Origin of the sequence: Aeromonas sp. 600724 (assembly GCF_049175135.1) — a bacterium.
Lineage (GTDB): Bacteria > Pseudomonadota > Gammaproteobacteria > Enterobacterales > Aeromonadaceae > Aeromonas > Aeromonas veronii_A.
The window spans coordinates 1-56,383 of sequence record NZ_JAAKUM010000020.1 but is presented as its reverse complement, the minus strand read 5'-3'; the positions used below and the strand labels follow the sequence as shown (position 1 = coordinate 56,383).

55 protein-coding genes (1 of these 55 cut by a window edge) are annotated in these 56,383 nt (G+C 57.6%); 33 read left to right on the top strand and 22 right to left on the bottom strand.

Annotation, left to right across the window (positions count from 1 at the left end; all coding sequences use genetic code 11):
- The 3 genes from mazG to eno form a co-directional block, all read left to right on the top strand.
- Positions 1 to 458: the 3' portion of a nucleoside triphosphate pyrophosphohydrolase gene (gene mazG / locus G5168_RS17940; RefSeq protein ID WP_421252541.1), read on the top strand. 340 nt of this gene lie to the left of the window's left edge; 458 of the gene's 798 nt are visible here — the last part of the coding sequence; its start codon lies off the left edge, out of view; the stop codon is at positions 456 to 458.
- A 141-nt stretch (positions 459 to 599) separates the two neighbouring features.
- The gene (gene pyrG, locus G5168_RS17935) at positions 600 to 2,237 is read left to right on the top strand and encodes a glutamine hydrolyzing CTP synthase (RefSeq protein WP_043821667.1); all 1,638 of its coding nucleotides are present in this window, start codon (positions 600 to 602) and stop codon (positions 2,235 to 2,237) included.
- 89 nt (positions 2,238 to 2,326) lie between these two features.
- On the top strand, positions 2,327 to 3,628 hold the full coding sequence (gene eno / locus G5168_RS17930) for a phosphopyruvate hydratase (RefSeq protein ID WP_005335583.1): 1,302 nt from the start codon (positions 2,327 to 2,329) through the stop codon (positions 3,626 to 3,628).
- Between the two features lie 123 nt (positions 3,629 to 3,751).
- Here eno and G5168_RS17925 read toward each other — a convergent pair whose 3' ends face one another.
- The 4 genes from G5168_RS17925 to G5168_RS17910 all read right to left on the bottom strand — a co-directional run bounded on the left by G5168_RS17925 (position 3,752) and on the right by G5168_RS17910 (position 7,988).
- On the bottom strand, positions 3,752 to 4,237 hold the full coding sequence (locus G5168_RS17925) for a GNAT family N-acetyltransferase (RefSeq protein WP_421252540.1): 486 nt from the start codon (positions 4,235 to 4,237) through the stop codon (positions 3,752 to 3,754).
- A 343-nt stretch (positions 4,238 to 4,580) separates the two neighbouring features.
- Positions 4,581 to 6,521 (bottom strand): NERD domain-containing protein, encoded by a 1,941-nt coding sequence (locus G5168_RS17920; protein WP_421252539.1) that lies wholly within the window; start codon positions 6,519 to 6,521, stop codon positions 4,581 to 4,583.
- Between the two features lie 291 nt (positions 6,522 to 6,812).
- Positions 6,813 to 7,106 carry a hypothetical protein gene (locus tag G5168_RS17915; protein WP_421231316.1) on the bottom strand — a complete coding sequence of 98 codons (294 nt, stop codon included), beginning with the start codon at positions 7,104 to 7,106 and terminating at the stop codon, positions 6,813 to 6,815.
- A gap of 48 nt (positions 7,107 to 7,154) precedes the next feature.
- Positions 7,155 to 7,988 carry a hypothetical protein gene (locus tag G5168_RS17910; RefSeq protein ID WP_421252538.1) on the bottom strand — a complete coding sequence of 278 codons (834 nt, stop codon included), beginning with the start codon at positions 7,986 to 7,988 and terminating at the stop codon, positions 7,155 to 7,157.
- A gap of 731 nt (positions 7,989 to 8,719) precedes the next feature.
- Between G5168_RS17910 and G5168_RS17905 the strand changes: the two genes are divergently transcribed.
- Positions 8,720 to 9,895, top strand: a complete 1,176-nt coding sequence (locus G5168_RS17905; protein WP_421252537.1) for an aspartyl protease family protein — start codon at positions 8,720 to 8,722, stop codon at positions 9,893 to 9,895.
- A gap of 39 nt (positions 9,896 to 9,934) precedes the next feature.
- Here the strand turns inward: G5168_RS17905 and G5168_RS17900 are convergent, their stop codons facing one another.
- Both G5168_RS17900 and G5168_RS17895 read right to left on the bottom strand, forming a co-directional pair.
- On the bottom strand, positions 9,935 to 10,531 hold the full coding sequence (locus G5168_RS17900; protein WP_421252536.1) for an MliC family protein: 597 nt from the start codon (positions 10,529 to 10,531) through the stop codon (positions 9,935 to 9,937).
- A gap of 188 nt (positions 10,532 to 10,719) precedes the next feature.
- Entirely contained in the window at positions 10,720 to 11,085 is a 366-nt protein-coding gene (locus G5168_RS17895; protein ID WP_005343334.1) for a DUF2061 domain-containing protein, read from the bottom strand.
- 191 nt (positions 11,086 to 11,276) lie between these two features.
- Here G5168_RS17895 and G5168_RS17890 point away from each other — a divergent pair, with 191 nt between their 5' ends.
- Positions 11,277 to 11,483 (top strand): hypothetical protein, encoded by a 207-nt coding sequence (locus G5168_RS17890; protein ID WP_042656489.1) that lies wholly within the window; start codon positions 11,277 to 11,279, stop codon positions 11,481 to 11,483.
- A gap of 191 nt (positions 11,484 to 11,674) precedes the next feature.
- On the opposite strand, the gene G5168_RS17885 is transcribed toward G5168_RS17890, so the two are convergent.
- The 6 genes from G5168_RS17885 to G5168_RS17860 all read right to left on the bottom strand — a co-directional run bounded on the left by G5168_RS17885 (position 11,675) and on the right by G5168_RS17860 (position 17,236).
- Positions 11,675 to 12,094 (bottom strand): hypothetical protein, encoded by a 420-nt coding sequence (locus G5168_RS17885; protein ID WP_069730953.1) that lies wholly within the window; start codon positions 12,092 to 12,094, stop codon positions 11,675 to 11,677.
- 107 nt (positions 12,095 to 12,201) lie between these two features.
- Positions 12,202 to 12,699, bottom strand: coding sequence for a hypothetical protein (locus G5168_RS17880; RefSeq protein ID WP_064977666.1), 498 nt, complete (start codon positions 12,697 to 12,699; stop codon positions 12,202 to 12,204).
- 78 nt (positions 12,700 to 12,777) lie between these two features.
- Positions 12,778 to 13,290: a hypothetical protein gene (locus G5168_RS17875; RefSeq protein ID WP_421252535.1), complete on the bottom strand. Its 513-nt coding sequence runs from the start codon at positions 13,288 to 13,290 to the stop codon at positions 12,778 to 12,780.
- Positions 13,291 to 14,023: 733 nt separating this feature from the next.
- Positions 14,024 to 14,878: a 23S rRNA (adenine(2030)-N(6))-methyltransferase RlmJ gene (locus G5168_RS17870; protein ID WP_216952014.1), complete on the bottom strand. Its 855-nt coding sequence runs from the start codon at positions 14,876 to 14,878 to the stop codon at positions 14,024 to 14,026.
- Complete coding sequence (locus G5168_RS17865) at positions 14,872 to 15,333, bottom strand: DUF2390 domain-containing protein (RefSeq protein ID WP_005343337.1); 462 nt, start codon at positions 15,331 to 15,333, stop codon at positions 14,872 to 14,874. The genes G5168_RS17870 and G5168_RS17865 overlap by 7 nt, the downstream gene beginning before the upstream one ends.
- The gene (locus G5168_RS17860; protein ID WP_421252534.1) at positions 15,326 to 17,236 is read right to left on the bottom strand and encodes an ABC transporter ATP-binding protein; all 1,911 of its coding nucleotides are present in this window, start codon (positions 17,234 to 17,236) and stop codon (positions 15,326 to 15,328) included. Before G5168_RS17860 ends, G5168_RS17865 begins: the two co-directional genes overlap by 8 nt.
- Positions 17,237 to 17,390: 154 nt before the next feature.
- On the opposite strand from G5168_RS17860, the gene G5168_RS17855 reads away from it, so the two are divergent.
- Positions 17,391 to 17,804 (top strand): CBS domain-containing protein, encoded by a 414-nt coding sequence (locus G5168_RS17855; protein ID WP_227341361.1) that lies wholly within the window; start codon positions 17,391 to 17,393, stop codon positions 17,802 to 17,804.
- Positions 17,805 to 17,940: 136 nt separating this feature from the next.
- On the opposite strand, the gene G5168_RS17850 is transcribed toward G5168_RS17855, so the two are convergent.
- From G5168_RS17850 to G5168_RS17840, 3 genes are all read right to left on the bottom strand, one after another.
- A complete protein-coding gene (locus G5168_RS17850; protein ID WP_421244545.1) occupies positions 17,941 to 19,602 on the bottom strand; it encodes a hypothetical protein in 1,662 nt (553 codons plus the stop codon).
- A 124-nt stretch (positions 19,603 to 19,726) separates the two neighbouring features.
- Positions 19,727 to 20,194: a hypothetical protein gene (locus tag G5168_RS17845; protein WP_216979440.1), complete on the bottom strand. Its 468-nt coding sequence runs from the start codon at positions 20,192 to 20,194 to the stop codon at positions 19,727 to 19,729.
- Between the two features lie 54 nt (positions 20,195 to 20,248).
- Entirely contained in the window at positions 20,249 to 21,625 is a 1,377-nt protein-coding gene (locus G5168_RS17840; protein WP_421206958.1) for a PLP-dependent aminotransferase family protein, read from the bottom strand.
- A 116-nt stretch (positions 21,626 to 21,741) separates the two neighbouring features.
- Between G5168_RS17840 and G5168_RS17835 the strand changes: the two genes are divergently transcribed.
- The 8 genes from G5168_RS17835 (at position 21,742) to G5168_RS17800 (ending at position 29,871) form a co-directional block, all read left to right on the top strand.
- Positions 21,742 to 22,338: a LysE family translocator gene (locus G5168_RS17835; protein ID WP_040068356.1), complete on the top strand. Its 597-nt coding sequence runs from the start codon at positions 21,742 to 21,744 to the stop codon at positions 22,336 to 22,338.
- Positions 22,339 to 22,460: 122 nt separating this feature from the next.
- Positions 22,461 to 23,051, top strand: coding sequence for a LysE family translocator (locus G5168_RS17830; RefSeq protein WP_005335534.1), 591 nt, complete (start codon positions 22,461 to 22,463; stop codon positions 23,049 to 23,051).
- A 126-nt stretch (positions 23,052 to 23,177) separates the two neighbouring features.
- Complete coding sequence (locus G5168_RS17825; protein WP_421252533.1) at positions 23,178 to 23,876, top strand: aspartate/glutamate racemase family protein; 699 nt, start codon at positions 23,178 to 23,180, stop codon at positions 23,874 to 23,876.
- A 130-nt stretch (positions 23,877 to 24,006) separates the two neighbouring features.
- Positions 24,007 to 25,113, top strand: coding sequence for a 1-acyl-sn-glycerol-3-phosphate acyltransferase (locus G5168_RS17820; protein WP_202005960.1), 1,107 nt, complete (start codon positions 24,007 to 24,009; stop codon positions 25,111 to 25,113).
- Between the two features lie 314 nt (positions 25,114 to 25,427).
- Complete coding sequence (locus tag G5168_RS17815; RefSeq protein WP_421252532.1) at positions 25,428 to 25,898, top strand: YhcH/YjgK/YiaL family protein; 471 nt, start codon at positions 25,428 to 25,430, stop codon at positions 25,896 to 25,898.
- 274 nt (positions 25,899 to 26,172) lie between these two features.
- Positions 26,173 to 27,372 (top strand): acetate kinase, encoded by a 1,200-nt coding sequence (locus G5168_RS17810; RefSeq protein WP_005354534.1) that lies wholly within the window; start codon positions 26,173 to 26,175, stop codon positions 27,370 to 27,372.
- A gap of 143 nt (positions 27,373 to 27,515) precedes the next feature.
- Positions 27,516 to 28,757 (top strand): mechanosensitive ion channel family protein, encoded by a 1,242-nt coding sequence (locus G5168_RS17805; protein ID WP_005335524.1) that lies wholly within the window; start codon positions 27,516 to 27,518, stop codon positions 28,755 to 28,757.
- A gap of 187 nt (positions 28,758 to 28,944) precedes the next feature.
- Positions 28,945 to 29,871: a L,D-transpeptidase family protein gene (locus G5168_RS17800; RefSeq protein WP_005354531.1), complete on the top strand. Its 927-nt coding sequence runs from the start codon at positions 28,945 to 28,947 to the stop codon at positions 29,869 to 29,871.
- Between the two features lie 69 nt (positions 29,872 to 29,940).
- Here G5168_RS17800 and G5168_RS17795 read toward each other — a convergent pair whose 3' ends face one another.
- Complete coding sequence (locus tag G5168_RS17795) at positions 29,941 to 30,834, bottom strand: VirK/YbjX family protein (protein WP_421252531.1); 894 nt, start codon at positions 30,832 to 30,834, stop codon at positions 29,941 to 29,943.
- A gap of 326 nt (positions 30,835 to 31,160) precedes the next feature.
- On the opposite strand from G5168_RS17795, the gene putP reads away from it, so the two are divergent.
- The 10 genes from putP to rpoS all read left to right on the top strand — a co-directional run bounded on the left by putP (position 31,161) and on the right by rpoS (position 39,624).
- Positions 31,161 to 32,678, top strand: a complete 1,518-nt coding sequence (gene putP / locus G5168_RS17790) for a sodium/proline symporter PutP (protein WP_005354514.1) — start codon at positions 31,161 to 31,163, stop codon at positions 32,676 to 32,678.
- Between the two features lie 208 nt (positions 32,679 to 32,886).
- Positions 32,887 to 33,204 carry a cell division protein FtsB gene (ftsB, locus tag G5168_RS17785; protein WP_005335520.1) on the top strand — a complete coding sequence of 106 codons (318 nt, stop codon included), beginning with the start codon at positions 32,887 to 32,889 and terminating at the stop codon, positions 33,202 to 33,204.
- Positions 33,197 to 33,889: a 2-C-methyl-D-erythritol 4-phosphate cytidylyltransferase gene (gene ispD / locus G5168_RS17780; protein WP_421252530.1), complete on the top strand. Its 693-nt coding sequence runs from the start codon at positions 33,197 to 33,199 to the stop codon at positions 33,887 to 33,889. The genes ftsB and ispD overlap by 8 nt, the downstream gene beginning before the upstream one ends.
- A 146-nt stretch (positions 33,890 to 34,035) precedes the next feature.
- Entirely contained in the window at positions 34,036 to 34,512 is a 477-nt protein-coding gene (gene ispF, locus G5168_RS17775) for a 2-C-methyl-D-erythritol 2,4-cyclodiphosphate synthase (protein ID WP_005335518.1), read from the top strand.
- Positions 34,512 to 35,570 (top strand): tRNA pseudouridine(13) synthase TruD, encoded by a 1,059-nt coding sequence (gene truD / locus G5168_RS17770; RefSeq protein WP_204482574.1) that lies wholly within the window; start codon positions 34,512 to 34,514, stop codon positions 35,568 to 35,570. The genes ispF and truD overlap by 1 nt, the downstream gene beginning before the upstream one ends.
- Positions 35,551 to 36,312, top strand: coding sequence for a 5'/3'-nucleotidase SurE (surE, locus tag G5168_RS17765; RefSeq protein ID WP_421252529.1), 762 nt, complete (start codon positions 35,551 to 35,553; stop codon positions 36,310 to 36,312). The genes truD and surE overlap by 20 nt, the downstream gene beginning before the upstream one ends.
- Before the next feature lie 7 nt (positions 36,313 to 36,319).
- The gene (locus G5168_RS17760) at positions 36,320 to 36,937 is read left to right on the top strand and encodes a protein-L-isoaspartate(D-aspartate) O-methyltransferase (RefSeq protein ID WP_005335507.1); all 618 of its coding nucleotides are present in this window, start codon (positions 36,320 to 36,322) and stop codon (positions 36,935 to 36,937) included.
- Positions 36,934 to 37,515, top strand: coding sequence for a YqaA family protein (locus G5168_RS17755; RefSeq protein WP_005354505.1), 582 nt, complete (start codon positions 36,934 to 36,936; stop codon positions 37,513 to 37,515). Before G5168_RS17760 ends, G5168_RS17755 begins: the two co-directional genes overlap by 4 nt.
- 9 nt (positions 37,516 to 37,524) lie before the next feature.
- Entirely contained in the window at positions 37,525 to 38,595 is a 1,071-nt protein-coding gene (locus G5168_RS17750) for a LysM peptidoglycan-binding domain-containing protein (protein ID WP_323888515.1), read from the top strand.
- A gap of 45 nt (positions 38,596 to 38,640) precedes the next feature.
- Positions 38,641 to 39,624: an RNA polymerase sigma factor RpoS gene (rpoS, locus tag G5168_RS17745; RefSeq protein WP_005362773.1), complete on the top strand. Its 984-nt coding sequence runs from the start codon at positions 38,641 to 38,643 to the stop codon at positions 39,622 to 39,624.
- 96 nt (positions 39,625 to 39,720) lie between these two features.
- On the opposite strand, the gene G5168_RS17740 is transcribed toward rpoS, so the two are convergent.
- Positions 39,721 to 40,758, bottom strand: coding sequence for an alkene reductase (locus G5168_RS17740; protein WP_421252528.1), 1,038 nt, complete (start codon positions 40,756 to 40,758; stop codon positions 39,721 to 39,723).
- Between the two features lie 199 nt (positions 40,759 to 40,957).
- Here G5168_RS17740 and G5168_RS17735 point away from each other — a divergent pair, with 199 nt between their 5' ends.
- Entirely contained in the window at positions 40,958 to 41,524 is a 567-nt protein-coding gene (locus tag G5168_RS17735; protein WP_021229505.1) for a TetR/AcrR family transcriptional regulator, read from the top strand.
- Between the two features lie 68 nt (positions 41,525 to 41,592).
- On the opposite strand, the gene G5168_RS17730 is transcribed toward G5168_RS17735, so the two are convergent.
- Positions 41,593 to 42,546 (bottom strand): LysR family transcriptional regulator, encoded by a 954-nt coding sequence (locus G5168_RS17730; RefSeq protein ID WP_033115874.1) that lies wholly within the window; start codon positions 42,544 to 42,546, stop codon positions 41,593 to 41,595.
- A gap of 155 nt (positions 42,547 to 42,701) precedes the next feature.
- Between G5168_RS17730 and aguA the strand changes: the two genes are divergently transcribed.
- Both aguA and G5168_RS17720 read left to right on the top strand, forming a co-directional pair.
- Entirely contained in the window at positions 42,702 to 43,799 is a 1,098-nt protein-coding gene (aguA, locus tag G5168_RS17725; RefSeq protein WP_421252527.1) for an agmatine deiminase, read from the top strand.
- Between the two features lie 127 nt (positions 43,800 to 43,926).
- A complete protein-coding gene (locus G5168_RS17720; RefSeq protein ID WP_421252526.1) occupies positions 43,927 to 45,630 on the top strand; it encodes an amidase in 1,704 nt (567 codons plus the stop codon).
- Between the two features lie 100 nt (positions 45,631 to 45,730).
- Here G5168_RS17720 and G5168_RS17715 read toward each other — a convergent pair whose 3' ends face one another.
- Entirely contained in the window at positions 45,731 to 47,131 is a 1,401-nt protein-coding gene (locus G5168_RS17715; protein WP_421252525.1) for a Shedu immune nuclease family protein, read from the bottom strand.
- Between the two features lie 609 nt (positions 47,132 to 47,740).
- On the opposite strand from G5168_RS17715, the gene G5168_RS17710 reads away from it, so the two are divergent.
- Positions 47,741 to 48,505 carry a CphA family subclass B2 metallo-beta-lactamase gene (locus G5168_RS17710; protein ID WP_216979425.1) on the top strand — a complete coding sequence of 255 codons (765 nt, stop codon included), beginning with the start codon at positions 47,741 to 47,743 and terminating at the stop codon, positions 48,503 to 48,505.
- 215 nt (positions 48,506 to 48,720) lie between these two features.
- Positions 48,721 to 49,992, top strand: coding sequence for a hypothetical protein (locus tag G5168_RS17705; RefSeq protein WP_421252524.1), 1,272 nt, complete (start codon positions 48,721 to 48,723; stop codon positions 49,990 to 49,992).
- 83 nt (positions 49,993 to 50,075) lie between these two features.
- On the opposite strand, the gene G5168_RS17700 is transcribed toward G5168_RS17705, so the two are convergent.
- Both G5168_RS17700 and G5168_RS17695 read right to left on the bottom strand, forming a co-directional pair.
- Positions 50,076 to 51,323, bottom strand: coding sequence for a DEAD/DEAH box helicase (locus G5168_RS17700; protein WP_421252523.1), 1,248 nt, complete (start codon positions 51,321 to 51,323; stop codon positions 50,076 to 50,078).
- 217 nt (positions 51,324 to 51,540) lie between these two features.
- Positions 51,541 to 52,005, bottom strand: a complete 465-nt coding sequence (locus tag G5168_RS17695; protein ID WP_421252522.1) for a hypothetical protein — start codon at positions 52,003 to 52,005, stop codon at positions 51,541 to 51,543.
- Between the two features lie 179 nt (positions 52,006 to 52,184).
- Between G5168_RS17695 and G5168_RS17690 the strand changes: the two genes are divergently transcribed.
- Positions 52,185 to 53,093 (top strand): SAM hydrolase/SAM-dependent halogenase family protein, encoded by a 909-nt coding sequence (locus tag G5168_RS17690; RefSeq protein ID WP_421252521.1) that lies wholly within the window; start codon positions 52,185 to 52,187, stop codon positions 53,091 to 53,093.
- 80 nt (positions 53,094 to 53,173) lie between these two features.
- On the opposite strand, the gene G5168_RS17685 is transcribed toward G5168_RS17690, so the two are convergent.
- Complete coding sequence (locus G5168_RS17685) at positions 53,174 to 53,734, bottom strand: carbonate dehydratase (RefSeq protein WP_005335471.1); 561 nt, start codon at positions 53,732 to 53,734, stop codon at positions 53,174 to 53,176.
- A 197-nt stretch (positions 53,735 to 53,931) separates the two neighbouring features.
- Here G5168_RS17685 and G5168_RS17680 point away from each other — a divergent pair, with 197 nt between their 5' ends.
- The 3 genes from G5168_RS17680 to G5168_RS17670 all read left to right on the top strand — a co-directional run bounded on the left by G5168_RS17680 (position 53,932) and on the right by G5168_RS17670 (position 55,967).
- Positions 53,932 to 54,573: a ribonuclease T2 family protein gene (locus tag G5168_RS17680; protein ID WP_139474418.1), complete on the top strand. Its 642-nt coding sequence runs from the start codon at positions 53,932 to 53,934 to the stop codon at positions 54,571 to 54,573.
- Positions 54,574 to 54,645: 72 nt separating this feature from the next.
- Positions 54,646 to 54,924 carry a helix-hairpin-helix domain-containing protein gene (locus G5168_RS17675; protein ID WP_204385108.1) on the top strand — a complete coding sequence of 93 codons (279 nt, stop codon included), beginning with the start codon at positions 54,646 to 54,648 and terminating at the stop codon, positions 54,922 to 54,924.
- A complete protein-coding gene (locus G5168_RS17670) occupies positions 54,921 to 55,967 on the top strand; it encodes an NAD(P)H-dependent flavin oxidoreductase (protein WP_421252520.1) in 1,047 nt (348 codons plus the stop codon). Before G5168_RS17675 ends, G5168_RS17670 begins: the two co-directional genes overlap by 4 nt.
- Positions 55,968 to 56,383 lie beyond the last annotated feature (416 nt).

The following is a 56,383-nucleotide window of genomic DNA, read 5'->3' as shown; positions in this document are numbered from 1 at the left end:
TAAAAGCGAACTGGGAGGCGGAAAAAGCCAAAGAGCGGGCGGCCCTCGACAAAGAGAGCGTGCTGGACGATATCCCGCAGGCGCTGCCGGCCCTGACCCGTGCCGCCAAGATCCAGAAACGCTGTGCCACCATCGGATTCGACTGGAAGACGTTGGGGCCTGTGGTGGACAAGATCCACGAAGAGATCGACGAGGTGATGGAAGAGGCATTGATGGCCGATGTGGACGAGGCGCGGGTGAGCGACGAGCTCGGCGACCTGTTGTTTGCCACCGTCAATCTGGTGCGTCATCTGGGCAAGGATCCGGAGCAGGTGCTGCGCGGTGCCAACGCCAAGTTCGAACGTCGTTTTCGTCAGGTTGAGCAGATAATCGCCGCAGAAGGCTTGAAAATGACCGATTGCACCCTCGAAAAGCTCGATGCCGCCTGGGATAAGGCGAAGGAAACCGAGCAAAGTTGATTTGGCGCAAGATGGGGGGGCGGTGAGCCTGATAGATTTTTGCTCATTGTTTGGGAGAGGGGTTTTTGGTATACTGTTTCCCCGTCCTGCTTCATCCCCGAAGCACCCCTTAAAATTCCCTAAACTTCTTTCAGGTTCAGCATGACGACCAAATATATTTTTGTTACTGGTGGCGTTGTTTCATCCCTCGGCAAAGGCATTGCCGCAGCTTCTCTGGCAGCCATTCTGGAAGCCCGTGGTCTGGATGTGACCATCATGAAACTGGACCCGTACATCAACGTGGATCCGGGCACCATGAGCCCGACCCAGCATGGTGAAGTGTTCGTAACCGAGGACGGGGCCGAAACCGATCTGGATTTGGGCCACTACGAGCGTTTCATCCGCACCAAGATGACCCGTCGCAACAACTTTACCACCGGCCGTATCTACGCCGACGTACTGCGTAAAGAGCGTCGTGGTGACTATCTGGGCGCCACCATTCAGGTTATCCCGCACATCACCAACGCCATCAAAGAGCGGGTGATTGCCGGTGCCGAAGGCCATCAGGTTGCCATCGTCGAAGTGGGCGGTACTGTGGGTGACATCGAGTCCCTGCCGTTCCTCGAAGCCATTCGTCAGCTGGCTGCCGAAGTGGGCCGCAACAATGCCATGTTCATGCACCTGACGCTGGTTCCTTACCTGGCTGCTGCCGGTGAAGTGAAGACCAAGCCGACCCAGCACTCCGTCAAAGAGCTGCTCTCCATCGGTATCCAGCCGGATGTGCTGATCTGCCGCTCCGACCGTGCCATTCCGGCCAACGAGCGCGCCAAAATTGCCCTGTTCTGCAACGTGCCCGAGCGCGCCGTCATCTCCATGAAAGACGTCGACTCCATCTACAAGATCCCGGCACTGCTCAAGTCCCAGAATCTGGACTCCTACTTCACCGAGCGTTTCGGTCTGGAGTGCAAAGAGGCTGATTTGTCCGAGTGGGAACAGGTTATCTACGAAGAGGCCAACCCGACTGGTGAAGTGACCATCGGTATGGTCGGCAAGTACGTCTCCCTGCCGGACGCTTACAAGTCCGTCAACGAGGCGCTCAAGCACGGTGGTCTCAAGACTCGCCTTTCCGTCAACATCAAGTACATCGACTCTCAGGATATCGAGACCCGTGGCGCCGAGCTGCTGGAAGGTCTGGACGCTATCCTGGTGCCGGGTGGCTTCGGTGAGCGCGGTGTGGAAGGCAAAATTCTGGCTGCCCAGTATGCCCGCGAGAACAAGATCCCCTACCTGGGTATCTGCCTCGGCATGCAGGTTGCCATGATCGAATTCGCTCGCAACGTAGCGGGTATGGAAGGGGCTCACTCCTCCGAGTTCAAGAAAGATTGCGCGTACCCGGTCGTCGGCCTCATCACCGAGTGGGTGGATGAAGAGGGCAACGTCGAGACCCGTACCGAGAAGTCCGATTTGGGCGGTACCATGCGTCTGGGTTCCCAGCTCTGCCACCTGGTCGAAGATTCCAAGGTGCGTCAGATGTACGGCAGCCCGACCATTTACGAGCGTCACCGTCACCGTTACGAAGTAAACAACAAGCTGCTGCCGCAGATTGAAGCGGCAGGTCTGAAAGTGACCGGTCTCTCCGCCGACAAGAAGTTGGTGGAAATCATCGAGATCCCGGATCACCCCTGGTTCGTGGCCGCGCAGTTCCACCCGGAGTTCACCTCTACTCCCCGTGATGGCCACGCTCTGTTCGCCGGTTTTGTGAAGGCGGCAGGCGAGTATCAGAAGCGTAATTTGAAGTAATTGAAAATAAATGCGGTTGGGGCACTGTGCCACAGCCGCTTTTTTTGGCATATTTTTGTTGTTTTTTTACGAAACCTGAGGAAATACACATGTCCAAGATCGTTAAAGTGATCGGTCGTGAAATCATCGACTCCCGTGGTAACCCGACCGTTGAGGCCGAAGTTCACCTGGAAGGTGGTTTTGTTGGTATGGCAGCCGCTCCGTCTGGCGCGTCCACCGGTTCCCGCGAAGCGCTGGAACTGCGTGACGGCGACAAGAGCCGTTTCCTGGGTAAAGGCGTGCTGAAAGCCATCGAAGCCGTAAACGGCCCGATCGCTCAAGCTCTGCTGGGTAAAGATGCCAAGGACCAGGCCACCGTTGACCAGATCATGATCGACCTCGACGGTACCGAGAACAAATCCAAGTTCGGCGCCAACGCCATCCTGGCTGTTTCCCTGGCTAACGCCAAAGCTGCCGCTGCTGCCAAAGGCATGCCGCTGTACGCCCACATCGCCGAGCTGAACGGCACCCCGGGTGTTTACTCCATGCCGCTGCCGATGATGAACATCATCAACGGTGGTGAGCACGCCGACAACAACGTCGACATCCAGGAGTTCATGATCCAGCCGGTTGGCGCCAAGACCCTGAAAGAAGCCGTTCGCATGGGCGCAGAAGTGTTCCACAACCTGGCCAAAGTGCTGAAGTCCAAGGGCTACAACACTGCAGTTGGTGACGAAGGTGGTTTCGCTCCGAACCTGAAATCCAACGCCGAAGCGCTGGAAGTTATCGCTGAAGCCGTTGCCGCTGCCGGTTACAAACTGGGCACCGACATCACCCTGGCTATGGACTGCGCTGCTTCCGAGTTCTACGACGCAGAGAAGAAAGAGTACAACCTGAAAGGCGAAGGCCGTGTCTTCACCTCCAACGGTTTCTCCGACTTCCTGGCTGACCTGACCACGAAGTTCCCGATCGTCTCCATCGAAGATGGCCTGGACGAATCTGACTGGGAAGGTTTCGCCTACCAGACTGCTGAACTGGGCAAGAAAATCCAGATCGTGGGTGACGACCTGTTCGTAACCAACACCAAGATCCTGAAGCGCGGTATCGACAACGGCATCGCCAACTCCATCCTGATCAAGTTCAACCAGATCGGTTCCCTGACCGAAACTCTGGCTGCCATCAAGATGGCCAAAGACGCTGGCTACACTGCCGTCATCTCCCACCGCTCCGGTGAGACCGAAGACGCGACCATCGCCGACCTGGCTGTTGGTACCGCTGCTGGCCAGATCAAGACCGGTTCCATGAGCCGTTCTGACCGTGTTGCCAAGTACAACCAGCTGATCCGTATCGAAGAAGCTCTGGGTGCCAAAGCTCCTTTCCGCGGTCTGAAAGAAGTTAAAAACCAGGCTTAATTTGCTGGTTTGCCAGCCTCGGCTGGAATGAAAAAAACCGGAACCCTTGGGTTCCGGTTTTTTTATGCCTGCTCTTTGCTGCAACGCCCTGAGAGGCGAGGGCGTTGTGCCTCTGGTCTCGGGTCAGACAGAGGGGAGCGTGCGCTGATAGCGCCCTGCATGCGCCTGGAAGCCCAGTTTTTCAAACAGGGCGATAGAGCGGACGTTATCTGCATCGATATCTGCGGTGAGGCGGGTGACTCCCAACGTGCTGGCGTGGGCGAACAGCAATCCCAGCGCCTCCGACATAAACCCTCTGCGCCAATAGGCCGCATTGAGCAGGCAACCTACCTCGCAGCTGTGGCCCGCCTCACTGAAGCTGTGCAGGCCACAGGTGCCGATCACCTTGTTGCCCTCCCGCTCGACAATCGCCCACTCCAGCGACTCCCCCGTTTGCTCCAGCCGCACCACGCTCGCCATCATCTGCGCCACCATGGCGGGAGAGGTAAAGCAGGGATCGGAGGCAAACTCCATGGTCAGTGGATTGCCATAAATCTCGAACAGATCGGCTGCATCCTGCGGGCCAATGGTGCGCAGTACAATCCGTGTGCCGGTTAAGTCAGGTTTCATTAATCTCCTTGGGTAGTATTACGCCAGCAAAGCTACAGGTGAATAAAGATGCCATCTGAAAGTCGGTGTCTAAAGGCAATTGGTGCTATCACGAAATATTTCTATCGTGAACGTCCGATTACGCTTCGCTAATCGAGCCTACGGGCTGCAGGGGAGCGCCTTCAGCAATTAACGCTCCAGCCCCAAACATGAAGAGAACAAACATCTCGTTTTTCGTCGTATTTTATGTAGGTTTCTCTTTGCGATATCAAAACTGCGCCTAAGGCCGCGCTCTGCGGCAAATTTGGAGCGCAGCGGAAAATTTGTCCGACATCAGCGCCTTGTTAGCTTTCTTAGCCTGATGTCAGTTAATAGCTTTTTGTAGAAACTCAGAACATTTGTTTTTACATCCGACATCAAAGATCACGAGATTTTCTGATGAGCGAGTTATAGAAGTGTATACAATTTCTGGATCATCCTTCTCGTCCATAACATAGAAAACAGTTTTTGACTCAAGCCCTTTATAACTATGGGTAGTCGAAAGCTTGACTAGACCGCTATTCGCATAGAAATGATTCTTCTTTGCCCGCCTAATTCTCTCGATATCGTCTTTTTTTTGATTTACAAGAGCATTTATCTCGCTTTCGTCTAATTCTTTTAATTCCTCAGTACTCATATTGGTGCATGCAGAAAGTTCTTCATATGTTTCAAACATGCAGTGCGTCTTTTCAACTTCCATCAATAATTCATTTAGCTGTCTAACCAGAGAGATTTTTGAAGACAAAATAACCACATCATTTGGGTGTAAATCGTAACCCCTGATATAGTTTTTTACTGATTCGAAAATGGATTCCCTCCAATCGGCCAAGGTGGATTTTTCGTATTTTAGAAGACTGAAACCCATGCTCATTTGAGTGGGGCTTACTTCTGTTATTTCTATATCTGAGTGCCTTTCAAGCAGAAAATTTATTTGGAAATCTTTAAATAACTGATTTAATGGTGAATCTAAATTAGTTCTATAAGATCGAGTAAGCTTAATCCATCGCCCAAAGCCTTGGGCTATAACGGGGGATCTAGAAAAATCTCTCTGGTAAATGTTCTGAGATTCATCCCCAAACAGGATCATTTCACCATCTTCCTTGAGGAAATTATCACGAATAATTTTGACCCACTCGGACTGATAATCCTGTATCTCATCAACAAGAATGGTTTGATACTTTGGTAAATCTAGCCCTTGAAAAACATCTATAGAATAAAGCTTGTCTATACCATATGTATCAACTAGCTCACCAAAATCTTGGCCACTGTTATTGACCTGAGAGTTAAAGAATTGGTGGTAATTTGAAATTTCAAAGGTTGAAAAATCTCTGCTCCCCTGCATATCGCTAATCTTATCCCTGATGTAATTTTTGAGCGTAATATTAAATGTCAATATAAGGACGGTTGAGTTGTGCCTTTGAGATGCCTTTATAGCCCGCTGAGATAAAATAGACGTTTTACCACATCCAGCGACGCCTTTTATTTTTCTTTTTACATTTTCGCTGTTGGTTAGGGGTAACTGTTTATTATCGAATTTGATTGACACTCCCTGATTTAAGGTGTGTTCCGGCGGACTTAGCCTCCGTTTAAAATCTCGATAAACATTTTCGTTAAATAAAACATGTTTCGAGTTTTGCTTGATCTTTTTTATTAGGTTATCTAACCGATCACTACCAAAAGACATATTTTTGTCTCTTTGCAGATTACGCTTTTTACGTTCTTGGTATTCCATAGACTTCTTGTATGAATCGAAGGCAATTTTCTTTTCCTGTAAGGACTGATTTAGCGTAGATTGCTCGTCTCTCAGCCTTTCCTCCGCAGGGTGGTACAGTAAATCAATTAAACTTCTATCAGAATTGTGAAAATACACAAAACAATGAACCAGATTATAAAAGTTTGGGTTAGTTAGTCTTGCTAGACCGACTACTGGCAAATGCAAGTCGTAAAGATTTTTTTTATATCGAAAAGCCTGAGATTGAGGGGATGCCTTTCTCGAATATCTTGCGCCATCAAAAACTTCCCAACTGTTATTTTCCGTGATTCTATAGTTTTTTAAATCCCAGTCTTTGACCTCAATTATGAACGCAGAGCAGTGCTCTTTTAAAATAATAATGTCGGGTCTATCGCCATCTAGATATGGGTTAAAAAACACCTCATAAGTATCATCAAGGTTGTCCTTGAGATGATTTATCAGGCTCATCTCTCCTGGGGTTGGCAGAACTTTAAGACGCTGAATGTTTTCGATGTCAGGGTAAATAACAGCCATTATCTAATCAATCCTCTATGTATCAACTTGGGCACAGAGCAATGGGCTCTCATAAAAGCTAACATTTGGTTAAGGGGCGGGCTTTAGCCCGTCCCAGTGAGCGAAGCGAACGATTTGAACCATTTGTTAGAGGCACGACACCAAAGAATAGGTGTTCAATTTTCAACGATGATTTGTTGACCTTTAAAAGGTAGGCTCTTGCTGTGGTCAAGTTTATGGTCGGGTCTTTATAGTTTGCCTTGAACATGAAAAGTAAATTGTTGTTGTCGCTATTTAGGAGGACCTCAATATCTACAAGTTTGTTCCAAACGTGTTCTGGCTCACTACTCGATGAGCAGGGTTGGTAAAATGCTGAGTTATTTGACCAGTATTTAGCATGGATTGATGCTTTCTTTCGATACATGGCGTTAATTCATCATGCTTGTAATTTTTATTTGCCATGACGGCTACTTCGTTAAGTTCTACTTCTAGTATTTCAGAGTTGTAGTTCTTCATAACCGCACATACTGCTCTTTCCATCTGGTCATATATTTCAGGAGGGTATTCAAGTCGCTGTATTAGCTTGAGCGCTTCATTGATTTCCATGTGTGCCTCTAACGCCGCATTCAGCTGCTTGTTCGCTGCAATACTTTGTTATGCAATAATTTCACGTTCAGCACGATGAACTCTCTCCATTAGTCGTCTGAAATGCATGTGCTCACTTTCGCTTCTACAGGTATGCATTAATTCCTCAACTTCACGCATTAACAGGTGATACCGGTCTATTCTTTCTTCAATAGGCAGTCTCTTGGAGCTAACTAGCTTGTCAAGATTTGCTGATAATCGTTGATATTCAATAGCAGCAATTGATTCACCTTTAAGGTTTTTACGGCTTTCAAAAATAGACATTTCCATCATTTGTCGCATATTTCGAAGTTCAGCTTGCATTACTTCTAGAGCGAGACCTTCTTTTCCATTCTCTAAGTCAGGAATTTTGGCAGGTGAATTAAGCGCTAAAAGCTTAACGATGGAATTAACATTTGAAGAGTCACCTTCAGTCAATGCTGTTGCCTCAATAGAGGATTTTAGTTTTTGCTGTATGGCAAGAACTTCGTGATATTTCATTTCCTGAGAGTATTCGAGATAACGAAGAGGAGCGATATCAAATATTTTCGGTGTATCTTTTTCCTGTATTAGAACAACTGGCTTATCGAAAGCTTGTCTTATTCCAAGTTCAAAAAGAACATTTGGGTTTCGGCTTGATAGATCACAAATGGCGATGGGAGTCTCTATTAATTTCTTTAAGATATCGAGGTGAATTAAATTTTTTTCCTTAACTTCATCCGCTCTAACTGGATTATAACCAGCCATTTCACAAGATGGCCGAATAATATTTTCATAAACATGGCCGAAATGTCCCTTTGGATAGCCTTCTTGATCTGCAATTGGCATGATCACAAAGCAATCTTTTTCTTCTTTTTTAGCCATGGGCTACTCCATTAGTCTGAGAGTTGCATAACAGTGATTAGATGGAAGGTGGCATTAATCCGTTAGCAGAGCATTCCATATAACTCCGTAACATTTTCACTGCCGCCAAGTAAAAACAACCATTAAATCATAATTTTACCCGTTTGCTTCTTATGCTGGGCGTATTCGCTTGACTTCCTCTTTTTGCGCCATCGTCACTACTGTGTGAAAAAACAGTGCTCAGCGCACTCTTGGCAAGCGCCGCCAAAGCACGCTTGCTTGGGCAGGTCAGAAATAAAAATGAGGTCGTCACCATTTTGAGTGGGTCGAAGGCAACTCTCGCTTATCCATTCCATCCGGCATGGCTACCGCCCCTGAATTTCAGCCTCCAGTCTGCTGCTTTTTACCTGCGAGATAGCTGGCATGGTTCATGGGAGGCTCCGACGAGGCAAGTGTTGCCAATTGGCAATATTAACCATGGCGCTGTGGAGAGAAAGCTCAATATTTAGAATTTCTGTGCAAGATCAATAAATTAATCAAATGTCACCCACGATTGATGACGCGTCGAGATAGCGTGAACAACCATTCTTGAACTATCACCATAGAATATTAATGGTCATATCTGGCTTGAACTAGCATAAAAATCTTTGTTATTGTCCGCCCCCCGCTGAAATAGCTTATTTATCTGTAAATCAACAAGATAGCATTATGCGGTGGCGTCGCGGGGGCATCTGCTATCGGGAAGGAGAGTTATGAAGTCGCAGTTCAAAGTGGCGCTGGCCATGTTGGCCCTGTTCGTCGTCCAAGGCTGCACAGCCCCGGATTCATCCACCAAGCGCAATGCACCCGGCCCGGTGCTGACCGTGCATTACGAAAGTGCCCCCCTGATCCCCGTCACCATCGCAGGTGAGCAGTACCAGTTTTTGCTGGATACCGGGGCCAGTATCACCTTTATCGATCGTCGTCTGGCCAGCCGCTTCAAGGCGCTGACCTTAAGCGAATTGCCCAGGGCCTATCAGGCTGATTTTGCCAGTGTGAACAGCGTGTCGAGCCAACTGGGCAGCGAGCAGCTTGGCTTTGTTGAGCCGCAGCCCTTCTCGGTGGGGTCGGTCACCATTGATGACAGCGATCTGTGGGCAACTATTGATTTCGATCTTTTCTCCCAGTCTCTTGGCAGCCGTATCGATGGCATCCTCGGGATCGACACCATCCGCCGTTTCAACTGGGTGTTTGATCGCGACAGACATCAACTCACGGCTTTGCTGACGGCACCGTCGGCAGCCAGGTTCGAGCGTTGCATCGGCTATGAAGACAGCTACAACCGCTCCCCGGCCGTGTATCTGACCCACGGCGAGAGCAGCGTGCGCATGTATCTGGATACCGGGGCCGATCAGAGCTATGCCGATCATGCCTTTATCGACTTTATGGCGAGCCAGAAGGCGATCTCTGGCGAAGATGCCACGCCACGCAAAGGGGTGGACGCCAGCGGTATGGTGGAGGGGCGTGACCATATCCTCACCGGCCTGCACTTTGATGAGCGCCAGCTCGGTGAACTGCGCGTGTCGGAAAACAGCAATGAGCAGTATGGTCTGGGGCTGGATTTTGTTAACCGCTTCAATCGCTTTGCGATCATACCCGGGCGGATGATGCTCTGCTACGACGCCGACAGCCTGGCGCGCAAAGTGCCGCCAATCCTGCGCAATATCGGGGTGCGTTTTGATGGCGAGCATCTGCAGGTCTACTACAGCGATGAACGGGATCTTGCCCCCTATGGTCTGGCCAACGGCGACATTCTGGAGCAGATCAACGGGGTGGCTTATCGTCCCCTCGAGATCGACAAGGTGCGTGAACTGCTCAGCACCGGCAAGCCTGGGTCGCTCAAGTTGCGGATTGTGCGGGAAGGAAAACCGCTGGATATCGCCATCTAGTCAAGGTGGGGGCGGCAAGACGAGCCGCCCCTATGAGCCTCAGCCCTTGGTCGGATTTTCCATGCAGGTGAGGGTTGGCTGGCCGTAACGCTCCAGCGTGGCTTCATCCCCTTTGGTGAAGAAGGTGAGGTTTTGCCCTTCATAACGGGCGCCGCTGGCGCTGGGGGCTTCATAGGCGAGCACTTGTTGCTGCTTGTCGCCCTCGCTCAGGTTGATCACCGCGGCGGGCAGCTTGGCATCGTTATAGAAGTAGGTAGAGAGAGTGACGCCCTTGCCGCACTGGTAGTTGACCGGTGCCGGCACCATCAGCTGGCCGCCGCTGATCTGCAGTTCGGTGATCCGCAGCAGGTAGTTGTCCTCCACACACTGGCGCAGATCCTGTCCCTTCCAGCAGTCGTTGCGCCCTTTGATCCAGCCGCGCTGCATGGCGCGCTCGGTCTTGAGCTGTTCGGGAGAGAGCGCAGCAATCGCCTTGGGGTAGAGGGCCGCCAGTTCGTTATCAAGGGCGGCCAGTCCGGCATCCTTGCAGATCAGGGTTTCGACCGACCCGGAGGCTTTGGTGCAGTCAAAGGAGGGGGTTGCGGCGCTGGCCAGCAGAGGGGTAAACAGCAGGGTGGCAAGCAAGGTCTTGTTCATCGATAGATTCCAGCAATGAAGAGGGCATATCTGCCTACTACAGCACACTCTACAGGGCAATGCAGCAGGGGAGCCGAGCTCAGTTTGCTCTGCTGAATGGCTGCCAAACGGAAAAACCCGACACTCCTGGCCGGAATGTCGGGTTTTTTGTGGCCGCGATAAAGGGGGGAGGCGGGTTGCCCGGTCGATCAGGCCAGCGCCAGTTGCTGACTGCGGGCGCGCCACAGCCGCTCGTGGAAGAAGAACACCACGGTATTGATGGCCGGTTCGATCATCGCCATCACGCCGCCGGTGAGCAGCTCGCCGCTCAGCAGGAAGGCCACTCCGAAGGCCACCGAGAAGTGGACCACCGCGAAGCTGCTGGTCTTGGCCTGCAGGCTGTGCTTTGGTTTGAGCTTGTGCCAGCCAAGGTCATGAAAGTAGAAAGCGACCGTGTTGACGGCGGGCTCGATCAGGGCGATCAGGCTGGCGGTCAGCAGCTCACCGGTCAGCAGGTAGGCCACGGTAAAGGCGACACCGAAGTGCAGGATGGCAAAGCTGATGGTCTTTTTCATAATGGCGGCTCCCTCTGTTGATGATGAGAGTATCCGCCGAAATGAGATTAAATGAAAACTATTCTCATCTATTGCCAGAATAGAGAGAACCTATCAACGGGCGAGTGGCCAGTGCGGTTCAGCGGTTGCCAATCGCAACCAAGGCGATAAAGTACAGGTTCTTCACACTTGCCCATGAAAAAGGATCTTTCATGAATATCAATGCCACTCTGCTTGGCCAGTTCATTGCGTTGCTGATGGTCATCGTCGGCGTCATCGCCTGGCGACTGGCGCGCCGCAAGAGCGAGCATCCGGCGCTGGTCACCCTTATCTGCTCCCTACTCTGTCTGTTTCCGCCCTTTGGCCTGCTGGCCCTGTTGCTGGTTGCGCTGAAACAGGATCTGCCCGCCCGCTCATAGGGTGGGCTGGTTCAGGCTGCCGCATACACCGGCTGCACCAATAGCAAAAGCCCCGTGATGGGGCTTTTGCGTTTCAACTTTGTGGTCGCTGTGGGGCGGGGGATTAACCTTCCAGAAGACCTTGGACACCCATCTTTTGGGTTCGGGCTATGCTACGCCTTGCTCCAAAAGGTGGGTGTCCCAGATTTGCATTAATCGACTTGGCACGAAAAGCTACATGTTATCGAACGAAATTTAGCATTCTCACTGTAATCTCTACCATCAAACCAATATGTTTTTTGATTTTCAGAAACGGCACAACTATTAACAGATGTACTTCCCAAAGCACAAAATGATAGTTGTTTTTTTAACGCCTCTGGCTCAATGAAGTACTGGCAAGTTAGAGATAACTCTTCTCGATTATCGTATCGTTGTAATACTCCGACCCTGCCCACTTTGACTTCATATAATTCATCCTGCCCTTGAGTAGAATCTTGGAAAATATCTTTACTTGCACGTAATACACAAAAACCATCACTCTCAGCATAAAGGTTAATTTTCACGGGCTCACTTGCATTAGCAACTCCTGTAAAAATGGCCAAAAATAATGAAATTCCAACTGCCAATTTCATAAAATCCTCCTAAGGTATAACGCTGCAAACAGCGGCGGAGCGAAGCGACGTCCGGGCCCGAAGGGCCGAACTGCTTTGCCTTGTTAGGAGCGTCATGCCGCGCCACGTCATAAGCTTTTTGAAAGGTTAACAAGCTTTTCAAACACATTGTTTTTTTCCTTATCAAAGCTCACTCGTAAGGCATGAAAATCATTTAGGGAAATTTTTGACGCGACATTTTCATCTGCTCTTTTTGATGCCTCATTAATATACGAAATAAGTGCCTGCTTATTTTGGAAGTACAACTCTATCTCTGTTGAGAGATTTTCGGCATAAAGAGCCACAAGCATTAGCACTTTTGCCTTCGTATCCATAGTCGTGGTAGAGGCTCTATTCTTCAACTGACTTAGCGGAAGTGCTCCTTCAAATACTGCCATATAGCCAAGATACCATTTTGCAAAATCAGTACTATCTTTGGCAATAAGGTCATAAATCTCTTCATATTTTTTCTTTGTGTAATTTTTTTGATCTCGCCTACTTGTCAGGATCGAGGTTACAAATGCAGACGCAACACCCCCACCCAATACGGTTAATAGCGCTATTAATATAGTTTGTTCGAATGTCATCTAGACTCCTAACGTGAAAGTCACCGGCGCTGCGCGGCTTTATCGCGCAGCGTCCGTGTGGACTGCCGGGTTATAAATTTACACAAAACCAATTTGGGTTTTCCTTCCAAAACCTGAGTGAGGATCATGATCAAAATAATCTGCATATTGTTTGATCAGTCGCTTGCAGAATTCTTCACTGTCTGTTGTCCATTCCTGTTCCGCACAATCATTTTCAGTATTGAACCGAGCATATTCAATATTGTTCTGATTGAATCTCATTGCAACGGGAATATACAAATTAACTTTCGGATAGCTATTGGGGCCATGATCGAATGTGACGCTGACACCAAAGACTAATTCTCCGTTTGGAGTAATGGAGTCTGCTTTTGGGGGCTTTCGCTCGGCTTTATTTTTTCCGTAAAAATCAACTAGCTCGACATAGCGATTCTTTTCATTTGTTTCATGATTAACCCACTCATTTACAGAGATATTGAGTGCGGTCTCCATTTTTTTGCGCAAATCCTCTGCGCTGAACGTGAGGCGAACTTCCCATAGCTGGTACTGCTCGCGCTGCTTCTTCCAGAGTTCAACAAGTTCGTTGTATTCCAAGAGAGACTCCTTATGCGGGGTATTTATAACAGTGATTAGATAGAAGGCGGCACTAATCCGTTAGCAGAGCATTCCATATAACTCCGTAACATTTCCACTGCCGCCAAGTAAAAACAACCATTAAATCATAACGTCATCAGCTTTCTTCGCATGCCGAGCGTATTCGCTTGACTTCCTCTTTTTACGCCACCGTTACTACTGTATGAAAAATCAGTTCTCAGCGCACTCTTGGCAAGCGCCGTAAGATCACGCCAGCATGAGCAGGTCAGAAATAAAAATGGGGCCGTCACCATGTTGAGTGGGTCGTAGGCAACTCTCGCTTATCCATTCCATCTGGCATGGCTACCGCCCCTGAATTTCAGCCTCCAGTCTGCTGCGTTTAACCAACGGGATGGGGTTGGCATGGCTCATGGGGTGACTCCTACGAGGCTTTGTTGCCAATCGGGTATATTAGCGGCGGGCAGGCGGAGGGAAAGGACCAGATGGCCGATTTCTGAGCTAGATCGACTAATTAGTCAATAACGACTGATCTGGTATGCAGATGGGGCGGGTGCTGCCATTGGTAAGGAAAACAGTTAGTGGGGAAAAGGGTTGGTGGGTAAAGCGGTAGCGGGTAAAAAACAAGAAGCCCCTGAACGGGGCTTCTCTTTGCTGGCCATGCCGCCACTGTGAACGGCTTGGGTGAGCGACTCGCTGACGCCTTGGCCGGGCGCCAGAGCGAGCTGGTGCGGGCCTACTCTGCGACCTTGTGGAGCCACTCGACCTTGTACTGGGCGCCTGCACCCTGCGCCAGCTTGGCACAGAGCGGTTTGAGGAAGGCTTCAATCTGCTCGTCCAGCATCCAGGGCGGGCTGATGATCAGCATGCCTGAGCCGTTCATGCCCCAGTCGGCAGTCTGACCAGCCACTTCCAGCTCGGCCACCAGCACGTTGCCGAAGTTCTCGCGCTTGATGGCGCGCAGCATGTCGCGGGATTTGTCCGCCTCCTGCCCGAGGATGGGATACCAGAGGGCGTAGATGCCGGTCGCCCAGCGTTTCTGCGCCTTTTTCAGGGTATCGACCACGGCGAAGTAATCTTCTTTGAGCTCATAAGGCGGGTCGATCAGCACCAGCCCGCGGCGCGGGGTGGGCGGCAGCAGGGCGATCAGCCCCTCGAAGCCGTCACGGTGGTGCACGGCAACGCGGGGGTCATAGCCCATGTTGGCGCGCAGGTCTTCGACCTCGTTGTTGTGCAGCTCCATCAGCGCCAGCTTGTCCTGCTCGCGGGTGAGGCGACGCGACAGCTCCGGCGAGCCGGGGTAGTAGTGCAGCTCGCCGTTCTGATTCATCTCCTCGATAACGCCCAGATAGGGGGCCATGGCAGACCACTGGGCCCGCTCGTCCCACAGGCGGCCGATGCCGTCGGCATACTCGGCCTTTTTCTGGGACCAGTCGCCGCGCAGGTCGTAGAGACCGCCACCGGCATGGGTGTCCAGCACGATGAAGGGTTTCTCCTTCTTCTTGAGGGACTCGATGATCAGGGCCTGAACGGCGTGTTTCAGCACGTCGGCATGGTTGCCGGCGTGAAAGGCGTGGCGGTAGCTCAGCATATTAGATCTCTGAGGGGGCCCTGCTGGGCACCCAGTAACGATAGATAGTTCAACAAATTGCGGCTGTTGCCGCGAAACAGGGAGAGGCTGCGCAGGGTCTGCAACAGGACGCCCTGTTGCAGCCGCTCCAGCTCCAGCTCGTGGGCCAGCATCGACTGATACTGCTGCTCGTCGAGTCGCGTCTTGGCGCTCTGGCGCAGGGCGCGCCACGGGGTCAGCACCGCTTCGGTCTGCACCAGCGCCGGTTGCAGGTCGGTCAGATCGACCACGATGCCGAGTTGATCGAGCCGGTGCAGCAGCAGCGCCAGATTGACGTTGCCCCCCTGCTCCTGCACGGTGAGCCAATCCTGGCTGCGCTCACCATAGACCTTGCCGCTCCAGTGCCAGAAGCCGATCGGCGTCGGCAATTCGTGGACCGCGACCCGCTCGCTGGCCATCAGCTGTTCGTCACGCAAAGAAGGCTTGCTCCATGGTTTCCAGCTCTTCGGAGAGGCTCATCCACTCCAGCTCAACTTCTTCCAGCTGCTCCTTGAGGGGGCCCTGGGATTTGAGCAGCTCGGAGAGCTTGGTTTTAGCGCTCTCTTCGTAGATGGCGGGGTCGGACAGTTGGCTCTCGATGTCGCCAAGCTTGCCTTGCAGCTTCTCCATGCTCGCTTCGAGCTTTTCCAGCTTCTGGCGAAGGGGGCGGGTTTGCTGGCGGAACTCCGCCTCGCGCCGCTTCTGATCCTTGCGAGCCACCGCCGAGTTGGCAGAGACGGGGCCATCGGCCGGTTTGGCGTTGGCCTCTTTCTCCTGCTCGCCGAGCCACTTGTGGTAATCGTCCAGATCGCCGTCGAACGGCTCGACCCGGCCACCGTGTACCAGATAGAAGTCGTCGGTGGTGGTGCGCAGCAGGTGACGGTCGTGGGAGACCACTACCATGGCCCCTTCGAAGCCTTGCAGCGCCATGGTGAGGGCGTGGCGCATCTCCAGATCCAGGTGGTTGGTCGGTTCATCGAGCAGCAAGAGGTTGGGCTTTTGCCAGGTGATCAGCGCCAGCACCAGCCGCGCTTTTTCGCCGCCGGAGAAGGGCGCCACCTTGTCGAGCGCCTTGTCACCGTGAAAACCGAAGCTGCCCAGATAGTTGCGCAGCTCCTGCTCGGTCTTGTCCGGCGCGAGGCGGGCCAGATGATCGAGCGGGGAATCATCGAGACGCAGGGTCTCCAGCTGATGCTGGGCGAAGTAGCCGATGCTCACCCCGGCGCTCACTTCGAGCTTGCCAGAGAGCGGCGGGTTGGAGCCCGACAGCATCTTGATAAAGGTCGACTTACCGGCGCCGTTGCGACCGAGCAGACCGATGCGCGAACCCGGTACCAGATTGAGTTTGATCTTCTCCAGGATCACCTTGTCGCCGTAACCGGCAGAGAGGTTCTCCATGGCGATGAGCGGGGTCGGCAGGGCCGACGGCTCGCGAAACTCGAAGCTGAATTCCGAGTCGGCGTGGGCGGGCAGGATCTTCTCCATCCGCTCCATCGCTTTCAGGCGGCTCTGGGCCTGACGGGCCTTGGAGGCCTTGTAGCGGAAGCGGTCCACATACGCCTGCATGTGGGACATCTCCCGCTGCTGCTTCTCGTACATGGACTGCTGCTGGGCCAGCTGTTCGGCGCGCTGCAGTTCGAAGTCGGAGTAGCCGCCGGTGTATTCGTTGAGCTTGCCGTTCTCGATATGGATGATGCGGCTGATGACCGAGTCGAGGAAATCGCGGTCGTGAGAGATAAGCACCAGCGTGCCCTGATAGCCCTTGAGCCACTTCTCCAGCCAGATGACGGCGTCGAGATCTAGGTGGTTGGTCGGTTCATCGAGCAGCAGCAGATCGGAGCGGCAGAGCAGCGCCTGAGCGAGGTTCAGACGCATGCGCCAGCCACCGGAGAAGCTGCGAACCGGCGAGCTCAGCTGCTCATCGCTGAAACCGAGGCCGTGCAGCAGTTCGGCGGCGCGGGCGCGAATGCTGTAGGCGCCAATGGTATCGAGGCGACCGTGCAGCTCGGCTACCAGCAGACCATTGTCATCCTGTTCGGCCTGTACCAGCTGGGCTTCCAGCGAGCGGAACTCCTTGTCGCCGTCGATCACATACTCGAGCGCGGAGCAGTCGAGCGCCGGGGTCTCCTGCGCCACGCCTGCGATCTGCCAGCCAGCGGGCAGGCTGAAGGTGCCGCTGTCGATGGCCAGCTCGCCCCGTACCAGTGCAAAAAAGGTGGACTTGCCACAGCCGTTTTTGCCCACCAGACCCACTTTGTGGCCGGGGTGAATGGTGGCGGAGGCGTTGTCCAGCAGCTTGCGGCCGCCGCGGATCAGTTCGATTTGACTGGCAACTATCATGGGTGGGATCTGCTTGCTCAAAATGGAGGAGAAAAACTGGCGCGGATCTTACGTGAAATGACGCTGATTTGCACTGTAGCGAAGGGCTGGCTACTGGCTGGCACTGCAAAAACATGCCATAACAGAGAAACCAGTTTGGTTACGGGAGGTTAGCATGCATATCAGGGATATTATGACGACCCGGGTCGCCACCGTTTCAATGGATGATCGACTCCGAGTCATCAGGGATATCTTCGAGCAGGCACACTTTCGCCATCTGCTGGTGCTGGAAGAGGAGGAGCTGGTAGGGGTCATCTCGGATCGGGATCTGTTCCGCGCTATCAGCCCCTATCTCGACTCCGAAGCCGAGATGAGCCGCGATACCGAAACCCTCAACAAGCGGGCCCACCAGATCATGAGTCGTCAGCTCGTCACCATCGCTCCCCATCTCACCGTGCGCGACGGCGTCAAGCTGATGCTGGAGAAGGGGGTATCCTGCCTGCCGGTGCTGGAGAATGGCGCCCTGGTCGGCATTATCAGCTGGAAGGATTTTCTCAAGGCGGCGCTGGAGAGTGATGCACTGGGCTGAGCCCGGGGACTTAACAGTCATCTGTCACCGTATCTGCTTGTGCCCGTTCTTGAGGGCCATAAGGTTACACGAAATGAATAGAGGGGAGCCAAGGCTCCCCTCTCTCTTATGTGGCTGGCGGCACAGGCCAGCCTCATCATGATTCCGGGGGCCCCTTGCCCAGGCTGGCGGGGGCGCTGCCGGAGAGGTGCGGCTGCAAGTGAGTGCGGATCTCGTGCAGAGTACGCTGATACTGCTGGGCATGTTGATCCAGAAACGCAGGGCTGTGCTTGAGGCGCCGCTCCAGGGTATCGACCAGCAGCGCAACCCTGGGGGCCGCCATGCCCGCCGGCCAGCTGTGCTGTAGCAGCTCCAGCAGTTGCCAGGCATCGCCGGGCAGGGCGGGAAATTCCTCCAGCAGTTGCAAGCCGGCCTGCAGTGCCAGTTGATAGTCACCTTTTTGTATCCCTTGATGACGGGTTTGGCGCAAGCTGGTCAGGCGCTGCTCCCGCGCCGTCAACTGTTGGCCCAGTTCCGTTAGCAGATGGTGAAACAGCTGACGGGTCAGGGGGTGGGGGGCGACACGGTCACGGTAGTGTGTCAGCTGCGCCAGATAGCGCTGGGCATGGTGGGGCAGGCCACAAAACTGACAGACGGCAAAGCCCAATAACAGGGTGAGATGGTTCTCGCTCGCCTGGCTGGGTTGATGGTGGGCGAGCAGGATCAGCGCCTCGTCGAAGCGGTAATCCAATCCCTGCATCAGTGCCTGCAGCAGCTCGAACTCCTGCGCGGGCAGGTTTACTGTTCGCTTCAGATGGGCCCACTCCTGTTGCAGGGAGCGGATCCGGTTGCTGGATGGTGTATGCCACAGCACCGCCAGCATGGCGTTGATCATGAAGTGGTCGATGGCCAGCCGGACGCGCTGTTCACTGAAATGGTGAAGATTCAGGGTGCTGGCTTGTTCCAGCACCTTCCTCTCGTCTTGCTGTAATAGTCCCAGCATCATGGCCAGCTGATGCCAGCGGGGTTGATGGGGGCGGACTTGTTGCAACTGCACCATGGTCTCCCAGGCTGCCTGCCACTGATGTTGGTGCAACTGACTGGCGAGTTGCAGCTCCAGTCGGGTGGCGGTCGGCAATATGGTTTGATGACGCTGCAAGTCGGTTTCGGCACTCTGCAGTTTGCCCAGTCCCAACATGGCGTAGAACAATCCGGCCCTCGGCCAGCTTGCCCGATACTCGTTGGCACACAGGGCATAATGCTGGGCGGCAGTGAGCTGTTCGCTGGACTGCAGCAGCAGGTAACCCTTGAACCGATCCAGCCAGGGGGCAAGGGGTCGGTTGTCCCGTTGATAGAGCAGGTCTTCACAGAGTGCGGTCGCCAGTTTCCACTCCCGCAGCAGGGTTGGAGGGGCGAGGGTGTGGGTCATCCTGCTCAGTTGTGTCAACTGCTTGAGCGCAGTTGTGAGCTCCCCGGTCATGAAGGGGAGTGGCAGATGGAGGGAGAAGTAGAGGTCCGAGGGGAGAAAATCCTGCTCGTTCTGGTCTGCATCCATCAACAGTAGTACGCAGGCGGGTTGTAGCAGGCCGAGGTAGTGTGCTTCATGCAGCAGGCGGGCGCCGTCATGCCCCAGTTGTCTATTTTGCTGGCAGATAATGGCATCAAATGGCTGTTGTTGCAGCAGGGTGAGTAGACCGCTGCGTTCCTGACCCGGGTGGCTGTGGTGGTGGATCCGTTCAGCAGGGATACCCTGTTCGGTCAGTTCCCGGGTGATGGCGCTACGGAGCAGTGGATCCTCTTCGAGCAGCAGTATCGTCATGCACGCGTCCTTTCAATACTCCACGAGTAGATCAGATTAGACCCAAGAGGAACATGGCGACAACTCTGCGGGGGAGGAAAAGTGACAGTAGTCGGCGCGAGACGAGGAAGGGCATTATAGGCGGTTACCGGGATTTATGTGCTTCGGTGAGAAAGACACACTCTGTTTGACGGATCTGGTGTGAGCCACTCCCCTGTTCCCCCTGCCAGCTTAATTCCAGCTTGCCGAGGCGGCCCAGATGGCGCAGTTCAAATTCGTAGCGCTGGCAGAGGTTGTTTTGGGGCAGACTCGTCATACCCGCTGGCAGGCGGTATTGATAGCGCAGGATCGGCCCATCTTCCAGCTTGCTGGCCACCGGCACCAGCCCCTCTGGCGTGGGCTGCGGCGCCCCGAGCGCACGGCGCAAACTGAGCGGTGCATCGATCGCCTTTTGATAGTGCAGGCCGTTCATGGCCGCCAGCTCCTCTTCCAGCCGTTGCAACTCCCCTTCCAGTCCATTGAGCGCGGCCCCCAGCTGCTGGTGGGTCGTTGACGAGGCGCAGCCACCCAGCAACAGGGTGGCAAGCAGTAGGGCGGCTCTGATGGGGGGCACGGCATCTCCTTGGCAATGACGATGAAGCGTGAAGGTCAGGTCGGCTGGCCCTGACTATAGCAGGGGATTGCTCGGGGGCGTCCCCTGCAGCAGCTGCGCCAGACGGGCCAGCCCTTCGCCGACCCGGGCATCGGTGGCGGGTTGGCTCAGGCTCAGGCGCACCCCTTGCGGAGCGGCAAACTGACCGGCGGCGAAGTGTTCCCCGCTCGCCACGCCAACGTCAAGAGCATCGGCGGCGGCAGCAAACTGTTGGCTGCGCCAGGGCTCCGGCAGCGGTAGCCAGGCGTGCATGCTGCCCGGCTGCCAGCGGGCGGCAGGCAGCAGGTGGCGCAGCAGTTCGCCACGGCGTTTGAGGATCTCCCGCTGCTGCTCGACCAGCGGCATGATCTGGCGCTGACTGACCATTTTGCAGGCGAGCTCGATCAACAGCGGGCTCACCATCCAGCTCGACAGCCGCATGGTCTGGGCGAAGGCGCTGCGCAGGGCAGGGGGCGTCAGCACGAAGCCCACCCGCAGGCCGCCGCAGGCGATCTTGGCCAGACTGCCCAGATAGATGACCCGCTCCGGCGCCAGATTGACCAGAGGGATCACAGGTTGCTGGGGCAGCAGGCCGTTGACGTCATCCTCGATGATCAGCAGATCGTGGCGACGGGCGATGGTGACGATGGCCTCCCGCCGCGCCAGACTCATGATGGCGGTGGTGGGGTTTTGCAGGGTTGGGGTGAGGTAGAGCAGCTTGGCCCGGCGGGTGCGGCAGGCGGCGTCCAGCGCCTCGGGCAGCAGCCCCTCCTCGTCCATCGCCAGTCCCACCACCTGATTCTTCAGCTGGCGGGCATTGCCCAGCATACCGGGGTAGCTCAGCCCCTCGCACAGGATGGTCTCCCCCACGCAGCCGGTCGCCAGCAGCGCCAGCATGATGCCGTGCTGGGCGCCGTGGCTGAACAGCAGGCGATCCTCACTACAGGCCACCCCTTGCTCCGCCAGCCAGTTGACGAACTGCTGGCGCTGATCCGGTCGTCCCGCCTCCTTGTCGTAGCCGAGCAGGGCGTTGAGATCCCCGTCCGCCACTTCCCCCAGCATGGGGCGAATGATGGCCGCCCGATCCAGCTGCACCGGCAGGTTCTGCCACAGCTCGATGCGGTGCCCCTCCTCCTGACGGATCACCCACTCATTGGCGGGATCCGTGTTCGCTCCCTTGACCCAGGTGCCGTGGCCCACCCGGGCGGCCAGCAGGCCGCGCCGCTCCGCCTCGCTGTAGGCGCGGGTGACGGTGCCGACGGTGACACCCAGACGATCCGCCAGGGATCTGTGGGTAGGCAATCGGGTCTGCGGTGGCAGCTCGCCATTCGCGATCCCCTGTTCGATCGCTTTGACCAGCTTGAGGTAGAGGGGTCCATCGAAGGCCGCAAGGTCGGGTGTCCAGATTGTCATGGTGACAATAAATCCATTGATCCAAATTTGTTGTCAATATAGCGTGAATTTCAGCCTGATAACAATCAAATAGCTTGCATTGTATCGATACAATGTGGCGAGTAAGGAGTCACAATATGACGATGGAGTGGTATGTTACCCTGTTCGGTTTTGCCGTACTCACCTGCGGTACGCCGGGGCCCAACAACCTGATGCTGACGGCTTCCGGCGCCAACTTCGGGGTGCGTCGCACTCTGCCACATCTGCTCGGGGTGGGGCTGGGGCAGCCGGTGTTGCAACTGGTGCTGGCGCTGGGGCTTTATCCGCTGTTCGAGCGCTGGCCCCTGCTACGGCTCGGTTTGCAGATCTTCGGCAGCCTCTATCTGCTGTGGTTGGCGTGGCGTATCGCGGTGGCCGGGGCGCCGGGGGATCCGGCCCGGAGGGCCCGTCCGCTGACCATGCTGGAGGGGCTGGGCTTTCAGTTCCTCAATCCCAAGGCGTGGATGATGGGGATCTCCGCCATCAGTCTGTTCAGCCTGCCCGGCGCCAGTTACTGGTCGAGTCAGCTGGCGGTGATGGTCATGTTTGCGCTGGTGGCCCTGCCGGTCTGCTTTGTCTGGGTACTGTTCGGCCATCAGCTGAGCAACTGGATCAGCTCGGATCGGGGCTGGCGGCGACTCAACGGTTCTCTCGGTCTGCTGACGGCGCTCTGCGTGGTGATGCTCTGGTATTGAGTCGTGCTGCGTTGATGGGGGGGGCCTGGAAAGAGGCATTTCTGACTTGTCGCCACGGGGTTGGCTCTGCATATTAGAAGGCTTTCCCCATAACGGGGGCGTTGCATCGACAAGAGGTTGAGATGGATCTGAACTGGTTACTGCCCCTGGCGGGGTTTGCTCTGGTTACCTGCGGCACGCCAGGGCCCAACAATATGTTGCTCACCAGCGCCGGGGCGGCGCAGGGGTTTCGCCGCACGATTCCCCTGTTGGTAGGGGTGGTCGGGGGGATCAATCTGATGATCCTCGCTACCGCGCTGGGGCTTGGCGTGGTGTTCGAGAAGGTGCCGCTGCTGCACGACGGCCTCAAGCTGATCGGCTCGGCCTACCTGCTCTGGCTGGCGTGGAAGGTGGCGACCGCCAGTGGCCCGGCCGAGGGTAACCGGCCACTTATTCCCGCCCATCAGGGGGCCATGCTGCAACTGCTCAACCCCAAGGCGTGGATGATGGCGCTCTCCGCCATCAGCGGTTTCACTCTGGCGGGGGAGGCTTACTGGCCCTCCGCGCTCTGGGTGCTGGTGATCTTCTTTATTACCGGCCTCTACACCGGGGCGTTCTGGGTGTTGTTTGGTGCCCAGGTGCGGCAAATCATTCGCACAGCCCGTGGTTGGCGGCGTTTCAATCTTGGCATGGGGCTGGCGACGGCCGCCTGTGTCGGGATGATCTGGATTTAGCCCGGGGTTGGCCCGGGCCTTTACCGGCTGTCTTGTTGGCCCTGCGGGGCCTTTTTTATCTCGTCCGCGTGGCCTTGCCTACAAGGTGGCGTGGTTCTGCCCTCCCTTGGGATGAAAGGAGTTCATATGAAATGTATCGGTCTGCTGGGTGGCATGAGCTGGGAGTCCACCGTCAGTTACTATCAGGCGCTCAACCGCGGGATACGGGCGCAGCTCGGCGGTTTGCACTCGGCGCGGGTGCTGCTCAATAGCGTCGACTTTGCCGGTATCGAGCGGTTGCAGCATGCCGGTGACTGGCCCGCTACCGCCCGCCTGCTGGCGGCGGAGGCGCGCAAGTTGCAGGATGGCGGCGCCGATTTCTTGCTGATCGGCACCAACACCATGCACAAGGTGGCGCCCGAGATTGAGGCAGCCATCGATATCCCGCTGCTCCATATCGCCGATGCTACCGCGGCCAAATTGCAGGCGGACGGGATAACCCGGGTCGGCCTGCTCGGCACTCGCTTCACCATGGAGCAGGATTTTTACAAAGGGCGCTTGCAGGATCGCTTCGGGTTGGCGGTGCTGGTGCCTGCCGAAGCTGAGCGGGAGCGGGTACACAGGATCATCTATGACGAGCTCTGTCTGGGGGAGATCCGTGAATCGTCGCGGGCCGAGTATCTGGCCATTATCGAGGGGCTGGCGGCTGCGGGTGCCGAGGCGGTGATCCTTGGCTGCACCGAGATTGCCCTGCTGGTGGGGGATGCCCGGGCGGCGGTGCCGCTCTACGACACCACCGCCATTCATGCCGAGGCGGCGGTCGCGCTGGCACTGGCATCCGATTAATAAACTGGTCAGATCTCACTATTCATGCTTGTCTCATACCCCTTGCCATAAAAGCGTGTAAAATTGCGCCCTGAATTTTCCCCGGCCAACGCGGGTTGGCTGCGGTTTCCTAGCATGCAAGGCTGACATTGTGACTGAAGTAGATAGATTCGCGGATATTCGCCCCTACCGCGATGAAGAAGTGCCGGCAGCCATCGAACGGCTGATCCAGGATGATGAATTTATCGGCGCCATCGCCAAGTATCGTTTCGGTTCCCTGATGAGCTGGCTGGGTTGGGCCATCCGCCCGATGATCCGCCTGTTCCTGCGCCGCAAATGGTCAAAAGTGACCACAGTGCATCAGGTCCAGATGGGGGTTACCCGGTATATGTCCCGCATGATCGCCACCTCCACCAAGGGGGTGACCTTCTCCGGGATCGAGCATCTTAAGAAAGAGCAGGGCTATCTGTTTGTCTCCAACCACAGAGACATCGCCATGGACCCGGCGTTCGTCAACTGGGGGCTACACACCCACGGTTTCGATACCGTGCGCATCGCCATCGGTGACAACCTGCTGCGCAAACCCTGCGCTACCGAGCTGATGAAGCTCAACAAGAGCTTTATCGTCAAACGCTCCGCCAAGGGGCCGCGGGAGATGATGAAGGCGCTCGGCGAGCTGTCTGCCTATATTGGCAACTCGGTTCACGAAGGTCACTCCATCTGGATTGCCCAGAAGGAAGGGCGCGCCAAGAATGGCGATGACAAGACAGATCCCGCCATCCTCAAGATGTTCTACGTCGACGGCAAGAAGCAGAAGATCGACTTCGTCGACTACATGCGCAGCCTCAATATCGTGCCGGTCAGCATCAGCTACGAGCTGGACCCTACCGACAAGGCGAAGGCGCGCGAGCTCTACGAGAAGTCGGTCAACGGCAGCTACGAGAAGGGCGAGTTCGAGGATATCGAGAGTATCGTCGCCGGTATCGTCGGCATGAAGGGGCGGGTACACGTCTCCTTCGGCGCGCCGATTACCGAGGGCTTCAGCGATCCGGACGAGCTGGCGGCCCTGATCGACAAGGCGATCTGGAGCAGCTATCGCCTCTTCCCGAGCAACTATCTGGCGGCCGATGTTTCCGGCAAGGCCAATACCATCGAGCAGGCGGCCTTCCTGACCCGTCAGTCAGAGGTGCCGGAAGAGCACAAGGCGATCTGGCGGGCCATGTACGCCAAACCGGTGGAAAATGCCCAAAAGGCTTGAATGAAACCGGTTCTTAAACGGTTTTGCGAAAAAAACGGGCGCTGATGCGCCCGTTTTTGCGTCTGGTCAAAGTCGAGGGGGAAAGGGTGGTGAATAATATGGTTTCAGCTGGTACGATCACTATGAAAATGGGATTATGTCTCTTGGCAAGGTGCTGACGAGTGTGTAACAGTGCCCATATAGCTGAACATGAGCAAAAGCTCTAAACCGGTTTGCACGGATTGCAGACGGCATTATTGAAGGACCTGTCACAGGTCCTTTTTCATTGGCTGGCAAAGATGCCGCTCAGATATACCTAACAGGAAACAGACGCCATGATCACCGGTAGCCTGAACACCCTGCAGCGGACGCCGCTGCCCGCCCCGCTGGCCCGCATTATGGCCGAGGTGGTGAAGAGCGTGGCGCACTGGGGTGACGCTCCGCTCGGCAAGACCGAGATTGATGGCCTGAACCTGTTCTGTCTGGTGAGCGAAGATCTGACCGAGCCAGCCGCGGATCGCCGTGGCGAATTCCATCAGCAGTATCTCGATATCCAGTTGCTGCTGCGCGGTGAAGAGTGGATAGGTGTGGGCCCCCACGACTACGTGAGCGACGGCGCCGACCATCCCCATCCCGACCTCTGGTTTGTCGATGACGAGCAGACCAGCTACCTGGCGCTGCAACCGGGCGATTTCACCATCTTCTGGCCGGGCGAGCTGCACCGCCCGCTCTGTACCTTCAACCAGCCCGCCAAGGTGAAGAAGCTGGTGGTCAAGGTACACAAGGATCTGCTGGCTATCGCCTGAGCACTCCCATTAAAGCGAGCCCTGCGCAGCTGATGCGTTGAGACTCGCAAGCATTGAAACCAGTGATACGCACCACAAGTTGCGCTCACTCTTTCAAGAGCAAGAATTGAAACCAGTGATACGCACCACAGGTTGCGATGACTCTTTCAAGAGCAAGAATTGAAAAATTGGACGCACCCTCCTGCGACCATAAGCCCCCGGCAGGGGAATCCCATCCTCTTTTGGATGACACGACACTGTCGGCATAAAGCCGAAGCACAGGAAGATGTAGAAAATGAGCAAGTTGGTATTGATCCTTAACTGCGGTAGCTCTTCCCTGAAATTTGCCGTAATGGACGCCGAAACAGGTGAGGACATGCTGTCCGGCCTGGCCGAATGCTTCAATCTGGATGATGCACGTATCAAATGGAAACTCCACGGGGTCAAGGGCGAAGCCATGCTGGGAGCGGGTGCCGCTCACCAGGAGGCCCTAGACCATATCGTGGGTCACATCCTGCCGCAGGATCCGACTCTTGCCGAGCAACTGGTGGCCATCGGTCACCGAATCGTACACGGTGGCGAGCAGTTCTCCCGTTCCGTGCGCATTGATGACGGCGTGATCGCCGGTATCGAAGCCGCCATTCCGTTCGCCCCGCTGCACAACCCGGCGCACCTCATCGGTATTCGCGCCGCGCTGAAAGTGTTCCCGCAGCTGTCCGAGAAGAACGTGGCCGTGTTCGACACCGCCTTCCACCAGACCCTGCCGCAAGAGGCCTACCTCTATGCGCTGCCGCACAAGCTCTACCGCGAACACGGCATCCGTCGTTACGGTGCCCACGGTACTTCTCACCGCTACATCGCGGAAGAAGCGGCAAAAGAGCTGGGCAAGCCGTTGAATGAACTGAACATCATCAACTGCCACCTGGGTAACGGTGCCTCTGTCTGCGCCATCAAGAACGGCGAATCCGTAGACACCTCCATGGGGCTGACTCCGCTGGAAGGTCTGGCGATGGGTACCCGCTCCGGTGATATCGATCCGGCCGTGGTCTTCTTCATGCACGACCAGCTCGGTTACAGCGTGGAGCAGATCAACCACACCCTGACCCGTGAGTCCGGTCTGTTGGGGATGACCGAAGCGAGCAGCGACTGCCGCTACGTCACCACCAACTACGCCACCGACGCCGGTGCCAAGCGTGCCCTGGATGTCTTCACCTACCGTGTGGCCAAGTATGTCGGTGCCTATGCCGCTGCGATGGACGGTCGTCTGGACGCCGTGGTCTTTACCGGTGGTATCGGTGAGAACGCCGCCATGGTGCGCGAGATGGTGCTGAACCGTCTGGCTCTGTTCGGCTTCAAGGTGGACAAAGAGGCCAACAACGCTGCAGTACTGGGTGGCGAAGGTCGCATCACCACCGCCGACAGCCGTTGCGCCATGGTGATCCCGACCAACGAAGAGTTGGTCATCGCCCGCGATGCCCTGAGCCTGGTCTGCTAAGTCAGCCTCGCTTTGAAACAACGCCCGGCCTGTGCCGGGCGTTGTCATTTCTGGCGTACGCCGATTTGACATGGGGGAGGGGAGCGGTACCCTGACCACCACTGTTTTTGCAGCCAGCAGGCTGCCCGGTTCGGGAGAGAGCAATGAAAGAGGCGTTTTTTAACTGGTTGTCGGGCCTTGGGGTGGAAGTGACCAGCCTGATGGCGCTGGTGATCGCGCTGGGCTTTATCGTCATCACCTCGTTGCTGCTGCACATGGCGCTGCACCGGGTGCTGCTGGTCCGGCTGGTGGGGATCCTCGGCAAGGCCAAGCAGGTATGGCTGCCGCCCCAGCTGCAACAGCGCCTCTTCAACCGGCTCGCCTTCGTTTTGCAGGGGGCCGTGCTGCTCGGTCAGGCGGAGATCTGGCTGCCCCGTCAATCGGATAGCCTCAAGCTTATCGAAATGGTGGCCCAGCTCTGGATTTTGCTGTTCCTGCTGCTGGCCTTTTTCGCCCTGCTCGACTGCCTGTTGTCGGTGAGCCGTTACACCCGCCTTGGTCGGGATTTGCCCCTGCGTGGCATCTTCCAGGGGGCCAAGCTGGTAGGCAGCATTCTGGTGGGCATCTTGATGATCGCCCTGCTGCTCGGCAAGTCGCCGCTGTTCCTGTTCAGCGGTCTGGGTGCCATGACCGCAGTGCTGATGCTGGTGTTCAAGGACCCCATCCTCGGGCTGGTGGCGGGGATCCAGCTCTCCGCCAACCGGATGCTGAGCGTCGGTGACTGGCTGCAGATGGACAAGTACGGCGCCGATGGTGAGGTGACCGACATCGGCCTCACCACGGTCAAGGTGTCGAACTGGGACAAGACCATCACCACCATTCCCACCTATGCCCTGATCTCCGACTCTTTCAAGAACTGGCAGGGTATGACCGAGTCGGGCGGCCGCCGCATCAAGCGCAGCGTCAATATCGACATGACCAGCGTGCGCTTTCTGACGGCCGAGGAGCAGTTGCAGCTCAAGCAGGCCCAACTGCTGGCTCCCTATCTCAGTCGCAAGGAGCAGGAGCTGAGCGCCTACAATCAGCAGCTGAGCGATGCATTGAGCTGCCCTATCAACGGTCGTCACCTCACCAACCTCGGCACCCTGCGCGCCTATCTGGATGCCTACCTGCGCGCCCACCCCGGCATTCGCAAGGACATGACCCTGATGGTGCGCCAGCTGGCACCTACGTCAGACGGTTTGCCGCTGGAAATTTACTGCTTTACCGCGACCACCGCATGGGCCGATTACGAAGGGATCCAGGCCGATATTTTCGACCATATCTTCGCCATAATTGAGCAATTTCATCTGCGGTTGCATCAATCTCCCACAGGTTACGACATGCGTGCCTGGCAACGGGGATAAACAGGGAAACCGGGCGGGTCGGGGACGCGGAAAAAACCGCATATTAATCATCGACCCGTCGCCACTTGTCAGTTGAAATTTGCCGTGCAGAGGAGAAAAATGGCGGCCTTCTCTTCGCGCCCCTGATCCCCTCTTGATCAGCTGCCAGCCCAGAGACGTCACTTCAAGTCATCATCATGGGAAAGTTATGAAGCTCCTTCGCAATAGTGTGGCAACACTCTGCTACAGCCTGCTGCTGACCGCTGCGCCGGTTTTCGCTGTTGAATATGCTCTGCCTGCGGCCAACAGCCGTCTGGTAGGGGAGAATCTGGAATACGTGGTTCCGGCCGAAGAGAACGGCCAGCCGCTGGAGGCCATTGCGGCCAAATTCCAGCTGGGGCTCACCAACATGACCGAAGCCAACCCCGATGCGGATCCCCTGCTGGTACAGACCGGCGAGAAGCTGGTGATCCCCCAGCAACTGATCCTGCCGGATGCCCCCCGTGAAGGGATCGTGCTGAACGTGGCCGAGATGCGCCTCTACTACTACCCCAAGGGTAAAAAAGTGGTGGAAGTGCTGCCCATCGGCATCGGCCAGCTCGGCACCGACACCCCGGAAAACTGGGTGACCAGTGTGCAGCGCAAGAAAGCGGGCCCGACCTGGACCCCGACCGCCAAGATGCATGCCGAATATGCCGCCCGTGGCGAGAGCCTGCCTGCGGTATGGCCGGCCGGCCCGGACAACCCCATGGGTCTGTTTGCCCTCTACATCGGCAAGATGTACGCCATCCACGGTACCAACGCCAACTTCGGCATCGGCCTGCGGGTGAGCCACGGTTGCGTGCGTCTGCGCAACGACGACATCGCCTACCTGTTCAAGCAGGTACCGGTCGGTACTCGCGTCCAGTTCGTCAACCAGCCGATCAAGGCCTCTCTCGAGCCCAACGGTGTCCGCTATCTGGAAGTGCATCAGCCGCTGTCGCGCAGCGAAGAGGAGTTCAACTCCAAGCTGCCGGCACCGCTGCCGATGACTCCGGCGGTGACCCGCTTCATTGCCCACGCCGACAGCGACTCCCAGCTGGTGAAGCAGGCGCTGGAGCAGCGCAACGGCATGCCGATGGCGATCAACCGCTAAGGGCCGATCCCCGTCATGACAAAGGGCGAACAGCATGCTGTTCGCCCTTTTTGTTTCTGCTGCGTTGACTCAGCTTCGCAGCAGATTTGCCTGCAGCTCGCTGCCGATCTGGTCGAGCAGCTGGTAGCGAGCCTTGTAGCTGGCCCGCTTGCGGGAGGGGATCTCCTCCAGCGTCTTGCGGGGCACCTCCAGCGGCAGGCTCATCCAAAGTTCATCCTGCACGCAGCCCTGATGCTCCTGCCACAAGCCGTCGAGATCGAACTTGACCCGATCGGTGGTGCGCTTGCTGCTCTGATAGACGTGGCTTTGGGTGCGGATCCCGAGCAGGCTCTTGCACGCCAGCCCCCGGGCCAGCTCGGCGGCCATATAGACCAGCAGGGACATGGGGCGTAGCCCGCCGCACGCCTTGGTGACCAGCTTGATCTCCTCGCTCTGCCCCTTGCCGCCCTGCAGCGAGCAGATCTCGAGGGTCGGGTTCGGCGCGGGGCGCAGATTGAGGGCCATGTAATAGAGGGCCGCGTCACCCAGCTTGAGGGTCAGGCTCATCTCTCCCTCTTTGCCCATGTGGGTTTGGTAATCCAGTTGCAGGGTGAGGGGGGTCGTCAGCTTGTCGCTCTGCCACTGGGCCAGCAGCAGGCCGCGCCCGCTGTAGATTGCCAGTTGTTGCGTCTTGGGCAGCTGACGTGCCAGCTGCTGGTAGTGGCCGCTGATAAGCCCGGCTCGCAGGCGCTTGCGGAGCCCCTTGTGGCGATAGGGGTGGATCGGCTTTTCCAGAATATCGGGGAAGCGGCTGATCGCCTGCGCCAGCAGCGGTTGCTCCTGCTGCTGGCGATAGAGGGCGCGGGCGCCGGGATTGAGCCAGAGACGCCCCACATACTTGGCCCGTCGGATGAGATGACCCGACTCCTCCACCGGATGAAGGCGGCGGGCGAGGGTTCGCAGGTGTGACAGATGAGATGACATGGTGCCGACCTCTGACTGGTGTGATGAGACAGGGCGGGGAGTGTAGGAGCGGGGCGCTGGCTTGTAAAAAAATGGATAGTAACAAAATGTGAAAACATAACGCTCAGTAGCGGCTGGCGCTGCGAGATGACCGTCACGGTCACGGCAGGAAATCTGGCGCCATCCTCTTGATGCGGCAGATGATTTGATGCGCAAAGGTTTTTATTGTGTTTTGTGTTTGTTAAAAGTGGTTGAGCTGGCGCGAACGGCTGATTAAGCTAGGCCGGTTTTTTAGGGATGAGCCCGTCACCAGAGCGGGCAGAAAATGACACAAAACGGAGTTTTGCATGACAGCTAGCACACCCATGTTAATCACCTTCCTGGTGTATATCCTCGGAATGGTGTTGATCGGCTTCGTCGCCTATCGCGCCACCCGCAACTTTGATGACTACATTCTGGGCGGTCGCCGGATGGGGAGCTGGGTTACCGCTCTCTCTGCCGGCGCCTCCGACATGAGCGGCTGGCTGCTGATGGGCCTGCCCGGCGCCGTCTTCGTCAGCGGCATCTCCGAGAGCTGGATCGCCATCGGTCTGGTCATCGGCGCCTACCTCAATTGGCGCTGGGTAGCGGGCCGCCTGCGGGTACATACCGAGAAGAACCGCAACGCCCTGACCTTGCCGGACTATTTCACCTACCGCTTTGAAGATCACAGCAAGGTGCTGCGCATTCTCTCTGCGCTGGTGATCCTGCTCTTCTTCACCATCTATTGCGCCTCCGGCGTGGTGGCCGGTGCCCGTCTGTTCGAGAGCACCTTCGGCATGGATTACAACACCGCCCTCTGGGTCGGTGCCGCTGCCACCATCACCTACACCTTCTTCGGCGGCTTCCTCGCGGTGAGCTGGACCGATACGGTGCAGGCAACCCTGATGATCTTCGCCCTGATCCTGACCCCGGTCTTCGTCATCATCGCCGTTGGCGGGGTGGACAGCGCCATGATCGAGGTGGCCGCCAAGAGCGCCACCAACCTCGACATGTTCAAGAATCTGGATGTGATCGCCATTGTCTCGCTGATGGCCTGGGGCCTTGGTTACTTCGGTCAGCCCCACATTCTGGCCCGTTTCATGGCGGCGGATTCCCACCACTCCATGGCCAATGCCCGCCGTATCAGCATGACCTGGATGGTGTTCTGCCTCGCAGGCGCGGTGGCGATCGGCTTCTTCGGGCTGGCCTACTTCGCCCGCTTCCCGGAAGTGGCGGCTGGAGTGACCGGCAACCCGGAGCGGGTCTTTATCGAGCTCTCCAAGATCCTGTTCAACCCCTGGATCGCCGGTGTGCTGCTCTCCGCTATTCTGGCGGCGGTGATGAGCACTCTAAGTTGTCAATTACTGGTCTGCTCCAGCGCTATCACAGAGGATCTTTACAAGCCTTTCCTGCGCAAGAACGCCTCCCAGCGTGAGCTGGTATGGGTGGGGCGCCTGATGGTGCTGCTGATCGCGGTGATTGCCATCGCCGTTGCCATGAATCCGGAAAACCGGGTGCTGGGGCTGGTGAGCTACGCCTGGGCCGGTTTCGGTGCCGCCTTTGGCCCCGTGGTGCTGCTCTCGGTGCTGTGGCCGCGAATGACCCGCAACGGCGCGCTGGCCGGCATGCTGGTCGGTGCCATCACCGTCATCGTCTGGAAGCAGTTCGGCTGGCTGGGGCTGTATGAGATCATCCCGGGCTTCCTGTTCGCACTGCTGGCCATTGTGGTGGGCAGTCTGCTGGGCGAAGCGCCCTCAAAAGCGATGCTGGAGCGTTTCCGCGATGCCGAGGAGGAGTACAACACCCCGGCCGAGAGCGCGGGAGAGCCGGTCGCGGTGAACTGATCCCCCTTACCGCTTTCTGATTAAGAGCCCCGCCCCCGGACAAGGTGCGCCCTGGTTGGCCATCCTTGCACCGGTTTGGCGGGGCTTTGTGCTATCTGATTCACTCTTGGGCACTTTTTTATGTTCGGCCAGTGGCTCCCGGGTGCTCGCTTTCTTTTGTCTTGGCACCGAATATGGGACACTAGGCCGCCTGAAGGAGACCTAGTGCATGCGGCTATTCACCCTGATCCTGATCCTCCTGCTGGGGGGACTGCAATATGACCTCTGGCTGGGGAAGAACGGGCTATCCGATTATCAGAACCTGTCGGAGGCCATCTCGCAGCAACAGCGGGACAACCAGACTCTCAAGGATCGTAACGACCTCATTTACCGCGAGATAGATGATCTCACCTCTGGCCTCGAGGCCATCGAGGAGTTGTCGCGCAACGATCTGGGTTACATCAAGCAGGGGGAGACCTTCTACCGGATCATCCCCAAAGAGAAAGACAAAGAGACAGCGCCGGACGATGAGCCCTACGATGACTGATGCCAGCCGGGTATCCGGCCTGACGGCGATCGTCCCTGCCGCCGGTATCGGCAGCCGAATGGGGGCCGATTGTCCCAAGCAGTACCTGCAACTGGCGGGTAAAACCATTCTCGAACATACCCTGGAGAGGCTGCTCTCCCACCCGGCCATCGCCCAGGTGATCGTGGCGCTGGCGCCCCATGACCACTGGTTCGAGGCTCTGCCCGTGGCGGCCGACCCGCGAATTGTGCGGGTCGAGGGAGGCGCCGAGCGCGCCTTCTCCGTCCTCAATGGTCTCCATGTGGCGCAAGGGGAGTGGGTGCTGGTGCACGATGCGGCCCGCCCCTGCCTGACTCACGGCGATCTCGATGCGCTGATTGCCGCGGCCATGAACTGCGGAGGTGCCATTCTCGGCAGTCGGGTGCGCGATACCATGAAACGCTCCGATGGGGAGGGCAATATCATCGCCACCGTCGAGCGCGAGCAGCTCTGGCATGCCCTGACGCCGCAGATGTTCCCGACCCGAGCCCTGAAACGGGCGCTGGAAGAGGGGCTGCTGCTGGGCGCCACCATCACCGACGAGGCCTCCGCCATGGAGCGGACCGGATTCACGGTGCGGATGGTGGAGGGGCGCGCCGACAATATCAAAGTGACCCGGCCGGAAGACTTGTCGCTGGCGGGGCTGTTTTTAAGCCAGCAGGCATAAGCCCCTCAGTCAGAACAGACCGTTCAGAGCAGAGTGTCTCGAACAAACAGGCCCGAACAAGGAGTTAGCATGATCCGGATTGGACATGGTGTGGACGTACACAAAATTGATGGGGTTGGTTTCAGCATGTTGGGAGGTTGCCGCTGATGATGCGCATTGGTCATGGTTTTGATGTTCATAAATTTGGTGGTGTTGGTCCCTGCATGCTGGGTGGCGTGCCGGTTCCCTACGAGCAGGGGCTGGTTGCCCACTCTGACGGCGATGTGGTGCTGCACGCGGTGAGCGATGCCCTGCTGGGGGCCATCGGTGCCGGTGACATCGGTCGCCACTTCCCCGATACCGCTGCCGAGTTCAAGGGGATCGACAGTCGCATCCTGCTGCGGGATGTCTTTGCCCGGGTACAGAAGGCGGGTTATGCCATCGGCAACCTGGATGTGACCATCATCGCCCAGGCCCCCAAAATGGCCCCCCATATCGACGCCATGTGCGCCGTGCTGGCCGCCGATCTGCAATGTGATTTGAACCGGGTGAACGTCAAGGCGACCACCACCGAACAGCTTGGGTTTACGGGGCGCAAGGAAGGGATCGCCACCGAAGCCGTCGTCCTACTGGTGAAACAATAATGCTGGAACAACTTGCCTATCTGCACGGGGCGCCTACTGCCCGCGGTATCCTCAAGGCCGAGGCCGCCGACTTCGTGGTCAATGAAGATCTCGGGTTTGAGCCTTGCGGTGAAGGGGAGCACATCTTCGTCCGGGTGCGCAAAACCGGCGAGAACACCGCCTGGGTGGCGGGTCTGCTGGCCGATGCGGCCGGGGTCAACCGCAATGCGGTGACCTGGGCGGGCCTGAAAGATCGCCACGCGGTGACCGAGCAGTGGTTCGGCATTCACCTGCCGGGCAAGGCCGAACCGGACTTGTCGGTCATCGAGAGCGACAGCATCCAGATCCTGCAAGCCAGGCGTCATAACCGCAAATTGCGGGTCGGCTACCTCAAGGGCAATCATTTCACCCTGCGTCTCACCGGTCTGGAACAGGCCGACGGGCTGGAGGCGCGCCTGCAGGCCATCGCCACTCAGGGCGTACCCAATTACTATGGTGAGCAGCGTTTTGGCCGCGATGGCAACAACCTGGAAGCGGCCAAGGCGATGTTTGCCGGCAAGCGGATCAAGGATCGCAACAAGCGCTCTCTCTACCTCTCTGCCGCCCGCAGCATGCTGTTCAACGCCATCGTCAGCGCTCGTATCGAGCAGGGGCTGGCCCATCAGCTGCTGGCCGGTGATTGCGTGATGCTCAAGGGCAGCCACTCCATCTTCAGTGAAGAGGTGCTGACCCCCGAGCTGGAAGCGCGTCTCGCCTCCGGCGATGTGCAGCTCACCGCGCCCCAGTGGGGCCGTGGCCGTCTGGCCAGTCAGGGTGCCGCTGCCGAGTTCGAACAGGGCGTGCTGGCCCCTTACAGCGATTGGTGTGACGGGCTGGAGAAAGCCGGGCTGGATCAGGACAGGCGTCCCCTGCTGCTCAAGCCGGAGCAGATGAGCTGGCAGCTGGACGGCGAGGCGCTGACCCTCTCCTTCTTCCTGCCGGCGGGCGCGTTTGCCACCAGCGTGGTGCGCGAATTAATGCAGGCCGAAGAGGCCGATCACGGTTTCAGGAATCAGACCGATGCGAATTCTGGTCAGTAATGATGATGGTGTGCATGCCGAGGGCATTCGTGCCCTCAGCGAGGCGCTGCGTGCCTGCGGCGAGGTCATTGTGGTGGCGCCGGATCGCAACCGCAGCGGCGCGAGTCACTCCCTGACGCTGGAAGTACCGCTGCGGGTTACCCGCATTGCAGAAAACGGCTTTAATGGGTGCGAGAGCTATGCGGTGAAGGGGACGCCGACCGACTGCGTGCATCTGGCGGTCAACGAGCTGGTGCGTCCTGAACCCGACATGGTGGTGGCCGGCATCAACCACGGCGCCAACCTGGGGGATGATGTCATCTACTCGGGGACGGTCGCCGCGGCCACCGAGGGGCGCCATCTTGGCTACCCCTCCATCGCCATCTCGCTGGTAGGCAAGACCCACTTCGCCACGGCGGCCCACTATGCGGCCCTGCTGGTGAAGGGGCTGATGAAACACCCCCTGCCTGCCGATCAGATCCTCAACGTCAACGTGCCGGACTTGCCCCTCGAGCAGATCAAGGGGAGCAAGACCACCCGCCTTGGCAATCGCCACCGGGCGGAGTCGGTGATCTGCACCGAGGATCCCCGTGGCCAGCCCATCTACTGGATCGGCCCCCCCGGTAGCCAGCAGGATGCCGGTGACGGTACCGATTTTGCTGCCATCGAGCAGGGCTATGTCTCGATTACCCCCCTGACCATCGATATGACTGCCTATGACAGTCTCGCCGGTCTGGGGGCCTGGTTAGATCTGCAGGGATGAGGGTGGTGTGATAGTACAGCGCCTGTTAAATCAGCTCATTGCGCAGGATATTCGCGATTTTCGCGTGCTGGCGACCATCGCGAAAGTGCCGCGCCAGCTGTTTGTGGACGAGGCCATGGCGCACAAGGCGTGGGATAACACCGCCCTGCCCATTGGCCACGGCCAGACCATTTCGCAGCCCTATATGGTGGCGCGAATGACCGAGTTGCTGATGCAAAACAATCCGGCCCACGTGCTGGAGATTGGCACTGGCTCGGGCTACCAGACGGCGATCCTCGCCCATCTGGTGGAGCATGTGTATACCGTGGAGCGGATCAAGTCGCTGCAGTTCCAGGCCAGACGCCGACTGCGCCAGCTCGATCTGCACAATGTCTCGGCCAAGCACGGCAACGGCTGGCTGGGGTGGCCCAACAAGGGGCCTTATGACGCCATTCTGGTGACGGCCGCGGCGAGCGAGATCCCGACGGCGCTCACCGATCAGCTGGCCGAAGGGGGCCGACTGGTGTTGCCCGTGGGTGACAGCCAGCAGACCCTGCAACTGATCGAACGATCCGGATCCCAGCTGACCAGCCGTATTCTGGAGCCGGTACGTTTTGTTCCCCTGATTGACGGAGATGTTGAGTGAAGTTGTTTTCCCGTTTGTACGTACTGGTGATGCAGTGGGCTCGCCACAAGCATGCCCCCTGGTATCTCTCCATCACCGCTTTCATCGAGTCGGTATTCTGGCCGATCCCGGTGGACGTGATGCTGGCACCGATGGCGCTCGCCAAGCCCCACAAGGCGTGGCACTACGCCACGCTGGCTACTGTCTTCTCTGTGCTGGGTGCCCTGTTTGGCTATGCCCTTGGCTATGCCCTGTGGGATCCGGTCGTGCTGCCACTGGTGGAGTCTGTGGGCTATCAGGACAAGATCGAGATTGCTCGCAACTGGTTTGAGCAGTGGGGGATCTGGGTCATTTTCATTGCCAGCTTCACCCCTATCCCCTACAAGGTGTTTACCGTGACGGCAGGGTTGTTGCAAATGGCTCTGCTCCCCTTCATCATCACCTCCCTCATCGGTCGTGGCATGCGCTTTTTCCTGGTTGCGGGCCTGATGCGTTGGGGTGGCGAGAAGATGGAACGTAAACTGATGCACTACGTAGATGTGCTCGGTTGGCTCTGTATTGGTCTGGCCGTGGTGGCCTATTTCTGGTTTAGTCGTTAAGGATCCATTATGCGTTCGCGTATTTGGCAAGGAAGCAGTGTCGTGGTGTTGTCATGGCTGCTGCTTGCCTGCTCCTCCAGTAAAAATGCAGCTCCGGTAGATGGTGTTGATGAGGGGCAGTTTGTCTCGACCATTCCGGCTCGCCAAAGCGGTGCCCAGGTCAGCGCCCCCATTCAGGGCGGCAGCTATGTGGTGAAGCGGGGCGATACCCTCTACTCCATCGCCTTCAACTCCGGCAACGATGTGCCGTCGCTGGCCAGCCTCAACAATATCAGCCCGCCCTACAACATCTATCCGGGGCAGCGACTGCGACTCGATGGTTCCAGCGCCAGTGTTGGCAGCAGCCGCAGTGCCGGTACCTATGAGGTGCGCCGCGGCGATACCTTGAGCAGCATCGGCCGCCAGTTCGGCATGACACCGCAGGCGCTGGCCCAGAGCAACAACCTGAGCGCCCCCTATGCGCTGCAACCGGGTCAGGTGCTCAATGTCCAGACCGCAGGCGGCGGTTCGACCCAGATGGTGGCTGCGACTCGTCCGGCAACCGTGACGCCAGTGGCCGTGAGCCGTCCGAGCAGCGGTCCGCGTCCGTTGGTCGAGCCGAGTGGATCTGGTCAGACCACGCCGTTCATCTCTCAGAAATCCGTTGCTCCGGCAGCACCGAAGGAATACGCTCAGTCCAAAGAACAAAAAATAAACAACTCCCAGTCGAGACTTGCTTGGCACTGGCCCGCAAAAGGCCGGATTGTCGAGGGGTTCTCTGTTGCAGAACAGGGTAACAAGGGGATCGACATAGCCGGCCAGAAGGGGCAACCCGTCTACGCCGCCAGCAGCGGTAAAGTGGTATACGCTGGCAGTGCTTTAAGGGGGTACGGCAAGCTGATTATCCTCAAGCATGATGATGACTATCTCTCCGCTTACGCACACAACGACGAGTTGCGGGTGAAGGAAGGGGACAGCGTCAAGGGGGGCTCGGTCATTGCCAACATGGGTAGCACGGACGCGCCGGATGTGCGATTGCATTTCGAGATCCGGTACAGAGGCAAGTCGATCAATCCGATGAGCTATTTGCCAAAGCGTTAACCCCAGAGAGACCGTCTTACTCTGGTAACGTCAGGGAGACACACCATGAGCCAAGAACAACTGGTAATGCAGGATGCAGAGTTAGAGTTTGACGCTGAACCCGAATCTCACGAGGTAGAAGAGCTGCAGGAGGTAGCCGCCGAGGCGGAAGATATTATCTCCGATGAGTTGCTGGCACCTGAGCTGAACAAGGTGATGGATGCCACGCAACTCTATCTGGGGGAGATAGGTTTCTCCCCGCTGCTCACTGCCGAAGAGGAAGTCTACTACGCCCGTCGTGCCTTGCGAGGTGACAAAGCCGCCCGCAAGCGCATGATCGAGTCCAACCTGCGACTGGTGGTGAAAATCGCCCGTCGTTACAACAACCGCGGCCTGGTGCTGCTGGATCTCATCGAAGAGGGCAACCTCGGTCTTATCCGCGCGGTCGAGAAGTTTGACCCCGAGCGCGGCTTCCGTTTCTCTACCTATGCTACTTGGTGGATCCGCCAGACCATAGAGCGGGCCATCATGAACCAGACCCGTACCATTCGTCTGCCCATTCATGTGGTCAAAGAGTTAAACGTTTACCTGCGCACCGCGCGCGAACTCTCTCACCGTCTCGATCATGAACCGACCGCCGAGGATATTGCCTTCGCGCTGGATCGTTCGGTGGACGATGTGAATCGCATGCTCAAGCTCAACGAGAAGATCACCTCGGTGGATACCCCCATCGGCGGCGATCGCGACAAGGCGCTGCTGGATGTGCTCTCCGACGAGCGTGGCATGGGGCCTGAGCTGGAGTCTCAGGAAGATGATATGCGCAGCAGCATTGTCCACTGGCTGGAGGAGCTTAATCCCAAGCAGCGGGAAGTGCTGGCCCGTCGTTTTGGTCTGCTGGGTTATGAGCCGGCTACCCTCGAGGATGTGGGGGCCGAGATTGGCCTGACCCGCGAGCGGGTACGCCAGATCCAGGTGGAGGGGCTGCGCCGTCTGCGGGAGATCCTGCTGAGCCAGGGGCTCTCCATCGAGGCGCTATTTCGTACCAATTAAGTCCTCACCAACGCAATACGGCATTAGCCAGATAGCACGAGGGGAGCAACAGCTCCCCTCGTTTTTTATTGCCTGTCGTCTGGCGATAGCTGGCTGTTATACCAGCTCAGCCAGCATGGTGTCGGCGTAGGGCACCAGCGCTTCGCCCTTCTTCACCTTGGTGAGGTAGTCCGGGTTGGCGATAAGCGGACGGCCGATGGCCACCAGATCGAAGCGGTTAGCCTCGATGGCCGCAGCGGCGCGCTCGGCGTCGTAGTTGCCCACACCGACCAGATTGCCCTTGTAGTGGGCGCGCAGATAGTCGGAGGCGCGGCCACCCAGATAATCGAAGGTGAGGTTGTCATCGAAGATGCCGAGGTGGATATAGGCCAGCGGGCGGTCGTTGAGCTTGCCCAGCAGATAGTCGAACACGGCGCGATCTTCCGGGCTGCCCGCCAGATGGACATAGGCACCCGGGGAGAGGCGAATACCTACCCGATCACCACCGATACGGGCGCTGATGGCATCGACCACTTCCAGCGCGAAGCGGCTCATCTTTTCCGGGCTGCCGCCGTAGTTGTCGGTGCGCAGATTGGTGGAGTGGTGCAGGAACTGGTCGATCAGGTAGCCGTTGGCGCCGTGGATCTCCACCCCGTCAAAGCCCGCCTCGATGGCGTTGGCTGCGGCTTGGGCGTAATCCAGCACCAGCTGGGCGATTTCCGCCTCGGTCAGGGCACGCGGCACCTGATAGGTCAGCTCTCGCATGCGGGGCACAGTGCCCTCGTGCGCCACGGCAGAGGGGGCCAACACTTCAGCCTGATGGAAGAAGGGGTGGGAGAGGCGGCCGACGTGCCACAGTTGGGCGAAGATCTTGCCGCCCTTGGCGTGTACGGCGTTGGTGACTTTCTTCCAGCCATCGATCTGCGCCTGGGTGAAGAGGCCCGGGGTATTGGGGTAGCCCTGCGCGTCGGGGCGGATGATGACGGCTTCGGAAACAATCAGGCCGATGTCGGCGCGGCGGCCGTAATAGGCAGCCATCTGCTCGGTCGGCACCAGACCGGGGCCTGCCATGCAGCGGGTGAGCGGGGCCATCATGAAACGGTTGGCCAGGGTCAGAGTGTCATTGAGTCGATACGGCTGAAACAGGGTATTCATGATAGGTTGTCCTGAACGGGTTATTCTTGAACGTGCATTCAAGACGTTTTTTACGTCGGGCGCAAGCTTTTTTTGAATGAGCGTTCAAGAAGGTTGGCCCGAGCAGGCGGCTGGGGTAAACTTGCCGCCCTTTCCAGCCACTCTTTATCGGCGGGCCCTGTTGCCCCTTGCCGGTGAACCATTTCCCACGGGAGGAACCATGCGCATAGCCGAGTTTGATCGGGACGAGGTACTGCGAAATGCCATGGAAGCGTTTCGCGCCAAGGGATATGCCAAGACCACCATGCAGGAGCTGGTGGCCGCCACAGGCCTCCATCCGGGCAGCATTTACGGCGCCTTTGGCAACAAGCGAGGCCTGCTGCTGGCGGCGGTGGATCATTATGTCGAGGGCAAACGCACCCTGCGCCGCTCCCTGCTCGACAACCCGAGCCCGCTGGCGGGCCTTGCGGCCTATCTCGACCGGATTGTGGGGGAGGCGCTCTGCGGCTCCTGTCTGGTGACTCGCACCATGATGGAGCTGAGCGAGCAGGATGAGGAGCTGACCCAGCGGGTCAAGGGGATCTATGGCGAGCTGGAGCAGGATCTGGCCGAGTTGCTGACGCAGGCGCAGGCCAAGGGCGAGCTGGCCCCGGATAGCAATATCCACACCCTCACCGCCCTGCTGCTGATCAACCTGCAGGGTCTTATTACCTTCGCCCAGTGCCGCCCCGATCGCCCCCTGCTCGACGATGTAGTCGCCCAGCTGATGCGGGCCCTGCGGGCGTAACGCGATACCGCAGAAACAACAGTGGCTCCCTCGGGAGCCACTGTTGTTTTCGGGAAGTGCATTCCGCTTTACCTCGGCCCCACCAGCTCTTTCATCAAATCTTTCAGCCACACCAGCGCCGGTTGCTGGGCGTGCACGGGGTGCCAGACGCAGTTGAGGTGGTAGTCGGGCACGTCTTCGGGCAGCGGCAGGCTTTTCAGCGGCCAGTGGGTGGCGAGCAGCTCGGCCACCATGCTGGGCAGCACCAAAAGGTGATCGCTCTGGCTGACGATGGCGGCGGCGGACATGTAACTCTGGCTGTTGACCGAGATGGTGCGGCTAAAGCCCTGACTCTTCAGATAGCGGTCGAGGCTTGCCTCCGAGGTACCTAGCGGCGAGTGGAACACATGGGGCATGGCGATGAGCTGTTGCAGGGTGATGCGCTCCTGCCACTGGGAGGGGTCATCCTCGGCACCGGCGGGGGCCGATTTGGCAATCGGCAGATCGGCGCGCACCAGTCCGGCCAGCGGCTCGGTGAGCCAGGTCTCCTTGCCAAGATACCCCGGCACCTGCATGTACTCGTCAAAGCCCAGCACCAGATCGATCTCGCCGCTTGCCAGCTCGGCTTCGGGCAGGGTGTCGCGCAGGATGCGGATCTCGATGGTGACCCCCGGCGCCAGCCGTCTGAGGCGCTGGATCAGCGGCGGGATCAGCACGCACTCCACGTAATCTGTGGTGCAGAGCACGAAGCGCCGCTTTGACTGGCTCGGCTCGAACTCTTCTTCCTCGGTGAGCTGCTGCTCCAGCAGCCGCAGCGCCTGCTGCACCCCGAGATGCAGCCGCTGGGCGCGCGGGGTCGGCAGCATCCCCTGCGGGGTGCGAACCAAAAGCGGGTCGCCGAGAAAGGTGCGCAGCCGGTTAAGGGAGTGGCTCATGGCGGGCTGGCTGATAAAGAGCGCCTCGGCGGCGCGGGTGACGCTGCCCTGCGTCATCAGGGCGTCAAACGCGAGCAGCAGATTGAGGTCGAGCTGGTGCAGTTTCATGGGGGGATTATTCGCCGTGTTTATGGGACAATCCATCCTATTCATTTGATGGATGGGGGCGCAACGTCTTAATCTGCGACCCACTCTTATTTTTCCGGGTTCCCGCGCCGCATCTGGCGTAAACGGGGGCCTCAATCCATGCAAGGAGCCTTGCGATGAGCATCAAGACCATTAACTCCACGCCGGCCGCCGACGGCTTCACCATGCCCGCCGAGTGGGCGCACCAGCAGGCCGTCTGGATGATCTGGCCGTTTCGCCCGGACAACTGGCGCGTAGCCGGTCGCTTCGCGCAAGAGACCTTCGCCAAGGTGGCCGATGCCATCGGTGGTGCCACCCCGGTCTTTATGGGGGTACCGGCCCAGTTTATGGAGCAGGCCCGCGCCATCATGCCCGCCCACGTCACCCTGGTTGAAATGGACAGCGATGACTGCTGGGCCCGCGATACCGGCCCGACCATCGTTACCAACGCTGCCGGCGAGTGCCGTGGCGTGGATTGGGGCTTCAACGCCTGGGGTGGTCACAAGGGCGGTCTCTACTACCCGTGGAATCAGGATGAGGAAGTGGCAGCCCAGATGCTGACCCAACACGAGATGGCTCGCTACGATGCGCCGCTGATTCTGGAAGGGGGCTCCATCCACGTCGATGGCGAAGGCACCTGCCTGACCACCGCCGAGTGCCTGCTCAACGAAAACCGCAACCCGCACCTGACCAAAGAGCAGATCGAAGCTTACCTGCGCGACTATCTGGGCGTCACCAGCTTTATCTGGCTGGACGAAGGCGTCTACATGGACGAGACCGACGGCCACATCGACAACATGTGCTGCTTCGTGCGTCCGGGTGAAGTGGCGCTGCACTGGACTGATGACCAGAACGATCCCCAGTACGCCCGCTCCGTGGCCGCTCTCAAGGTGCTGGAAGCGGCGGTCGATGCCAAGGGTCGCAAGCTGAAAGTGTGGAAGCTGCCCCAGCCGGGCCCGCTGTTCTGCACTGAAGAGGAGTCTGCCGGCGTCGAGAGCGGTACCGGTGTGCCGCGCGAGGCAGAAGGCCGTCTGGCCGGTTCCTACGTGAACTTCCTCATCACCAACGATCGCATCGTCTACCCGCTGCTGGATGCCGCCACCGATGGCGAAGCCCAGCGCATTCTGGAAGAGATCTTCCCGGAGCACACCGTGATCGGCGTGCCGGCCCGCGAGATCCTGCTGGGCGGTGGCAATATCCACTGCATTACCCAGCAGATCCCTTCAGGTCAATAAGCTGGTCGCAGAGTGTAGAAATTCAAAACCCCACGCCGTGGGGTTTTCTCTCTTGATGGTGTGATGGTCGCAGGCGCTGATGCGGCGATCATCATGACAAACAGTCACCCTTTTACAGGAGATCCCCATGATCGAAGTGACCGAGGTTTCCATTGCCGAGCTGCGTGCCGCGCTCGAATCAGGCCGCACCACAGCGGTCGAACTGGTCAAGGCCTATCTGGCCCGGATCGAGGCCTACAACGGCCCCGAGACTGCCACCAAACTCAACGCCGTGGTGGTTGCCAATCCCGATGCGCTGAAAGAAGCCGAAGCTTCCGATGCCCGCCGCGCCCGTGGCGAGACCCTGAGCCCGCTCGACGGCATCCCCTACACCGCCAAAGACAGCTATCTGGTCAAGGGGCTGACCGCCGCCTCCGGCAGCCCGGCCTTCAAGGATCTGGTGGCCCAGCGCGATGCCTTTACCGTTGAGCGCCTGCGCGCCGCCGGTGCCATCTGCCTTGGCAAAACCAATATGCCGCCGATGGCCAATGGCGGCATGCAGCGCGGCGTCTATGGCCGTGCCGAGAGCCCCTACAACGCCGACTACCTGACCGCGCCGTTTGCCTCCGGCTCCTCCAACGGTGCCGGTACCGCCACCGCCGCCAGCTTCTCCGCCTTTGGTCTGGCGGAAGAGACCTGGTCGAGCGGCCGTGGCCCGGCCTCCAACAACGGCCTGTGCGCCTACACCCCGTCCCGTGGCGTCATCTCGGTGCGCGGCAACTGGCCGCTGACCCCGACCATGGATGTGGTGGTGCCCTATGCCCGCACCATGGCCGATCTCTTGGAAGTACTGGATGTGGTAGTGGCCGACGATGCTGATACCCGTGGCGATCTGTGGCGCATGCAGCCCTGGGTACAACTGCCCAAGGCCTCTGAAGTGCGTCCGGCTTCCTATCTGGATCTGGCTGCCAAGGCCGATGCCCTCAAGGGCAAGCGCCTCGGCGTGCCGCGCATGTTTATCAACAAGGATGAACTGGCCGGCACCAGCGAAAACCCCGGTATCGGTGGCCCGACCGGTCAGCGCATCCATACCCGCGAGACCGTTATCGCCCTCTGGGAAGATGCGCGCAAGGCGCTGGAAGCCGCTGGCGCCGAAGTCATCGAAGTGGACTTCCCGCTGGTCTCCAACTGCGAAGGGGACCGACCCGGCGCGCCGACCGTGTTCAATCGCGGCATCGTGAGCCCGGAGTTTCTCAACGACGAGCTGTGGGAGCTCTCCGGCTGGGCGTTCGACGACTTCCTGCGCGCCAACGGCGATCCCAAGCTCAACAAGCTGGCCGATGTCGATGGGCCGAAGATCTTCCCCCACGATCCGGGCACATTGCCGAACCGCGAGGGCGATCTGGCGGCGGGAATGGACGAGTACGTCAATATGGCCAAGCGCGGCATCAAACGCTTTGACGAGATCCCCACAGTGCCGGACGGCCTGCGCGGTCTGGAGAAGACCCGCAAGCTGGATCTCGAGGACTGGATGGACGGGCTCAAGCTCGACGCCGTGCTGTTCCCCACCGTCGCCGACGTTGCCCCGGCTGATGCGGACGTGAATCCGGCCTCCGCCGATATCGCCTGGAGCAATGGCATCTGGGTTGCCAACGGCAACCTCGCCATTCGCCACCTCGGTGTGCCGACTGTCACCGTCCCCATGGGCGTGATGGCCGATATCGGTATGCCGGTGGGGCTGACCTTCGCCGGTCGCGCCTATGACGACAACAACCTGCTGCGCTTCGCCTCGGCCTTCGAGTCCACCGGCAGCAAGCGTATGGTGCCGCCACGGACGCCGCCGTTGAGTTGAGTGCTGTTATCTCGGGTTTGTCCGAAGATAATGAAAAACCCACCCGTTATGCGGGTGGGTTTTTCGTGTCTTCTTTATAACATGGATATTTTTATTAATATCACAAGTTATTTTGATTAAGATGAGAAAGTAAGATCTTTAATTTTTCAAGTAGCTCATCATAAGTGATGATGTCGACATCTTTACATGAGTTTCTGAATAAATTGAAACTATTTAACTTATCTTCATTTGCAGGTTTTTTACCTGCAAGAACAATGCACTTGATTACATCTGAACTGTAGTTGCTCAGTGATTTATCATAGTGTGCATGTCTAAACCATTCATTTTGTAATGAGCTTTTTTGTGTTAAAACCTGAGTTATTGCACCACTAATTTCATAGTGTGGCGCATATACGTTATTCCTGTACGGGGCACCACTTTTAACTAATTCTGTTGTCGGTTTTTTGATTTCAATAATAGCTAAAGCTCTACTCGTTTCACCAAAAAGAAAATCCCCTATTTGATCGCCTAGACCATTTATATTCGATGGTCTTGCATGAAATTGTTTGTGTAAAAGATGAACAGGGCGAGCAAAAAGCATAGTTAGAACGAAAGTATTATCCTCAAAGAATAGTTGCCACTTTGGTTCTGATAAATCATTTTGTAACATTATTTCAAACTTATCGATCATCCCTGATAAGGTTATTCGTTCTATCTCTGAGTGTAGAGAAAATAACTCTCTTGGTGCATGGATTGAAATTCTTTCTATATCCTGTTTTACAGCCTCTATTTTTTCTTTTATATGTCTAGTTTTATCGCCCTTGCGTCTACCCTTTTCAACCTTAAGTTCAACTAATTTACTTTCATCTGAGAAAGTGAGTCTTGGAAAAGAATCGGGATCGATTTCATTGAGGATTTCATTTCTGACATGCCATTTTTTAGCTGCTCTAAGCCGAGAGCGTCTTAGTCTGTCAGCTCTGTTAAAATCTAACCTGATTTCATTTAGCTGAGATAGACTAATTTTAACTACGTTATCTTGGACATTGCTTTTACCATTTTTAACTATTTCAATAGTATCAACGCCTTTAATTAGTAATAGCTCACGCCATACCTGAAGTAACTCTTTTGATAGGCCGCAACCAAAAAATAAATCATCACAGATACCTCGAGGAGTATTTAATAATACATCCGTATATGCACTATCAGCGTCATTGGGGAGTTTTATTTCATTGTTTCTTTGGTAAATTATTTTAGCAATTCGCCCATGCTTTGGTGTCAGATATCTTTGTGTGTAAGGAGCTAAATAGGCAGGATAAGTATCAATTTTCTCACTGCAAATTGTTGCAATGTGGTACCAATTCTCTTGTGGAAAGGATCTCCATTGCCCTACCTCACTTGGTGATTTTTCAAAGGTCTGGATATATAATTCTCTACATTCTACCCCACTTACATATGATGCCTCTAAATGTATGTTTGGGGATAATATGTCATTTGAATCTAGGTTGAACTCTGGTTCTGTCATAGAATCCTCTTGTAAGATTAATTAATAATTGATGAACAATATCATACTGAGCCGCGGTTCGAATAGCGCAGCGTATTCAGACGATCGCGAAAGTAAGGGGGTTGAGGTGACGCTGATGTTCAGGGTTTCCTGCTTCTCTTGCTATCAGGATATTCGCGGTAAACGGACGATTACGCTGCGCTAATCGACCCTACATGATGGGGCTTACTGTTTTACCTCCCCCTCATCCCCAGCCCTTCTCCCCTTATTTGTGATCAAGAGTGGGAGAAGGGGGCAAATAGGCTCCGCTGATTGTGCGTTGGCTCTGTGGTGCGGGTGAATATGAGTAGCATGGAACTGGCACGGGCCATCCCCTCTCCCTCGGGAGAGGGCTAGGGTGAGGGGCCGCCATCTGTGCTGCTGGTTCGAATAACGCAGCGTATTCGGTCGTTCGCGAACAGGAGGCCGCTGCTGATTGCTCCGGACTTTCCCCTGACTTCCCCCAGACTTCACCTTCTCTTCACACAACCTCATTTTCCCCTCACAAATCCCCCGTATCTTCTGCCCACTGCTTAAAAGGCCCGGCTTGCCACAGGGGTGGCGAGGGGGCGGTTGGTTCGAGGGAGCAAGATGATGAAAGGTTGGATGAAATGCGGGTTGGCCGGGGCCGTGGTGCTGATGGCGAGTTTCTGGGGGGGCAGCGTGCGGGCGGCGGGGATCTCCCTCAAGCAGGTGAGCGGCCCTGTCTATGTGGTGGAGGACAACTACTACGTCAAAGAGAACTCCATGGTCTATTTCGGGGCCAAGGGGGTGACGGTGGTGGGGGCGACCTGGACGCCGGATACCGCCCGCGAGCTGCACAAACTGATCAAACGGGTCAGCAGCAAGCCGGTGCTGGAGGTGATAAACACCAACTACCACACCGACCGGGCGGGCGGTAACGCCTACTGGAAGTCCATCGGGGCCAAGGTGGTGGCGACTCGCCAGACCAGGGATCTGATGAAGAGCGACTGGGCCGAGATTGTCGCCTTTACCCGCAAGGGGCTGCCGGAGTACCCGGATCTGCCGCTGGTGCTGCCCAACGTGGTGCACGATGGCGACTTCACCCTGCAAGAGGGCAAGGTGCGCGCCTTCTACGCGGGCCCGGCCCATACGCCGGACGGCATCTTTGTCTACTTCCCCGACGAGCAGGTGCTCTATGGCAACTGCATCCTCAAGGAGAAGCTGGGCAACCTGAGCTTTGCCAATGTGAAGGAGTATCCGCAGACCATCGAGCGGCTCAAGGCGATGAAGCTGCCGATCAAGACGGTGATCGGCGGTCACGACTCACCGCTGCACGGGCCTGAGCTGATTGATCACTATGAAGAGCTGATCAAGGCGGTTCCGCAGTCATAGCTGCTGTGTGGCAGACAGCCTGCAAGCCGTGCCATCGCAGCAATCAGCAGCCATAACGGCACACCACAAAACGCCCGCTTTCAGGAAATAAGCGGGGGTTTTGCTGTTGCGGCTTTTTTGGTGGCTGTGAGTGCGTGGTATTAACGCTGTTCAAGGGGAGTGGGCTTTCATAAGATGGCCCTCTCTCTTTTCCCTGAAAGTTATCCATTTTCGTTATGCAATACGCCTCTCTCGCGCGCCTCAAGCAGGCCTTTATCAACGGGATGTGGGCCTCGCTGGTCAGCATCGTTATCGGCTTCGCCTTCAAGGTGTGGCTGGCGCAGTGGGTCGCCAAGGGGGAGCTGGCGCTGTTCAACAGCGTGGTCGATTTGATCTCCCTCTCCTTTATCCTGATGACAGGTTTTCGCTCCTCCATGGTTGTGAGCTACTCCCAGACCAAAAACGATCGGGACATCATCAATATCTTTCGCTACTTCCTCATCGGCATCGTGCTGCTCACCTGGGGGGCGGTGATCCCCTATATCAAGCACGGGCTCCATATCCGGGTGGAGTATCTGCAACTGGTGGGGGTCATCTTCGGGCTGGGGCTCAAGGTCTACTTCACCAATCTGGTGGCCATGTACCGGATGTATACGCTCTCCAACCGGGTCACCTGGCTGGAGCCGCTGGCCAACGGCCTGCTGTTTATGGCCTGCTACTTTGGGCTCGGGATGGATGCGCTCCCTTCGCTCTTCTACGGGCTGACCTTCTCGTCGCTCGCCATCGCCGGTTATATGTATGTTTCGCGGCGCCGGGCCATCGCCACCAGGCCGCTGGCCAAGGTGGCGCTCGGCCCCGAGATGGTGAGCTATGTGAAGAAGAGCTTTACCGCCTCGCTGGAGGCGGGGGCCAGCATCCTGATGATTTACATCACAGTGCTGCTTACCATCCGCCACTTCAGCCTCGACGAGCTGGGGGATTTTCAGGTGGTGGTGCGCCCCATCTTTACCTATATGACCACCCTGTTTGTCTTCCCCATCTACCGCTTTGTGCTGCCGGAGCTGGCGGTCAATCTGCGCAATGGCGATCACCGCCAGATAAGGCTTATTCGCCGCTGGATCTTCCGCCTCTCCGCCATCGTCAGTCTGGCCTTCTTTGGCTTGATGTTGCTGGCGGGCAAGCCGCTGGTGCTGTTGTTCTTCCCTGCCGACTACGTGGGGGCGGTGCCTGTGCTGTTCCACTTCTCTATCTTCTTCATTTTTATGATGCTCAACGGCTATCAGCTCGCCTATATCAAGGCTCACGGTCACTTTACCCAGAGTTTGCTGATCCGGCTGGCTGGCATAGTGGCGCTGGTCGCCGCCTACTATCTGGTGGCAGAGTTCACCGCCAACGTGGTGGCGATTATCGTGGCGCTGGGCCTCGGCTATATGGTGATGTTTATTCTCTCGACCCTGGCGGAGCGGCAGATCTTGCGATCCCTGCCACTGGTGCTGGCAACCCGCTAGGGTGCTACTCGCCAAGAGCAGGCCCCTGTCAGATAACAAAAAACGCCCGTGCGGGCGTTTTTTTATTGGCGGTGCTGGGCGGCTTAGCGTTTGCCCTTCCCACCCTTGCTGCCAGCGAGGGCCTGCTTTCTGGCGCGCTGCTTCTGGGCCGCCTTGCGGTTGCGGCGCGGCTCGGGCTCGAAGCGGGTGAGATCCGGCTCAAAACCGGGAAACCACTGCTGGGGCAAGCGGGTGTCGAGCACAGCTTCCACCTTCTCCAGCAGGGGCGCATCTTCCGGGCTGAACAGGGTAATGGCGAGCCCCTTGTTGCCGGCGCGGCCGGTGCGACCGATACGGTGGACGTAATCCTCGGCCACAAACGGGAACTCGAGGTTAATCACGTAGTTGAGATCCGTGATATCGAGGCCGCGGGCTGCCACATCGGTGGCGACCAGTGCCTGCAGGGTGCCGGCGCGAAACTCCAGCAGCACTTTTTCACGTGCGCTTTGCGACAGATCGCCGTGGAAGGCGAGGGCATTGATGCCCGATTTGCCGAGCTGCTGTGCCAGCTTGTCAGCACCTTGGCGGGTGCGGCTGAAGATGAGTGCCGGTGCCCACCCTTTCACTTTGAGCATGTGCTCGACCAGCGCCAGCTTGCGATCGCTGTCCACCGTATAAACCCGCTGCTCCACCTCGGCTGCCGTGGTGTTGCGCGGTGCCACCTCGATAAGCGCCGGGTCGCGCAGCAGCACCTTGCTCAAGGCAAACAGGTTGTCATCGCAGGTGGCAGAGAAGAGCAGGGTCTGGCGATCCGCCGGGATCTGTTTGAGCAGCGCCTTGATCTCGTCCATAAAGCCCATGTCGAGCATGCGGTCAGCCTCGTCAAACACCAGATGGCGCAGCGCCGCCAGACTCAACGCCCCCTGTCGCAGATGGTCGAGCAGGCGGCCCGGGGTGGCGATCAGGATATCCACCCCGGCTTGAAGCGCCTCTACCTGCGCCGCGATACTCACCCCGCCGTAGACCTGGGTGCTGGTGAGGCCGGTGCCTTGACCGTAGCGCGCCACGCTCTCGGCGACCTGCACCGCCAGCTCGCGGGTTGGCACCAGCACCAGCGCGCGGATCGGGCGGGGCTCTGCTTGCGGCTGTTGTAGCAACTGCTCCAGCAGCGGCAGCACAAAGGCGGCGGTTTTGCCGGTGCCGGTCTGGGCGCCTGCCATCAGATCCCGCCCCGCCAGAATGACCGGGATGGCGCGGGCCTGAATGGGGGTGGGGGCGGCATAGCAGAGTTCGGTCAGGGTCTGCTGCAGACGGGGGGAGAGGGCCAGTTCGGCAAAGGAGGCTGTGGACATAGGGGCACCAGTCGGAGTTATCGCGGCCTGCGGCCACGATGCAATGAGTGATCGTGGCCGCGATGGTAACAGAAGCAGGGGGCGCGGCAGAAGGCGATGATGAGCAAGGGCGCATAGCTCCCGGTTTTGCATGCCGTGCATGGCGGTGGCGCAGGACCTCGTCGCCGCGCTCCTGTTTTACCGCGAGTCGGCAGTGCAAGGGGCATCCGCCATGACTCTACTCCACGATCAGCACACTCTCGCTGGCCAGATGGTGCAGCCACTCCCTGACGATCAGCAGCACGGCGGCAAAGTGCTCGTCGCGGGACAGCAAGCTGGCGGCGAGGGGATCCCCTTCCGCCATGGCGGCCAGCTGGCCAAAGGCCTGCTCTATCTGCTCCCGCTCCAGCGGATTGTCGCCCAGCACGTCGGTGAGCGAGGGCTCCGCACGGAGTGTGAGAGGCAAGCCCGCAGGAATGGCCGGAGCAAGGCGCATCAGTTCGTCTTCCACCACCATGATGGCCCGCTCCAGTTCGAGCGGGGTGGGTGGTGAGTGGCGAAATGGCCCGGGCTGAATAGCATCGCAGCCGAAGGCGAGAAGATATTCGAGGGTCGTGCCATCGGGCTGGCCGAGCCAGACCCGGCTGCTGGTTTTGCCTATTTCAAGCAGTAGTATGCTCTGCTGCGGGATTCGCTGGATCATCGCGAAGGCTCCTTTGCACCTGTGGGTCTGCCTCCCTATCTTGCGCTCGGCACGGAGGATTTGACGAGCCATTTGTGGGGCAGGGTGGATTACCCCTTGCAATTATTGTTATTGATGGCAGTCTAGATGGCTAAATGCTGTGGCATTTGTCATTTCCGTTCCGCTTCAGGAGTTTAGATATGGATATTCGCACCGCACCCCGCGCCATCGCGCTCGCCCTCATGCTGGCAAGCGGCATCGCCGCCGCCAACGAAGCGCTGGTGATCCAGACCGATTTCGGCCTCAAAGATGGCGCCGTGTCGGCCATGAAGGGGGTCGCCTTCGGGGTGGATCGCACCCTGCCGCTCTATGACCTGACCCACGAGATCCCGGCTTACAACATCTGGGAAGCCTCCTACCGCCTCTACCAGACCCTGCAGTATTGGCCCAAGGGCACCGTATTTGTCAGCGTGGTGGATCCCGGTGTCGGCACCGAGCGCAAGTCTGTGGTGCTCAAGACCAAGAGCGGTCACTACATCGTGACTCCGGACAACGGCACCCTGACCCTGGTGGCCGAGCACTTCGGCATCGAGGCGGTGCGCCAGATCGACGAGAAACTCAACCGCCTCAAGGGTTCCGAGAAGTCCTACACCTTCCACGGCCGCGATGTGTACGCCTATACCGGCGCACGGCTCGCCTCCGGCGCCATCAGCTACGAGCAGGTTGGTCCGCTGCTGCCCGTCGAGGTAGTGAAGATCCCCTATCAGCCTGCGGTAGCAGAGAAAGATGGCACCCTCAAGGGCACCATCCCGATCCTCGATGTGCAGTACGGCAACGTCTGGACCAATATCGACGATGCCTTGCTGACCAAGGCGGGGATCAACAAGGGGGATAACGCCTGCATCAAGATCCGTGAAGGGGATGTGGTCAAATATGACGGCAAGGCCCCTTACGTCAGCAGCTTCGGTGATGTGCCGGAAGGTCAGCCGCTGATCTACCTCAACAGTCTGCTGCAGGTGTCGGTGGCGCTGAACATGGACAGCTTCGCTGCCAAGCATCAGGTGCAATCCGGTGCCAACTGGCATATCAGCCTGAAGAAGTGCTCCTGACCCGCACATATATAAGTAGAGATAGAAACAGCAACGGGCGCCTCGGCGCCCGTTTTGTTCTCTGGTCATAAAGAAAGGGATCAGAACTCGTTGGAGAGCGCCTTATACCCTTTGACCAGATCGATATTGGTATGGGCCACGTCCTCGGAGAACTCGGCGGCATCTACCGAAACCCGCGGGATATGGGTCAGATCGCTCTGCTGGTTGATGCGGGTGGTGGAGGGGACGTAGAACTCCGGTGGTAGATCGCAGCCATCGATCACCGAGTTGTGACGCACCACGGCACCATCACCGATATGGCAGTTGAACAGCACGCTGTTGAAGCCGATAAAGACCCGGTTTCCTACTTCGCACGGCCCGTGGACTATGCTGCGGTGGGCGATGGAGGTGTACTCGCCGATGGTGACGGCGGCGCCGGATTTGGAGTGGATCACCACGCCATCCTGAATATTGGAGTTGGCGCCGATGACGATGGGTTCCATATCTCCACTCTCATCCACCTCGTCGGCACGGATCACCGCATAGGGGCCGACAAAGACATTCTCTTTGATGATCACCTTGCCGCAGATGATGGCGGTCTTGTCGATATAGGCGGATTCGTCGATGACAGGCAGATGGCCGGAGGGATTCTTGCGGATCATGTTACATCCTGTGGTTGCTTGAAATGATGCGGTGGCGCACCCGGCGCCAGGATGCCAGCTTACGCCTCGTTATTATCCGGTGAAACCCCGAAGTGGTCTGACCCTTGTCGCAAGCCTTGGCGGGAGCACTGTTTCCGCGCGCTGGAATATGGGAGCATTGCAGCCATTCCCGAGTTGGTTGAAATGGACATATATAGATGAAGAAGATGATTGCCCTGTTGGCGGGTGGTTTGTTGCTCTCCTCGGCTGTGCAGGCCAAAGGGGAGGCGGGGGAGTTTGACTATTACGCCATGGCGCTCTCCTGGTCGCCTGAGCATTGTGCCGTCAAACCGGCGGATCGGGACCAGTGTTCCCGCAAGCTGGGGTTTGTGCTGCACGGTCTTTGGCCCCAGTACGATCGCGGTTATCCCAGCAACTGCACCCGCGAACGGCTCAATCCCGATATGGAGAGCGAGTTTGCCGACCTCTACCCCAGCCGTTTTCTCTATCGCCATGAGTGGGAGAAGCACGGCACCTGCTCCGGCCTGAGCCAGCAGGCCTTCCATCAGCTGGCAAGCGATCTGCGCCAGAAGGTGAAGATCCCGGCGGCTTATCAATCCCCGGAGGAGCCGCTGCGCAAAACCAGCTTCCAGCTCAAGGCCGATCTGGCGAGCGCCAACCAGTGGCTGGCCCCCGACAACATCACGGTGGCCTGCGCCGATGGTGGCCGCTTCCTGCGGGAGATCTACATCTGCGTCAATAAAGAGGGGACAGATGCGGTCACCTGCTCCGCCGAGATGCAAAAGCGCGAGCGCCGCTCCTGCGGTCAGCCGGACTTCCTGCTGCGCAGCGTGCGTTAAGCCTTCGCTCTCTTCATCAGGCCCCTTGCGGGCCTGATGTTTAACCACAGCTATCGGAAAGGAGTCTGACAGATGGATGGCAACAACCGGTTTAGCCCACAAGAGCGGGCCCTGCTGCTCGGGGTGAAAGGGGTGGGGCCGAGCGTTATCGGGCGGCTTGAACAGCTGGGCTACCATACCTTGGCCGGATTGGCCGAGGCCGACACCACCCATATCGTCCAGATGGTGGCCAGCATGCTGGGCTCGACCTGTTGGCAGAACAGCCCGCAGGCCCGCAGTGCCATCGACGGCGCCATTGCGCTGGCCCGCGCGCATCTGGTGGCAGACGCTGCAAAAGGGGTGAATGGATGAGCCTCTTTAGCGAACTTGGGATGCGTTATCCCATTATTCAGGCACCGATGGCCGGTGTGCAGGGTAGCGAGCTGGCGCTTGCCGTGACCCGTGCGGGCGGCTTGGGCTCCTTGCCTGCCGCCATGCTCACATCAGCGGAGCTGCGCGGCGAACTGGAGCGACTTGCCCAAAGCGGGTTTGGGCCATTTAACATCAACTTCTTCTGCCACCTGCAACGGGAACCGGATCCCGTTGCACTGGCCCGCTGGCAGCAGCGCCTTGCTCCCTACTACGCCGAGTTCAGCCTACTTCCCCCAGCGGTCACGACGGCGCCAAGCCGAGCCCCCTTTAATGAGGAGCATGCTGCCATGGTGGCCGAGTTCAGACCGGCGGTGGTCAGCTTTCACTTCGGCTTGCCCGCGCCTGAGCTGCTTGTCCAAGTGAAGGCTGCGGGGGCCAAGGTATTTGCCAGTGCCACAACGGTTGCGGAAGCCGTATGGCTCGCTCAACACGGCGCCGATGCCATCATCGCTCAGGGATTGGAGGCGGGCGGTCATCGCGGTCATTTCCTCTCCGATGATCTCGCCTTGCAGCAGAGCACCTTGACCCTGCTGGCGCAGATCCTCGCGGTGACCGATCTGCCGGTGATTGCCGCTGGCGGTATCGTTGATGGCAAGGGGATCGCCAACGCGCTGGCAATGGGGGCGAGCGCCGTGCAGATGGGCACCGCCTTTCTCTGCTGCCATGAAGCGACCACCTCGGCGCTGCATCGCGCTGTCCTCCACTCGCCCCAAGGCCAGCAGACGGCACTGACCAATCTGTTCAGTGGCCGTCCGGCGCGGGGCATCGTCAACCGTCTGATGCGTGAGCTGGGCCCGCTCTCGGATCTTGCCCCTCACTTCCCCTATGCCAGTGGCGCACTGGCACCGCTGCGTGCCGCCGCCGAGAAGGCGGGGGACAGTGGCTTCTCTCCGCTCTGGGCTGGCCAGAATGTATCGGGTTGCAGGGATCTTCCTGCCAGCGAGCTGATGGCGTGCTGGGTCAAAGAGGCTGGATTGGGATAAGCACTGCTATATACGCCTCTTTATATAGAAGCGGCCGTTGGTGCAGTGCGTCGGACGCGACGGTGTTGCGATGATGGATGAGTGCCTGTTCCCTTGTGAGGCGCTTATCCGGAGACAAAACCCCGCACCTTACCCACCCATGTGGATAAGTCTGTATAAAGGCTGTGTATTGATATGAATAACCAAGAAATTGCACTTTTTTGCAATTTTATTGCGGCAAAGCCTTGCCAATGTGAGCTGGATCTCTATAATGCGCCTCCATCGACAGGGCAAGCGGCAACGCAAACAACCTCGTCGGTAACCTCGAAAAGCCCTTGAAAATAAGGCTTGACTTGAGAAGGCGGTTGAGTAGAATTCCACTCCCGCAGCAACACACTGTTGCGTCGCTCTTTAACAATTTGAATCAAGCAATCTGT

Coding starts and splice junctions, on each gene's coding strand:
- G5168_RS17800 (WP_005354531.1), top strand. CDS start 28,945: ATGAAGCTCCTTCGCAATAGTGTGGCAACACTCTGCTACAGCCTGCTG.
- G5168_RS17695 (WP_421252522.1), bottom strand. CDS start 52,005: ATGATCCAGCGAATCCCGCAGCAGAGCATACTACTGCTTGAAATAGGC.
- G5168_RS17750 (WP_323888515.1), top strand. CDS start 37,525: ATGCGTTCGCGTATTTGGCAAGGAAGCAGTGTCGTGGTGTTGTCATGG.
- G5168_RS17840 (WP_421206958.1), bottom strand. CDS start 21,625: ATGACAATCTGGACACCCGACCTTGCGGCCTTCGATGGACCCCTCTAC.
- G5168_RS17835 (WP_040068356.1), top strand. CDS start 21,742: ATGACGATGGAGTGGTATGTTACCCTGTTCGGTTTTGCCGTACTCACC.
- G5168_RS17700 (WP_421252523.1), bottom strand. CDS start 51,323: ATGTCCACAGCCTCCTTTGCCGAACTGGCCCTCTCCCCCCGTCTGCAG.
- G5168_RS17900 (WP_421252536.1), bottom strand. CDS start 10,531: ATGAACAAGACCTTGCTTGCCACCCTGCTGTTTACCCCTCTGCTGGCC.
- G5168_RS17915 (WP_421231316.1), bottom strand. CDS start 7,106: ATGGAAATCAATGAAGCGCTCAAGCTAATACAGCGACTTGAATACCCT.
- G5168_RS17815 (WP_421252532.1), top strand. CDS start 25,428: ATGATCACCGGTAGCCTGAACACCCTGCAGCGGACGCCGCTGCCCGCC.
- G5168_RS17895 (WP_005343334.1), bottom strand. CDS start 11,085: ATGAAAAAGACCATCAGCTTTGCCATCCTGCACTTCGGTGTCGCCTTT.
- G5168_RS17885 (WP_069730953.1), bottom strand. CDS start 12,094: ATGAAATTGGCAGTTGGAATTTCATTATTTTTGGCCATTTTTACAGGA.
- G5168_RS17870 (WP_216952014.1), bottom strand. CDS start 14,878: ATGCTGAGCTACCGCCACGCCTTTCACGCCGGCAACCATGCCGACGTG.
- aguA (WP_421252527.1), top strand. CDS start 42,702: ATGAGCATCAAGACCATTAACTCCACGCCGGCCGCCGACGGCTTCACC.
- G5168_RS17920 (WP_421252539.1), bottom strand. CDS start 6,521: ATGGCTGTTATTTACCCTGACATCGAAAACATTCAGCGTCTTAAAGTT.
- G5168_RS17680 (WP_139474418.1), top strand. CDS start 53,932: ATGAAGAAGATGATTGCCCTGTTGGCGGGTGGTTTGTTGCTCTCCTCG.
- G5168_RS17675 (WP_204385108.1), top strand. CDS start 54,646: ATGGATGGCAACAACCGGTTTAGCCCACAAGAGCGGGCCCTGCTGCTC.
- G5168_RS17715 (WP_421252525.1), bottom strand. CDS start 47,131: ATGACAGAACCAGAGTTCAACCTAGATTCAAATGACATATTATCCCCA.
- G5168_RS17735 (WP_021229505.1), top strand. CDS start 40,958: ATGCGCATAGCCGAGTTTGATCGGGACGAGGTACTGCGAAATGCCATG.
- G5168_RS17685 (WP_005335471.1), bottom strand. CDS start 53,734: ATGATCCGCAAGAATCCCTCCGGCCATCTGCCTGTCATCGACGAATCC.
- G5168_RS17860 (WP_421252534.1), bottom strand. CDS start 17,236: ATGATAGTTGCCAGTCAAATCGAACTGATCCGCGGCGGCCGCAAGCTG.
- G5168_RS17670 (WP_421252520.1), top strand. CDS start 54,921: ATGAGCCTCTTTAGCGAACTTGGGATGCGTTATCCCATTATTCAGGCA.
- truD (WP_204482574.1), top strand. CDS start 34,512: ATGCTGGAACAACTTGCCTATCTGCACGGGGCGCCTACTGCCCGCGGT.
- rpoS (WP_005362773.1), top strand. CDS start 38,641: ATGAGCCAAGAACAACTGGTAATGCAGGATGCAGAGTTAGAGTTTGAC.
- putP (WP_005354514.1), top strand. CDS start 31,161: ATGACAGCTAGCACACCCATGTTAATCACCTTCCTGGTGTATATCCTC.
- G5168_RS17720 (WP_421252526.1), top strand. CDS start 43,927: ATGATCGAAGTGACCGAGGTTTCCATTGCCGAGCTGCGTGCCGCGCTC.
- G5168_RS17855 (WP_227341361.1), top strand. CDS start 17,391: ATGCATATCAGGGATATTATGACGACCCGGGTCGCCACCGTTTCAATG.
- ftsB (WP_005335520.1), top strand. CDS start 32,887: ATGCGGCTATTCACCCTGATCCTGATCCTCCTGCTGGGGGGACTGCAA.
- G5168_RS17890 (WP_042656489.1), top strand. CDS start 11,277: ATGAATATCAATGCCACTCTGCTTGGCCAGTTCATTGCGTTGCTGATG.
- ispF (WP_005335518.1), top strand. CDS start 34,036: ATGATGCGCATTGGTCATGGTTTTGATGTTCATAAATTTGGTGGTGTT.
- G5168_RS17850 (WP_421244545.1), bottom strand. CDS start 19,602: ATGACGATACTGCTGCTCGAAGAGGATCCACTGCTCCGTAGCGCCATC.
- G5168_RS17690 (WP_421252521.1), top strand. CDS start 52,185: ATGGATATTCGCACCGCACCCCGCGCCATCGCGCTCGCCCTCATGCTG.
- G5168_RS17705 (WP_421252524.1), top strand. CDS start 48,721: ATGCAATACGCCTCTCTCGCGCGCCTCAAGCAGGCCTTTATCAACGGG.
- G5168_RS17825 (WP_421252533.1), top strand. CDS start 23,178: ATGAAATGTATCGGTCTGCTGGGTGGCATGAGCTGGGAGTCCACCGTC.
- G5168_RS17730 (WP_033115874.1), bottom strand. CDS start 42,546: ATGAAACTGCACCAGCTCGACCTCAATCTGCTGCTCGCGTTTGACGCC.
- G5168_RS17710 (WP_216979425.1), top strand. CDS start 47,741: ATGATGAAAGGTTGGATGAAATGCGGGTTGGCCGGGGCCGTGGTGCTG.
- eno (WP_005335583.1), top strand. CDS start 2,327: ATGTCCAAGATCGTTAAAGTGATCGGTCGTGAAATCATCGACTCCCGT.
- surE (WP_421252529.1), top strand. CDS start 35,551: ATGCGAATTCTGGTCAGTAATGATGATGGTGTGCATGCCGAGGGCATT.
- G5168_RS17805 (WP_005335524.1), top strand. CDS start 27,516: ATGAAAGAGGCGTTTTTTAACTGGTTGTCGGGCCTTGGGGTGGAAGTG.
- G5168_RS17740 (WP_421252528.1), bottom strand. CDS start 40,758: ATGAATACCCTGTTTCAGCCGTATCGACTCAATGACACTCTGACCCTG.
- G5168_RS17810 (WP_005354534.1), top strand. CDS start 26,173: ATGAGCAAGTTGGTATTGATCCTTAACTGCGGTAGCTCTTCCCTGAAA.
- G5168_RS17830 (WP_005335534.1), top strand. CDS start 22,461: ATGGATCTGAACTGGTTACTGCCCCTGGCGGGGTTTGCTCTGGTTACC.
- G5168_RS17925 (WP_421252540.1), bottom strand. CDS start 4,237: ATGAAACCTGACTTAACCGGCACACGGATTGTACTGCGCACCATTGGC.
- ispD (WP_421252530.1), top strand. CDS start 33,197: ATGACTGATGCCAGCCGGGTATCCGGCCTGACGGCGATCGTCCCTGCC.
- G5168_RS17795 (WP_421252531.1), bottom strand. CDS start 30,834: ATGTCATCTCATCTGTCACACCTGCGAACCCTCGCCCGCCGCCTTCAT.
- G5168_RS17905 (WP_421252537.1), top strand. CDS start 8,720: ATGAAGTCGCAGTTCAAAGTGGCGCTGGCCATGTTGGCCCTGTTCGTC.
- pyrG (WP_043821667.1), top strand. CDS start 600: ATGACGACCAAATATATTTTTGTTACTGGTGGCGTTGTTTCATCCCTC.
- G5168_RS17880 (WP_064977666.1), bottom strand. CDS start 12,699: ATGACATTCGAACAAACTATATTAATAGCGCTATTAACCGTATTGGGT.
- G5168_RS17910 (WP_421252538.1), bottom strand. CDS start 7,988: ATGGCTAAAAAAGAAGAAAAAGATTGCTTTGTGATCATGCCAATTGCA.